At 31.3% G+C, this 57,671-nt stretch carries 48 protein-coding genes and 1 riboswitch (1 of these 49 running past the window's edge); of the genes, 44 read left to right on the top strand and 4 right to left on the bottom strand.

Going from position 1 to position 57,671, the window contains the following annotated elements; translation table 11 throughout:
* The 26 genes from HV819_RS10160 to HV819_RS10035 all read left to right on the top strand — a co-directional run.
* Positions 1 to 546, top strand: the end of a protein-coding gene (locus HV819_RS10160; RefSeq protein ID WP_154540553.1) for a YgeY family selenium metabolism-linked hydrolase. It extends 774 nt beyond the left edge of the window; 546 of the gene's 1,320 nt are visible here — the last part of the coding sequence; its start codon lies beyond the left edge, outside the window; it ends in the stop codon at positions 544 to 546.
* A 91-nt stretch (positions 547 to 637) separates the two neighbouring features.
* On the top strand, positions 638 to 1,570 hold the full coding sequence (arcC, locus tag HV819_RS10155) for a carbamate kinase (RefSeq protein WP_176270137.1): 933 nt from the start codon (positions 638 to 640) through the stop codon (positions 1,568 to 1,570).
* 278 nt (positions 1,571 to 1,848) lie between these two features.
* Positions 1,849 to 4,890, top strand: a complete 3,042-nt coding sequence (gene ygfK, locus HV819_RS10150) for a putative selenate reductase subunit YgfK (RefSeq protein ID WP_176270136.1) — start codon at positions 1,849 to 1,851, stop codon at positions 4,888 to 4,890.
* 12 nt (positions 4,891 to 4,902) lie between these two features.
* A complete protein-coding gene (gene ssnA, locus HV819_RS10145; protein WP_176270135.1) occupies positions 4,903 to 6,225 on the top strand; it encodes a putative aminohydrolase SsnA in 1,323 nt (440 codons plus the stop codon).
* A 107-nt stretch (positions 6,226 to 6,332) separates the two neighbouring features.
* Positions 6,333 to 7,055, top strand: coding sequence for a hypothetical protein (locus HV819_RS10140; protein ID WP_176270134.1), 723 nt, complete (start codon positions 6,333 to 6,335; stop codon positions 7,053 to 7,055).
* A 6-nt stretch (positions 7,056 to 7,061) separates the two neighbouring features.
* Entirely contained in the window at positions 7,062 to 7,568 is a 507-nt protein-coding gene (locus HV819_RS10135; protein ID WP_176270133.1) for a hypothetical protein, read from the top strand.
* A 406-nt stretch (positions 7,569 to 7,974) separates the two neighbouring features.
* Entirely contained in the window at positions 7,975 to 9,348 is a 1,374-nt protein-coding gene (locus HV819_RS10130) for a uracil-xanthine permease family protein (RefSeq protein WP_176270132.1), read from the top strand.
* A gap of 91 nt (positions 9,349 to 9,439) precedes the next feature.
* Positions 9,440 to 10,843 carry a uracil-xanthine permease family protein gene (locus HV819_RS10125; protein ID WP_176270131.1) on the top strand — a complete coding sequence of 468 codons (1,404 nt, stop codon included), beginning with the start codon at positions 9,440 to 9,442 and terminating at the stop codon, positions 10,841 to 10,843.
* A 129-nt stretch (positions 10,844 to 10,972) separates the two neighbouring features.
* Positions 10,973 to 13,312, top strand: coding sequence for a xanthine dehydrogenase subunit XdhA (gene xdhA, locus HV819_RS10120; protein WP_176270130.1), 2,340 nt, complete (start codon positions 10,973 to 10,975; stop codon positions 13,310 to 13,312).
* On the top strand, positions 13,305 to 14,186 hold the full coding sequence (xdhB, locus tag HV819_RS10115; protein WP_154540572.1) for a xanthine dehydrogenase subunit XdhB: 882 nt from the start codon (positions 13,305 to 13,307) through the stop codon (positions 14,184 to 14,186). The genes xdhA and xdhB overlap by 8 nt, the downstream gene beginning before the upstream one ends.
* Positions 14,179 to 14,778, top strand: a complete 600-nt coding sequence (gene xdhC, locus HV819_RS10110; protein WP_154540574.1) for a xanthine dehydrogenase subunit XdhC — start codon at positions 14,179 to 14,181, stop codon at positions 14,776 to 14,778. Before xdhB ends, xdhC begins: the two co-directional genes overlap by 8 nt.
* A 224-nt stretch (positions 14,779 to 15,002) precedes the next feature.
* Complete coding sequence (gene hydA, locus HV819_RS10105) at positions 15,003 to 16,382, top strand: dihydropyrimidinase (RefSeq protein WP_176270129.1); 1,380 nt, start codon at positions 15,003 to 15,005, stop codon at positions 16,380 to 16,382.
* 3 nt (positions 16,383 to 16,385) lie between these two features.
* Positions 16,386 to 19,004 carry a selenium-dependent xanthine dehydrogenase gene (gene xdh / locus HV819_RS10100; RefSeq protein ID WP_176270128.1) on the top strand — a complete coding sequence of 873 codons (2,619 nt, stop codon included), beginning with the start codon at positions 16,386 to 16,388 and terminating at the stop codon, positions 19,002 to 19,004.
* Between the two features lie 43 nt (positions 19,005 to 19,047).
* Complete coding sequence (gene yqeC / locus HV819_RS10095; RefSeq protein ID WP_176270127.1) at positions 19,048 to 19,761, top strand: selenium cofactor biosynthesis protein YqeC; 714 nt, start codon at positions 19,048 to 19,050, stop codon at positions 19,759 to 19,761.
* Positions 19,751 to 20,323, top strand: coding sequence for a nucleotidyltransferase family protein (locus HV819_RS10090; RefSeq protein ID WP_176270126.1), 573 nt, complete (start codon positions 19,751 to 19,753; stop codon positions 20,321 to 20,323). The genes yqeC and HV819_RS10090 overlap by 11 nt, the downstream gene beginning before the upstream one ends.
* Positions 20,310 to 21,131, top strand: coding sequence for a selenium-dependent molybdenum cofactor biosynthesis protein YqeB (gene yqeB / locus HV819_RS10085; protein WP_176270125.1), 822 nt, complete (start codon positions 20,310 to 20,312; stop codon positions 21,129 to 21,131). Before HV819_RS10090 ends, yqeB begins: the two co-directional genes overlap by 14 nt.
* Positions 21,112 to 21,888 (top strand): XdhC family protein, encoded by a 777-nt coding sequence (locus tag HV819_RS10080; RefSeq protein ID WP_176270124.1) that lies wholly within the window; start codon positions 21,112 to 21,114, stop codon positions 21,886 to 21,888. Before yqeB ends, HV819_RS10080 begins: the two co-directional genes overlap by 20 nt.
* Before the next feature lie 8 nt (positions 21,889 to 21,896).
* Positions 21,897 to 22,889 carry a molybdopterin-binding protein gene (locus HV819_RS10075; RefSeq protein ID WP_176270123.1) on the top strand — a complete coding sequence of 331 codons (993 nt, stop codon included), beginning with the start codon at positions 21,897 to 21,899 and terminating at the stop codon, positions 22,887 to 22,889.
* Positions 22,883 to 24,055: a M20 metallopeptidase family protein gene (locus HV819_RS10070; RefSeq protein ID WP_154540590.1), complete on the top strand. Its 1,173-nt coding sequence runs from the start codon at positions 22,883 to 22,885 to the stop codon at positions 24,053 to 24,055. Before HV819_RS10075 ends, HV819_RS10070 begins: the two co-directional genes overlap by 7 nt.
* An 8-nt stretch (positions 24,056 to 24,063) precedes the next feature.
* The gene (locus HV819_RS10065) at positions 24,064 to 24,507 is read left to right on the top strand and encodes a hypothetical protein (RefSeq protein ID WP_176270122.1); all 444 of its coding nucleotides are present in this window, start codon (positions 24,064 to 24,066) and stop codon (positions 24,505 to 24,507) included.
* 634 nt (positions 24,508 to 25,141) lie between these two features.
* On the top strand, positions 25,142 to 25,324 hold the full coding sequence (locus tag HV819_RS11915; protein ID WP_176270147.1) for a transposase: 183 nt from the start codon (positions 25,142 to 25,144) through the stop codon (positions 25,322 to 25,324).
* 367 nt (positions 25,325 to 25,691) lie between these two features.
* Positions 25,692 to 27,653: a BglG family transcription antiterminator gene (locus tag HV819_RS10055; protein ID WP_176270121.1), complete on the top strand. Its 1,962-nt coding sequence runs from the start codon at positions 25,692 to 25,694 to the stop codon at positions 27,651 to 27,653.
* A gap of 16 nt (positions 27,654 to 27,669) precedes the next feature.
* Positions 27,670 to 28,002 carry a PTS lactose/cellobiose transporter subunit IIA gene (locus HV819_RS10050; protein WP_176270120.1) on the top strand — a complete coding sequence of 111 codons (333 nt, stop codon included), beginning with the start codon at positions 27,670 to 27,672 and terminating at the stop codon, positions 28,000 to 28,002.
* Positions 28,002 to 29,333: a PTS sugar transporter subunit IIC gene (locus HV819_RS10045; RefSeq protein ID WP_176270119.1), complete on the top strand. Its 1,332-nt coding sequence runs from the start codon at positions 28,002 to 28,004 to the stop codon at positions 29,331 to 29,333. Before HV819_RS10050 ends, HV819_RS10045 begins: the two co-directional genes overlap by 1 nt.
* Positions 29,330 to 30,424, top strand: coding sequence for a DUF871 domain-containing protein (locus tag HV819_RS10040; RefSeq protein ID WP_176270118.1), 1,095 nt, complete (start codon positions 29,330 to 29,332; stop codon positions 30,422 to 30,424). The genes HV819_RS10045 and HV819_RS10040 overlap by 4 nt, the downstream gene beginning before the upstream one ends.
* Position 30,425: 1 nt before the next feature.
* Positions 30,426 to 30,746 (top strand): PTS sugar transporter subunit IIB, encoded by a 321-nt coding sequence (locus HV819_RS10035; protein WP_154540600.1) that lies wholly within the window; start codon positions 30,426 to 30,428, stop codon positions 30,744 to 30,746.
* Between the two features lie 430 nt (positions 30,747 to 31,176).
* Here HV819_RS10035 and HV819_RS10030 read toward each other — a convergent pair whose 3' ends face one another.
* On the bottom strand, positions 31,177 to 31,320 hold the full coding sequence (locus HV819_RS10030; protein WP_154540602.1) for a hypothetical protein: 144 nt from the start codon (positions 31,318 to 31,320) through the stop codon (positions 31,177 to 31,179).
* A gap of 571 nt (positions 31,321 to 31,891) precedes the next feature.
* On the opposite strand from HV819_RS10030, the gene HV819_RS10025 reads away from it, so the two are divergent.
* Complete coding sequence (locus HV819_RS10025; protein WP_154540604.1) at positions 31,892 to 32,320, top strand: ArsR/SmtB family transcription factor; 429 nt, start codon at positions 31,892 to 31,894, stop codon at positions 32,318 to 32,320.
* Positions 32,321 to 32,394: 74 nt separating this feature from the next.
* Positions 32,395 to 33,636 carry an MFS transporter gene (locus HV819_RS10020; protein ID WP_154540606.1) on the top strand — a complete coding sequence of 414 codons (1,242 nt, stop codon included), beginning with the start codon at positions 32,395 to 32,397 and terminating at the stop codon, positions 33,634 to 33,636.
* A 474-nt stretch (positions 33,637 to 34,110) separates the two neighbouring features.
* Here the strand turns inward: HV819_RS10020 and HV819_RS10015 are convergent, their stop codons facing one another.
* Positions 34,111 to 34,962, bottom strand: coding sequence for a pirin family protein (locus HV819_RS10015; protein ID WP_176270117.1), 852 nt, complete (start codon positions 34,960 to 34,962; stop codon positions 34,111 to 34,113).
* 186 nt (positions 34,963 to 35,148) lie between these two features.
* Here HV819_RS10015 and HV819_RS10010 point away from each other — a divergent pair, with 186 nt between their 5' ends.
* Positions 35,149 to 37,869 (top strand): lamin tail domain-containing protein, encoded by a 2,721-nt coding sequence (locus tag HV819_RS10010; RefSeq protein WP_176270116.1) that lies wholly within the window; start codon positions 35,149 to 35,151, stop codon positions 37,867 to 37,869.
* A 263-nt stretch (positions 37,870 to 38,132) separates the two neighbouring features.
* Here the strand turns inward: HV819_RS10010 and HV819_RS10005 are convergent, their stop codons facing one another.
* A complete protein-coding gene (locus HV819_RS10005) occupies positions 38,133 to 38,909 on the bottom strand; it encodes a DeoR/GlpR family DNA-binding transcription regulator (protein WP_154540612.1) in 777 nt (258 codons plus the stop codon).
* A 214-nt stretch (positions 38,910 to 39,123) separates the two neighbouring features.
* Between HV819_RS10005 and deoC the strand changes: the two genes are divergently transcribed.
* Genes deoC through HV819_RS09985 form a run of 4 tightly spaced genes read left to right on the top strand, consistent with a single transcriptional unit; the run spans position 39,124 to position 43,488 of the window.
* A complete protein-coding gene (gene deoC / locus HV819_RS10000) occupies positions 39,124 to 39,774 on the top strand; it encodes a deoxyribose-phosphate aldolase (RefSeq protein WP_176270115.1) in 651 nt (216 codons plus the stop codon).
* An 11-nt stretch (positions 39,775 to 39,785) separates the two neighbouring features.
* Positions 39,786 to 40,970: a phosphopentomutase gene (locus HV819_RS09995; protein ID WP_216629243.1), complete on the top strand. Its 1,185-nt coding sequence runs from the start codon at positions 39,786 to 39,788 to the stop codon at positions 40,968 to 40,970.
* A gap of 4 nt (positions 40,971 to 40,974) precedes the next feature.
* Positions 40,975 to 42,177, top strand: a complete 1,203-nt coding sequence (locus HV819_RS09990; protein WP_176270114.1) for a NupC/NupG family nucleoside CNT transporter — start codon at positions 40,975 to 40,977, stop codon at positions 42,175 to 42,177.
* Between the two features lie 9 nt (positions 42,178 to 42,186).
* On the top strand, positions 42,187 to 43,488 hold the full coding sequence (locus HV819_RS09985; protein ID WP_154540615.1) for a pyrimidine-nucleoside phosphorylase: 1,302 nt from the start codon (positions 42,187 to 42,189) through the stop codon (positions 43,486 to 43,488).
* 102 nt (positions 43,489 to 43,590) lie between these two features.
* Here HV819_RS09985 and HV819_RS09980 read toward each other — a convergent pair whose 3' ends face one another.
* A complete protein-coding gene (locus HV819_RS09980) occupies positions 43,591 to 44,388 on the bottom strand; it encodes a tryptophan-rich sensory protein (RefSeq protein WP_176270113.1) in 798 nt (265 codons plus the stop codon).
* Positions 44,389 to 44,585: 197 nt separating this feature from the next.
* Positions 44,586 to 44,683: riboswitch (purine riboswitch) on the top strand.
* Positions 44,684 to 44,735: 52 nt separating this feature from the next.
* Here HV819_RS09980 and HV819_RS09975 point away from each other — a divergent pair.
* The 11 genes from HV819_RS09975 (at position 44,736) to HV819_RS09925 (ending at position 57,320) form a co-directional block, all read left to right on the top strand.
* The gene (locus tag HV819_RS09975; protein WP_176270112.1) at positions 44,736 to 46,157 is read left to right on the top strand and encodes an NCS2 family permease; all 1,422 of its coding nucleotides are present in this window, start codon (positions 44,736 to 44,738) and stop codon (positions 46,155 to 46,157) included.
* 8 nt (positions 46,158 to 46,165) lie between these two features.
* Positions 46,166 to 47,437 (top strand): amidohydrolase family protein, encoded by a 1,272-nt coding sequence (locus HV819_RS09970; RefSeq protein WP_154540621.1) that lies wholly within the window; start codon positions 46,166 to 46,168, stop codon positions 47,435 to 47,437.
* A 302-nt stretch (positions 47,438 to 47,739) separates the two neighbouring features.
* On the top strand, positions 47,740 to 49,140 hold the full coding sequence (locus HV819_RS09965) for an APC family permease (RefSeq protein ID WP_176270111.1): 1,401 nt from the start codon (positions 47,740 to 47,742) through the stop codon (positions 49,138 to 49,140).
* A complete protein-coding gene (locus tag HV819_RS09960) occupies positions 49,130 to 50,338 on the top strand; it encodes a MalY/PatB family protein (RefSeq protein WP_176270110.1) in 1,209 nt (402 codons plus the stop codon). Before HV819_RS09965 ends, HV819_RS09960 begins: the two co-directional genes overlap by 11 nt.
* Positions 50,339 to 50,578: 240 nt before the next feature.
* Positions 50,579 to 51,277 (top strand): N-acetylmannosamine-6-phosphate 2-epimerase, encoded by a 699-nt coding sequence (locus HV819_RS09955; protein ID WP_176270109.1) that lies wholly within the window; start codon positions 50,579 to 50,581, stop codon positions 51,275 to 51,277.
* 15 nt (positions 51,278 to 51,292) lie between these two features.
* A complete protein-coding gene (locus HV819_RS09950; RefSeq protein WP_176270108.1) occupies positions 51,293 to 52,213 on the top strand; it encodes a dihydrodipicolinate synthase family protein in 921 nt (306 codons plus the stop codon).
* Positions 52,214 to 52,224: 11 nt separating this feature from the next.
* A complete protein-coding gene (locus tag HV819_RS09945) occupies positions 52,225 to 53,733 on the top strand; it encodes a sodium:solute symporter (RefSeq protein ID WP_176270107.1) in 1,509 nt (502 codons plus the stop codon).
* Between the two features lie 13 nt (positions 53,734 to 53,746).
* Positions 53,747 to 54,196, top strand: coding sequence for a YhcH/YjgK/YiaL family protein (locus HV819_RS09940; RefSeq protein WP_154540633.1), 450 nt, complete (start codon positions 53,747 to 53,749; stop codon positions 54,194 to 54,196).
* A gap of 67 nt (positions 54,197 to 54,263) precedes the next feature.
* The gene (locus HV819_RS09935; RefSeq protein WP_154540635.1) at positions 54,264 to 55,157 is read left to right on the top strand and encodes an ROK family protein; all 894 of its coding nucleotides are present in this window, start codon (positions 54,264 to 54,266) and stop codon (positions 55,155 to 55,157) included.
* Positions 55,150 to 56,010, top strand: a complete 861-nt coding sequence (locus HV819_RS11760; RefSeq protein WP_328700387.1) for a MurR/RpiR family transcriptional regulator — start codon at positions 55,150 to 55,152, stop codon at positions 56,008 to 56,010. The genes HV819_RS09935 and HV819_RS11760 overlap by 8 nt, the downstream gene beginning before the upstream one ends.
* Before the next feature lie 272 nt (positions 56,011 to 56,282).
* Entirely contained in the window at positions 56,283 to 57,320 is a 1,038-nt protein-coding gene (locus tag HV819_RS09925; RefSeq protein WP_176270106.1) for an enoyl-CoA hydratase/isomerase family protein, read from the top strand.
* Positions 57,321 to 57,671 lie beyond the last annotated feature (351 nt).

The following is a 57,671-nucleotide window of genomic DNA, read 5'->3' as shown; positions in this document are numbered from 1 at the left end:
GGAACAGTTACAACAAGCCAAATCTTCTTTACATCACCATCAAGATGTGCAGTTGCAGACTCATGTGCAATTTCACTTGATAGAAGAATGACAGCTGGAGAAACATGGCAATCTTGTATAAAAGAAATAGAAGATCTACCATCAGCTAAAAAATTTGGTGCAAAAGTTACTATGTATGATTATGAAAGAGAATCATGGACAGGAGTAAGCAAAAAACAAGAATGTTATTTCCCAACATGGGTAATTCCAGAAGATCATGAAGTAACACAAGCTTTAGAAAGAGCTTACAAGGGACTTTATGGAGATAAGAGAATTGCTCCAAATGTAGAAAAAGAACAAGCCAAGAGAGCTGACCTTCCATTAACAGATAAATGGACTTTCTCAACAAATGGTGTTGCTATAATGGGTAGACACAATATCCCAACAATTGGATTTGGTCCAGGAGCAGAAGACCAAGCTCATGCACCAAACGAAGTTACATTCAAACAAGATTTAGTAACATGTGCCGCAACATATGCAGTACTTCCATTAGAATATATTAAATAAGAAAAACTAATGTATCAAGGGATAGCTAACAAACTTAAAAGCTAATAGTTTCACAAGCTTCCCTTGATATAATTTTTTTAAGGAGAAGAATATGTCATATAAAATAGTAATTGCCCTAGGAGGTAATGCCCTAGGTTCAAATGTTGAAGAACAAAAAGAGGCAGTAAAAAAGACTTCTGAACATTTAGTAGACCTAGTTATGAATGGAAATAAAATTATAGTAGGTCATGGTAATGGTCCACAAGTTGGAATGATAAACCTTGCTATGGAAGAAGGACATAAAAATACAGATAAGATTCCTCTCATGCCATTTCCAGAATGTGGGGCAATGAGTCAAGGATACATTGGTTATCACCTACAAAATGCTATTCACTATGAATTTAAGGAAAGAGGAAGGGAAGTTCCAGTAGTTACAGTTATAACTCAAGTTATAGTTGATGAAAATGATGAAGCTTTCAAAAATCCAACCAAACCAATCGGCTCTTTTTACACAAAAGAAGAAGCAGAAGAATTAGCTGAAAAAACAGGCTATCAATTTAAAGAAGATTCTGGAAGAGGATATAGAAGAGTTGTAGCAAGTCCTTTCCCAAAAGATATTGTAGAAAAAGATTCCCTAAAATCACTTTATGATGCAAGAAATGTAATAATAGCTTGTGGAGGCGGTGGTATTCCACTTATAAAAGATGGTCTAAAATATAAGGGAGTAGATGCTGTTATAGATAAAGATTTTTCATGTGCCCTACTTGCAGATTTAATGGAGGCAGATGTCCTACTAATACTTACAGCAGTTGAAAAAGTAGCTATAAACTTCGGAAAAGAAGATGAAAAGTGGCTAGATAAGATGACAATTGATGATTGCAATAAATATATTGAACAAGGACAATTTGCACCAGGTTCTATGCTACCAAAGGTTGAGGCAGCTATGCAATTTGTAAAAGGAAAGTCTGGTAGAAAGGCAGTAATTACTTCACTTGAAAAGGCCTTAGATGCAATGAATGGTAAGACTGGTACTTGGATAGAGTAATAATAATTAAAAACTAAACTTTTTCTATAGCTTAAAATCAATAGGTCAATAAAGATTTAGACTATTTTCACTTTTATAAGGAGGAAAGTCGCACCTTTGATGGAAAGATTTTTAGCTATAGATAAAACTAAATATTATATAATTTAAAAACGTGAAAAAGAGAGGGAAGAACTCCTACCCTTATCGGAAAGTTTAACAAAATTATATAATATGAAAACGATACTCATTATTAGTATCCGAACCTGATCAAAAAATAAATTTAATTAAAGGAGTAAAAAATGAGCGAATTTATGAGACCAATTCCCTTTAAAGACCTAATTGAGTGGTCTTTAAAAGAATATAATAATGAGGGTTCTATATTTGGAATTAAAAAAGAAAAATTTTATATAAATAAAAAAGGTACAAAACTTAAGACGGTTTTTGGCAATGAAATATCATCAGCTGTTGGTCCTGCAGCAGGTCCACAGTCTCAACTTGCCCAAAATATCCTAGTTTCCTATCTTACAGGAGCAAGATTTATAGAACTTAAGACAGTTCAAAAACTTGATGGAGAAGATATACAAAAAGCAGTAGCAAAACCTTGTATAAACTCAGAAGATGAGTGCTATAACTGTGAATGGTCAACAGAGCTTACTGTAAAAGAAGCTTTTAATGAATATATTAAGGCATACTTTGCAATTATTGCTATAGCAAAAGAGCTTGATATTTCTGATAAAAAAGACTTTGCCTACAATATGTCGGTAGGTTATGATCTAGAAGGTATAAAATCTGAGAAAGTTGATACATATATCGAAAGCCTTAAAAATGCAGAAAATACTGATATATTCAAAGAATGCAAGTCATACCTTCTAGATAATATTTCAAAATTTGAAAAGTTTAACGAAAAAGACCTCGAAAGCATTGATCCTATTGTATGTGATTCTATTACCCTATCAACCTTACATGGTTGTCCTGCAGAAGAAATTGAAAAAATAGCATCTTACTTAATAGAAGAAAAGCATATGTCAACCTTTATAAAATGTAATCCAACAATGTTAGGTTATGACTATGCTAGAAAAACCTTGGACGATATGGGATTTGATTATATATCTTTTACAGATTACCACTTTAAAAATGACCTTCAATATGAAGATGCAGTTGTAATGATTGAAAGATTATTGAAACTTGCAAAAGAAAAAGATCTAGCCTTTGGTGTAAAGCTCACAAATACCTTCCCAGTTGATACAAAGAGAGGAGAACTTCCATCAGAAGAGATGTATATGTCAGGAAGATCTCTCCTACCATTAACTCTTTCTATGGCAGCTATGCTTTCAGAAAAGTTTGATGGAAAACTTCCAATGTCATACTCAGGTGGAGCTGATGCTAGAAATATAAAAGATATATTCGAAGCTTTAGGTCAACCTATAACAGTTGCTACAACAATTCTTAAGCCAGGTGGATATTTAAGGTTTAACCAACTTGCAGAAGAAACTGAAGACCTTTTACAAGATGAATTAAGAGATGTAGATGTAGAAAAAATTGTAAAACTTAGAGATGATACTATAGCTTCTTGGGAAAATAACAAATTATATAGGGAAAAAGTTCATTCAAGAAAAACTGACTCAGTTCTTCCTCTTACTGACTGCTACAAGGCACCTTGTAAGGATGGAGGTTGTCCTATAGAACAACAAATACCAGAATATCTAAAACTTGTTGCAGAAGGAGATTTTGATAAGGCTATAGAAGTTATAGCAAATGATAATACAGCACCAACAATTCTTGGTAAGCTTTGTGCTCACTACTGCCAAGAACACTGTACAAGAGTTGACTATGAAAAGAGCCTTCAAATAAGGAATATGAAACTTATTGCAGCAGAAAATGCTCAAGAAGCTTATCTTGAAAAAATAGAAAAATCAGAAATAAAATCTGATAAGAAAGTTTTGGTAATTGGAGCAGGTCCTGGTGGAATTGCAGTGGCATCATATTTAAGACGTAATGGAATCAAGGTAGATGTACGTGAAAAACTTTCTAAAGCTTATGGGATAGTAAGCCATATTATTCCAGAGTTTAGAATTTCAGATAAAGATATAGAAAAAGACTACCAAATAGCAGTAAAGCAAGGTGTAAATTTTATCTTTGATTCGGAAGTTACAGAATCATATGAAGAGCTAAAGAAAGACTATGACTATATAATTGCTGCCACAGGAGCTTGGGGAAAAGGAAGATCTCCAGTAAAAGAAGGTAGTGAGAATATCCTTGATGCTCTAGACTTCTTATGGGATGTAAGAATGAAAGGTAGTGCAAATGTAGGTAAAAAGGTTGCAGTAGTTGGTGCAGGAGATGTTGCAATGGATTGTACAAGAACTGCAGCAAGACTTGATGGAGTTGAAGAAGTAGCTCTAGTTTATAGAAGGACAGAAGCTTATATGCCAGCAACTCAAGAAGAGGTAAATGACGTAAAAGAAGAAGGTCATAAGATATATGAACTTGTAGCACCATATGCTTATGATGGAAAAGTTCTAAAGTGTGACAAGATGCAACTAGGTGAATTTGATAATTCAGGAAGAAGGTCAATACACACAACAGGTGAAAAACTTGAGCTAGAATTCGATACAGTAATAGGTGCTACAGGAGCAAGAGTAGATACTACAGCCTTTAAGGAAAATAAAATAAATCTTGATGACTGGGGTAATGTAAAAACTACAGATACTTATGAGACAAACATAGACAATGTCTATGTCATAGGAGACTGTAGAGCTGGAGCTAGCACTATAGTTAAGGCTATGGGAGAAGCAAAAGCAGTTTGCCTTGATATATTAGATAAAGAAAATCTTCCAAATGACTTTGTAAGATATGAAGAAAAAGAAGATAAGGAAAACATCTTTTCTAAGAGAGGAAAACTTACACCAGCCTTAGATGATAAAAGTGAAGGTCTTAGATGTTTAAAATGTGATCAAATCTGTGAAATATGTACTGAAGTTTGTCCAAATAGAGCAAATGTAGCTATCAATGTTGAGGGATTTGATAATCTTAACCAAATTATCCATCTTGATGGCATGTGTAATGAATGCGGAAACTGTGCTTTCTATTGTCCTCATTCAGGTCGTCCATATAAGGATAAACTAACAGTATTTTGGACTCGTGAAGACTTTGAAGATTCAACTAACACAGGTTTCTTAAAGCTAGGAGAAAATGACTACCTAGTAAGGCTTGAAAATGGAAAAGTAATAGAAAGTAAAGATCTAGAAAAAGATTTATCAAAAAAAGTTCTTAAACTAGTTAGAACTATAGAAAAAGATTACAACTACTATATAAAGCCAACTGAAGCGATAAATGCATAATAAGGAGATATTATGATAATTAAAAATTGCCTTATAATAACAAATGATGAAAACAATTCATTTTATGAAAATGGAGCAGTTTATATAAAAGATAAGCTAATAGAAGATATTGGAAACTCAAGTGATATCGTAAATAAATACGATGACGAAGAAGTAATAGACTTTGAAGGTAAACTTCTTATGCCAGGAATGATATGTGCTCACTCACATATATATTCTGCTTATGCTAGGGGTATGGGAGTTTCAAAGCCAACAGATAACTTCTTTAACGTATTAGAAAACCAATGGTGGGCTCTTGATAGGCAACTTACAACAGAAGATGTAAAGCTCAATGCTCTTACAACATATATGGAATCAATAGCGAATGGTGTAACAACAGTAATAGACCATCACTCAGGTCCGAATTCTGTTGAAAACTCACTCTTTACCCTAGGAGATGCTGCAAAAGAAGTTGGTATTAGAACCAATCTTTGTTATGAGCTATCAGATAGGGACGGAAAAGAGATAAGAGATAAAGAAATAAAAGAAAATATTGATTGGATTAAACATTGCCAAAAAGAAGATGATGATATGCTAAGGGGTCTTTTTGGACTTCATGCATCATTTACCCTATCAGATGAAAGTTTAGAAAATGCAGTTAAGGCCATGGATGGGGTCTATGACGGCTATCATGTTCATATAGCTGAAGGCATAGAAGATCAATGGGATTGCCAAAGAAAATATGGTAAAAGAATAGTTGAGAGACTTGAAGACTTTGGAATAATTACAGAAAATACCTTAGCTATTCACTGTGTTCATATAAATGGACGTGAGATGGATATTCTAAAAGAACACAATACTCCAGTAATCTTTAATCCAGAAAGCAATATGAACAACGCTGTTGGAGTACCACCAGTAAATCGCTTTATAGAAAAAGGACTAAAAGTTGGTCTTGGAACAGATGCTTATACAAATGATATGTTTGAATCAATGAAGGTTGCAAATATTATCCAAGCTCACAATACGCAAGATCCAACAAAAGGATTTGCTGAAACCTTGGATATGCAATTTAAGAACAACCCTGAAATAGTTTCACATTTCCTAAATCACGAAGTAGGAAGAATTAAAAAGGGAGCATATGCAGATCTTATAAGCTTTAAATATGATCCATACACCCCGCTTAATGAAAACAACTGGGGAGGACATAGCCTATTTGGTCTAACAGGAAGACTTGTAAATGATACCATTATAAATGGTGAATTTGTAATGAGAGATAAGATAATAACAAAAGTAGACCAAGCAAAAATCCATGCTGATTCAAGACAAAGAGCAGAAAAAATTTGGTCTAAATTATAAAAACAAACTTATCTAGCTTTTTTAAGCTAGGTAAGTTTATAATAAATATTATATATAAATCTTGGACACCTTTAATATTATTGTGAGGAATATATTAAGGAGAGAAAGTGAATGGTCAAGTATCTCAAATAATGAAGATGACAGCTGTTACGAAAAGAATATTGAAATATCATGAAATGGTAGAGTATACACCAGAATATTACGTAAATAGTATTAGTTTTGAAGTAAAGTGGATATTTGGAAAAACTAAGAAGCTTAAGTCTTTTAAGGATTGGGTGCGTCATATTCAAAAATTTAACTATAAAGATGTAAAGGTATATATAAATCCAGATGTTCAAGATCCAGGTTTACTAGGGTTTTCAAATACGAATGATATCAAAATTATATTGCATTTATTGAATGGCAAAATCATTGAATATAGACCTACATGGTATTTCAATGAAAACATAAGAAAATGGGATATAAGCTATGTTGAAGAGAAAATAGATAATCCCAAGATTTACGAAGATGGCACTACTTTTGATATATACAAATTTGACAGTCTATTAGATGAGATATCTAAATTTGCATCAGACATAGGAGCTGAAAATTTTGCTAAAATTTTCAGCAATGCTAAAAATACTTTGAATAGAAATGATTTTCCTAGACAATATATGCATATTTTATTGGCTGCCTCAGAGTCTGATGTATTTGGTGCGATGGGTTCTTGGAATGATGAGCCTTATGGAATGGCTGCAGAGAAAGGCTTGCTAAAAGAGTATGAACGATTATCTAAAGCGTTAGTTAGGGAGAACAGATTAGCGGCTATGTATTGTATCAATAATTGGTAGGTGTATATGAAAACTTTAGTATGTATAGTTATTGGCATTCTGTGTGCTTTTTTTGGATCATTATTTTTGACCAAGGTATTTGCTAAAAGAAAAATTGGTGGTACTTTGACAAGATTATTTGAAGCTAGATTCATGTGGGCATGTAGTATTATACTCGCTATAATTACTTTCTATTTAATAGAATCTGGATATCTTCCAAATCTGAAAAGTGGTTTATTTTTGATAGCCTTCTTTATTATAAGTTTTGTAGTATTTACACTCGTTGCCTTTTATTACAATCGCTATGAACTTTTAATTAAAAAAGATAAGATAACCTTAAATACACCTTTTGTAAAATCAAATATTATCACCCATGAAAATTTGATAAGTCACTTTTATACAAGCTACAAAGGAAGAAAATTTCATGTATTTGTAATAAACAATGATGGCAAAGCTAAACATGTGTCTATCTATAATCACAAGAATTCCCTTGACGAGTTTTTCTTTGGTAAAGAAGTTCAACGAATAAAATGATAGTATCCGTTAAATACTATACTTATTGACACAAAAATAATTTATTTTTTAACAAAATAGTTAAAAATATTTAAGAATTTGTAAGACTTGTGCTTACAAGAACTAGACTTTTAAAGATATCAATATATGTTGGAAATGATATTGAAAATATATTGGTAATGAAGATAAGAAAGCATTATAATTTGTATATGATTAATTTCAAAAAAAATCAAACTTTTTAGAGCTGATTTGGATATTAAAGTATATAATATGAAGTGGAGGTTTTAAGTTTCTAGTAAATAAGACAATTGTAAATGGAAAAATCATATATAAGGAAAAAACACTTTATAGTGATAAAAATTTACTAATAAAAAAGCTAGAAAAAAAGTATATCAGTTACTAAAAACTACAAAATAAGGAGAAAAATATGACAGACGTTAACGAAAAAGCGGGAGTATCAAAGTCACTTTTTGACATTGATGGAAATCCAGCTATCAAAAGAGCGTTTCCAATAGCACTTCAACATCTTTTAGCTATGATAGTAGGAAATACTCTGCCAGCTATTGTTTTAACAGGTCAGCTTGCAAATACGCCTCATGCCATAAGTGCAACTGATGCGGTTTATCTAATTCAAGCAGGAATGTTTATTGCAGCAATAGCAACATTTTTACAACTATATCCAGTAATTAAAGTTGGAGCAAAGCTTCCAGTAATAATGGGAGTATCATTTGCCTACATACCTGTACTTACATCAATTGGAATAAAATATGGAATTGGAGCAGTGTATGGAGCCCAACTTGTAGGTGGTGTAGTTGCCTTTATAGTTGGTATGAATATTAAAAGAATCTATAAATATTTTCCACCAATGGTTTCAGGAACAGTAGTACTTACAATAGGACTATCCCTTTACTCAGTTGCCCTAAATTATATGGCAGGAGGAAATGGAAATCCTAATCAAGGAGACTTGGTTTATTGGGGAGTTGCTTTTTTGACACTTGCAGTAACTTTAATTTGTAATATGTTTGGAAAGGGTTTAATAAAGCTTGCAGCAATACTTATAGGTATAGCAGTAGGATATATTGCTTCTGTATTTTTTGGCATAGTTAATTTTCAAAATGTAGGTCAAGCTGCATGGTTTACCCTACCTAGGTTGATGCCATTTAAACTAGAATTTCCAGTAGATGCTGTTATTACAATGTCAGTAATGTTTGTGGTAAACTCAATTCAAGCAGTAGGTGATTTATCTTCAACCACAGCTGGAGGACTTGGAAGAGTTCCAACAGGTGATGAGCTTGAAGGTGGAATAAAAGCTAATGGTGTTGCATCAGTTATAGGCTCATTTATAGGTGGACTCCCTACAGCAACTTATAGCCAAAACGTTGGTATAGTTTCATTAACAAAGGTAGTAGCAAGGAAGGTATTTGCTATTACAGCAGCATTAATTCTTGTATCAGGCTTTATGCCAAAATTTGGGGCTGTTATGCTATCTGTTCCTCAAGCGGTTATAGGTGGAGCTACAATAACAGTATTTGCTCAAATTACAATGAGTGGTATGAAACTTATAATGAGTGATGAAATGAGTTCAAGAAACCTTACAATAGTAGGACTTGGTATAGCTTTAGGTATGGGAATAGTTCAATTAGGAGATCAAGCCTTAGCACAATTTCCTGAATGGTTTAAAATGGTATTTACATCAAGTCCGGTAGTTTTAGCTACTCTTGTAGTATTTGTTTTAAACATAGTTTTACCTAAAAAAACATTGGCAGAAGAAGAAGCTGAAAGAAATGCAATGGATGATTAGTGCATAATTAGTTATAAAGTTAATATCTTATGGTATTAACTTTATTTTTTAAATAAGATTGTTTTTTATATAAAAATACAAAGGAAATAAAATGACAGAAAAAAGTAAATTTAAGGGATTATTCAATTTTGATGGAAAAGTAACTTTTAAAGAGGCACTGCCTCTTGCATTTCAACACGTTGTAGCTATGATTGCAGGTTGTATTACACCTCCAATCATGCTTGCAGCAGCTACAGGATTATCGCCTGAGAATACAATTATACTTATACAAATTGCTCTTATAGGTTCAGCTCTCACATCACTACTTATGATTTATCCGATAAAAATTATTGGATCAAGACTTCCTATGATTTTCGGTGTAAGCTTTGCCTATGTTCCAACGATGATTGCCCTTGCTGGACAATTTGGAGCAAGAGGACCAATGGAAGTTGTTGCAATTGTTTTAGGAGCTCAACTTATAGGGGGGATATTTTCTATATTATTTGGATTAGGGCTTAAGTATATTTTGCCACTTTTTCCACCTCTTGTTTCAGGAACAGTTGTCCTAGTAATAGGGCTATCCTTATATCCTGTAGCTATGAATTATATGGGAGGAGCAGGATCAGTAGATATGGCTGGTTGGGGAGCTTGGCAAAACTGGCTTGTAGGAGGGATAACTTTAATTTTATCATTAGGGTTTACCCATTTTGGCAAGGGAATGTTTAAACTTGCAAATGTACTTTTTGCAATGATTATAGGCTATATTATATCAATGTTTTTTGGGATGGTAGACTTTAGCCCAGTAAGAGATGCTGGATGGATATCAGTAGTTGAACCACTACATTTTGGTATTTCTTTTGAACCATCAGCTATAGTTTCTATAAGTATAATTTTTATAGTTACAGCAATTGAAGGAATTGGGGATATGACCTCAACAACAGTAGGTGGTATGGATAGGGTCCCAACACAAAAAGAATTAAGGGGAGGAATTATAGGCTATGGTGTAGCCAATGTAATAGGTGCATTTTTAGGATGCTTACCAACAGCTACATTTTCACAAAATGCAGGAATAGTTTCAATAAATAAGGTAGTAAATAAGAAAGTATTTACCATAGCATCTTTTATAATTCTTATTTCGGGTCTTGTGCCAAAACTATCATCTATACTTACAACTATTCCATATCCAGTTTTAGGAGGAGCTACCCTTTCTGTATTTGCAGCAATTACTATGAATGGAATAAGAATGATAACAAGCCAACCTTTAACAGGAAGAAATACATCCATAGTTGGTGTATCTGTTGCTTTGGGCGTAGGCTTTACATCAGTTGTAGCAAGTGCCCAAAATTCTGGAGTTAATTTTATGCCTGAAGCCTTAACTATAGCAATAGGCTCATCACCAGTAGTACTTGCAACCATATCTTCTGTTTTGATGAATTTAATTATTCCTGAAAAAGAAGAAGATAGACCAAAAGATGATTCCATCTTTGAAAAAGACTTAATAGAGATAGAAAAATAAGAAACAAAAAGACTCGTTTTTACTACAAAAGCCTTGTAAATATTAGGCGTTTTGTGGTAATATATTATATACAATATACAGGAATGTTGCAATACATAGAAAGACTTTTTAATCATTTAGGAGGTTAAAATGTACGTAGGTAAAAGCGTTAATAGAGTAGATGCTTATGATAAGGTAACTGGCAGAGCAAAGTATACAGAAGACTTTATCAGAAACGGCGCCTATACAGCAAAAATCTTACATTCGACTATAGCTCATGGAAAGGTTATCTCAATTGACACAAGCAAGGCTGAAAAGCTTGAGGGAATAATTAAAATAATCACATGTTTTGATGTGCCAAAACATTCTTTCCCAACAGCAGGTCATCCTTGGTCAGTAGATGAAAACCATCAAGATATAGCAGATAGAAGACTATTAAATGAGCATGTAAGATATTATGGAGATGATATAGCAGTTGTTATAGCTGAAAATGAAGTGCAAGCCTTACAAGCTTTAAAACTAATTGAAGTTGAATATGAAGAATATGAAGCGGTTTTTGACCCTATAGAGTCTATGAATTCAAATTCTACACCAATTCATGAAGAGACTCCTAACAATATTATAGGACATACAAAAAATCGTTTTGGGAATTATGAAGAGGCTATAAAAGAAAAGGGACTTATAAAGATTGATACTTGGTATGAAACACCAATTGTCCAACACTCTCATATAGAAAATCACATAGCTTATGCTTATGAGGAACAAGGAAAGATTGTTGTAGTAGCTTCAACTCAAATTCCTCATATAGTAAGGCGTGTTTGTGGACAAGCTCTAGGTATTTCTTGGGGGAAAATAAGAATAGTTAAACCATATATTGGAGGTGGGTTCGGTAATAAACAAGATGCTTTATATGAGCCATTAGTAGCTTATCTTACAACACAAGTTGGTGGGCATCCTGTAAAACTTGACTCAACAAGAGAAGAAACTTTTGTATCATCAAGAACACGACACTCCGAAAAAATCCATATTATATCTTATGTTAGATCAGATGGAACTTTTGTAGCTAGAAAGCTAGAATTATATGCAAATAATGGTGGGTATGCATCCCATGGCCATTCTATAGCAGCAAAAGGGACAAACTGCTTCCACCAACTATATCCATGTGATAATATCGAAGCAGATGGCTATACAGTATATACAAATCTTCCTACAGCAGGAGCTATGAGAGGTTATGGTATACCTCAAACCATGTTTGCTTTTGAATCTCATCTAGATGATGTAGCCTTAAAACTTGGCTTAGATCCAATAGAACTTAGAATACAAAATATTATGCCTAAGGGCTTTAAGGATGGATTTTCAAGAAATGAAAACTACTATGATTCATTTAGGGAAGCTATTGCAGTTGGAAGACGTGCAATAGACTATGACAAGAAAAGAGAAGAGTATAAAAACCAAAGTGGAAATATAAGAAGAGGAGTAGGATTGGGATGCTTCTGGTATAATACAGGAGTTTATCCAATATCAGTTGAAACATCTTCATGTAGGATGGTACTAAATCAAGATGGATCAGTTCAAGTTCAACTTGGTGAAACAGAAATTGGTCAAGGTGGAGACACAGCCTTCTCACAAATGGCAGCAGACTCTATAGGAGTTCCTTTAGATGATATACATATAGTATCAACTCAAGATACTGATGTAACACCATTTGGATTAGGTGCTTATGCATCAAGGCAAACCTATATGGCAAGTTTTTCAATAACAAATACTGCAAAGATATTTAAGGAAAAAATAATAGACAGGGCAAGGAAAGAATTAGAATTTGCTCCAAAAAACCTTGACTTAGTAGATGGCATGATAATTAGAAAAACAGATAACAGACAGTTAATGAGCTTAGGAGAACTTGCTACAATAGCTCTTTATGATAATAAGGATAGTGATCATATATCAGCTGAATCAACCTATACTATTAGAAATAACGCCTTCTCTTTTGGTGCATCATTTGCAGAGGTAGAAGTAGATATTGCTCTAGGTAAGGTTAAAATCTTAAGGCTTGTAAATGTTCATGATTGCGGAAAACTTATAAATCCAAGGCTTGCTGAAGCCCAAGCTCATGGTGGTATGAGCATGGCAGTAGGATTTGCCTTATCAGAAGAGTTAAAATACAATGATAAGGGAAAAATCTTAAATAATAACCTACTTGATTACAAACTTTCAACAACAATGGATCATCCGAATTTTGAAGTTTACTTTATTGAGAATCCCGAACCAACTTCACCATATAATACTAAGTCACTAGGAGAACCACCAACATGTTCTCCAGCTCCAGCTATTAGAAATGCAATCTTAAATGCAACAGGAGTGAGAGTAAACCAATGTCCTATGACACCACATGTCTTATTCCCATTATTTAAAGAGGCTGGACTTATAGAAAATGACTATGAAAAAGAGATGAAATATGAAAATAAGGCTTGGAGTGTAGAAAATGTATGATATAAAAAATATTTATGAAGCATATACAGTAGATGAGGCCATAAAACTAAAACAAGAACACCCAGATGCAAGCTTCATAGCTGGTGGATCTGATGTTTTAGTTAAGATAAGAGAAGGAAAAATGGCGGGACTTGAGCTTATTTCTCTCCAACTTATAGATGAACTTAAGGGAGTAAGTATGGAAGATGACGGAACTTTAAGAATAGGTGCTCTTACAAGTTTTAGCCATATAACAGCTGATCCTTTAGTAAAGAAATATTGTAAGACCCTAGGAGAGGCAGTAGATACAGCAGGTGGACCACAACTTAGAAATATAGCTACAATTGGCGGAAATATTTGTAATGGTGCCCCATCAGCAGACTCTGCACCTACAGTATTTGCTTATGATTGCATAATTGAGTTAAAGGGAGTTGATGGTATAAGAGAGCTTCCAGTTAGAGATTTTTATGTAGGTTTTTCTACAGTTGACCTAAAAGATACTGAAGTAATGACTGCAGTAAAAATAAAAAAAGAGTCCTATGAAGGATATTTTGGACACTACTTTAAATATGCAATGAGAAATGCTATGGATATAGCAACTTCATCTTGTTCATGCAATGTGAAATTTGAAGATGGCTTTGTAAAAGATGTTAGAGTAGCTTACGGAGTTGCAAGTTCAACCCCAGTAAGAGCTCCAAAAGCAGAAGAGAGTCTAAAAGGTCTAAAACTTACAGATAACAATATAAATGTATTTGCCAAAAAGTGCCTTGATGAACTTTCACCAAGAGATTCATGGAGAGCAACAAAGGCTTTAAGAAAGCAAGTTTTATATGAAATAACAGTAAGATGTCTAAAAGAGATAAGAAAAGAACATGAGGAGGCAGTCTATGCATAGTAAAGAATTTGGACCTTTTGCCCCAAGAAAAGAAGATATACTTCACTATGAACCTCAATACAAGATAGTAAGCTGTTGGATAAATGGGATAAAAGTTACAAAAATGACTGATGTTAGAGCATCTCTTACAGACTTTCTAAGAAATGATTTTGGCCTAACTTCGGTTAAAAAGGGATGTGAAGTTGGAGAATGTGGAGCTTGTGCAGTATTAATAGATGGAGAAAGTTTTAACTCATGTATCTACCTTGCTATATGGGCTGAGGGAAAAGATATATGGACAACAGAAGGACTAACTGCAAGTGATGGTTCACTTTCAATAATCCAACAAGCCTTTGTAGATGAAGCTGCAGTCCAATGTGGATTTTGTACACCTGGTTTTATAGTTTCCGCAACAGAAATTATAGCTAGGGGAAAATATTACACAATAGATGAGCTTAGAAAAGAACTTGCAAATCATATGTGTAGATGTACAGGTTATGAAAATATACTTATAGCAGTTCAAAAGGCCAATAATATAGAAAATGGATTTGAACTTGAAGAAGAACATGTAGTAAATAGGATTAGCCAAGAAAATAAAAAAGACTATATGTAAATTTAAGAGGCTATTGCAAAATAAATTAATCCTTAAAATATTATTTTAAGATTTATCAAATGTCTAATTCTAAATGATAAGTTAAGATTTATTACCAGTTAGATATATCTTTGGAAGTCGTTAAACTGACTTTAATTATATAGGAGAAGTTTTAAATGATAAAAAAGAGAAAACCCTTATTTTGTAATAGTCACTTATAAACAAATAAATAAGATGGTGGTATTATGAAAACGCTTATAAAAAATGGCAAAGTAGTTTTAAAGGATAAGGTAGACTTTCTTGATATCTTATTAGAAGGAAGAAAAATATCAAAAATAGGAAAAAACATAGAAGAGAAAGTAGATAAAATAATAGATGCAAAAGATAAATTAGTTATACCAGGTGGTGTTGATGTGCATACCCATATGTCACTTGACTTAGGTAAATTTATAGCTTGTGATGATTTTGCTAGTGGAACTTATGCAGCAAGCTTTGGAGCTACTACCACCATTTGTGACCATATTGGAGATTTAGGAAAAGGTGCAAGTCTTCATAGTCTAATAGATCATTATCATGATATAGCAGATGGAAAAGCTTATATAGACTACTCCTTTCATGGAGCTATGTATGAAGAAAATGAAAGTCTTTTATCTGAAATTGAAGACTTAAAAAATGAGGGTATCCCTTCCATTAAAATTTATACAACATATGGGGGAAAACTTAACGATGACCAAATACTCAGGGTTCTAAAGACTGCAAAAAAAACAGGCTCTATTGTTTGTGTCCACTGCGAAAATGATGGACTTATATATGAGCTAAGAAATGAGGCCATAAGAGATAATAAGCTTTCCCCAAAATACCATGCCCTAACCAGACCAAACCAAAGTGAAGCTGAGGCTATAAATAGGTTAATCTATCTTTCAGAAACTGCAGGATATCCTAAATTATATATTGTTCATACCTCAACAAAAGAGGGGCTTGATGAGATAAAAAGAGCAAGAGAAAGAGGGGCGAAAAACCTCTATTGTGAAACATGTACCCAATATTTAACTTATGATGAGTCAAAATATATGGACAACCCCAGTGATGAGGCTGTTAAATATATTTGTGCTCCTCCTTTAAGAAAAAAAGATGACATAGAAGCTTTGTGGGATGGGATAAGAAATGGAGATGTTGATGTTGTTGCAACAGACCATTGTCCATTTATATATGAAAGTGAAAAAAAGCCATATGCCGATAATTTTATCAAGGCTCCAGGAGGAATACCAGGAGTTGAAGAAAGAATAGAAGTTGTATTAACACTTGGTCTTCAAAGAAAGATAAGTCTTGTTAGACTTATGGAAGTCTTGTCCTTAAATCCTTCAAAAATATTTGGATTTTATCCAAATAAGGGAAGTATAGAAGAAGGAACAGATGCTGATTTAGCTATCTTAACTATGAATGGATATACTATAAAACAGGAAAATAGACATTCAAGATGTGATTATACAAGCTATGAAGGATTCGATACTGATTTTAAAGTAGATACAGTAATCTCAAAGGGAAAAATAATATTGGATGAGAAGGGTTACTATGCAAAAGCTGGAATGGGAGAATTTATAAAAAGAATTTTAAGTAAGGAATAAATTATGACAGAAATGATACGAATAGGTGATAAAAATGATAGTAAAGCCCTTTTTGTTAGGGTAAATGGTAAGGTCTATGAAACATATGAGGATAAGACTCTTCTTAGATTTTTAAGAGATGACTTAAAACTAACATCGGTAAAGGATGGATGTAGTCAAGGAGCTTGTGGTACATGTACAGTTTTAGTAGGAGATGCATCCAAAAAAGCCTGTGTAGTTAGACTTTCAAAATTAAATGACCAAGAGGTAATAACAAGTGAAGGTCTCAAGGATGAAGAAAAAGAAGCTTTCACTTATGCCTTTACTAAGGCGGGAGCTGTCCAATGTGGATTTTGCATACCTGGTATGGTGATGAGCGGAGTAAGTGTTATAAGATCCAACCCTAATCCTACAGAAGATGATATAAGAAAAGGAATAAGAGGAAATATCTGTAGGTGTACAGGATATAAGAAAATTGTAGAAGGAATAATGCTTGCAAGTGCCATACTTAGGGGAGATGAAAAAATAAATTATGAGGAATCAGAAGCCTTAGTAGGGGCAAGGGCAGATAGGATTGATGCTCACGATAAGATACTAGGAACTGGTATTTATGCTGATGATATAGAATTAGATAATATGCTTTATGGCTCATGTGTAAGAACAAAATATCCTAGGGCTAAGCTATTAAAACTTGATCCAAGTAAGGCTTTAGAGCTTGATGGAGTAGTTGGAGTCTTAACTGCAAAAGATGTACCAGTAAATCTTATAGGACATATCCAAAGAGACTGGCCAGTTTTTATAGATGTGGGAGAGGAAACAAAATCTCTTGCGGATGCTTTCTGTTTTGTAGTGGCAGAAGATGAAAAAACTTTAGAAAAGGCAAAAAAACTTGTAGAAGTGGAGCTGGAGGAGTTAAAACCTGTAAGTACTATTGAAGAAGCTATGGCAGAAGATGCTCCAAAAATTCATCCTGATGGAAATCTTTGTCAAAAAAGACATGTAAGCCGTGGAGATGCTAAGAAAGCCTTAGAAAACTCTAAGTACATAGCAAGCTTTACTTACAAAACTCCTTTAGGAGAGCATGCTTACCTAGAACCAGAATGTTGTGTAGCAGAACCTTATAAAGATGGGGTAAGAGTATATTCATCAGATCAATCAGTATACGATACAAGAAGAGAGTTATCTATAATGTTTAATTGGGAAGATACTCCAGAAAGGATTGTTGTAGTCAATCCTTTTGTAGGAGGAGCATTTGGTGGAAAAGAAGACATGAGTGTCCAACCACCAGCAGCCCTTGCAGCCTACCTATATCAAAGACCAGTTAAACATAAATTTACCAGAGATGAGTCTTTAAGATGGCATCCAAAACGTCACCCTATGGAGGGAAGATTTACCATTGGCTGTGATGAGAATGGAATTTTCCAAGGTATGGAATGTGAAATCTACTTTGATACTGGAGCTTATGCTTCCCTTTGTGGACCAGTTTTAGAAAGAGCCTGTACTCATTCGGTAGGACCTTACAACTACCAAAACACAGATATAAAGGGATTTGGTTATTATACAAACAATCCACCATCAGGAGCTTTCAGAGGATTTGGAGTTTGCCAATCAAATTTTGCAATGGAAAGTAATATTAATATATTAGCTGAAAAAGTAGGGATATCACCTTGGGAGATAAGATACAGAAATGCTATAAAACCAGGAGAAGTCCTACCTAATGGACAAATTGCAGACAGATCTACAGCTCTTGTAGAATGTCTTGAAGCAGTAAAAGACATATATGAAGAAAATAAAGACCATGCAGGTATAGCAGTAGCTATGAAAAATGCAGGGGTTGGTGTTGGATTAAAGGATATAGGAAGGGTTAAAATAGTAGTAGATGGTGATATGGTAAAAGTCTATTCTGGAGCAACTTGCATAGGACAAGGAGTAGGAACTATAATCCTTCAAATGATTGGAAAAGCAACATCTCTTCCATATCATAAGATAAAAATTATGCCTCCAAATACCCTAACAAGTCCTGACTCTGGAACTACATCAGGATCAAGACACACCTTGATAACAGGTGAAGCTGCCAAAAAATGTGCAGAAAAACTTGCAAAAGACTTAGAAAATCATAGTCTAGAAGAGTTAGATAAAAAAGAATATTTCTATGAATATGATGATCCAACAGATCCATTAGGATCAGATAAGCCAAATCCAAAATCCCACTTAGCCTATGGTTTTGCAGCTCATGTAGTAGTCCTTGATGATAATGGAAAAGTTACTGATGTATATGCAGCCCATGATTCAGGAAAAGTAGTCAACCCAACCACCATTGAAGGTCAAATAGAAGGTGGGGTAGTGATGAGCTTAGGCTATGCCCTAACAGAAGATCTTAAATTAAAAGATTCTGTTATAAAGGCAAAATATGGTAACATGGGACTTTGGAGGTCTACAGATACTCCTAGAATTCACCCTATTTTGATAGAAAAAGAAGAATTACTAGATCTTGCCTATGGGGCAAAGGGAATTGGAGAAATAGCGACTATTCCTACAGCTCCAGCAGTTCAAGGAGCCTACTATGCTCTTGATGGGGACTTAAGACTTGAACTACCACTTAGGGATACCTTCTATAAAAAGACAAAAAAAATTGAAAAATAGGAGATTATAGCTGTAGCGACAAAAAATTGCTACAGCTTTTTTTATGAAAAAAGATATATTAGACATATTAGATATAAAAAAAAATGACATAATATCCATTACAGGATCAGCAGGAAAAACAAGTCTTATGTTCTACCTTGCAAAAAGACTTAGAGATAAGGGGAAAGTCTTAGTAACTACATCAACTAAGATAAAAGTACCTGAAAATGATGAATATGATTTTTTGTATACATCAAAAAAGGATTATAAAAGGCCAATAAATAATAAACTTGTAGTAATAGGTAAGCTTATAAAAGATAAAAATAAACTTAAGTCTATAGATAAGGATATTCTCTTAGAAAAAATCAAAGATTTTGACTTTACTCTAATAGAAGCAGATGGGTCTAGAAATCTTCCCTTAAAATATTGGAAGGATTATGAACCAGTAATCTATAAAGAAACTTCCAAGGCTATAGGGATTTTTCCAATAAAGGTTCTTGGAAAAAAGCCTAACAATGACTTTATTTATAACTATGAAGACTATATTAGAAATATAGGTAAGGACATAATTAGCAAAGAAATAATCTTAAAACTAATTAAATCAAAGCCTGGAATATTTAAAGGCTTTGAGGGTAAAAAAATAATATATATAAACCAAGTAGAAAGTAATGAAGAAAAAGAAAAAGCTTATGACTTAGCCAAATACCTTAAGGATAATTTGGATGAAGTTATGGTCTTTTATGGTTCTATCTTAAAGGAGGAATATTATGAAAATTAGTGCAATAATTATGGCATCTGGTCTTTCAAAAAGAATGGGTGAAAACAAACTTTTACTAGATTTTAATGGTAAAAAGCTCTACCAATGGACTTTTGATATGATAGAAAAAGTTGGATTTTATGATGTAATCTTAGTTTCATCATATGAAGAAATCTTAAATGATGCTAAAAAAAGAGGATTCAAGGCAATATTTAATGACAAAAATGAAGTAGGCAAGTCAGCATCTATAAAATATGGGGTTCTAAATTGTGATAAGGACTCAGCTATGATGTTTTTTGTCGCAGATCAACCTTTACTCACACTTGAAACTGTAAATAAACTCATAGAAGCTTACAAGAAAAATGAGTATGTAACCTATCCAAGGACTGAAAAAAGAAGAGGAGCACCTGTTATATTTTCAAACGAATTTAGGGAAGGACTTTTAGCCTTAGAATTTGATCAAGGCGGAATGCTTCTTGTTAAAGATAATGACAAAAATGAAGTGTATATAGATGACATAAAAGAACTATGGGATGTAGATACCTATAGAAACCTAGAGGAGTTAGAAGATGTTAGAAAATGATATAGTAGTTTTTAGAGGGGGTGGAGATGTAGCCACAGGTTCTATCCAGAAGCTTTATAGAACTGGTTTTAAAGTTTTAGTTCTTGAAATGGAGAAACCTCTTTGTATAAGAAGATATGTATCTTGCGCCCAAGCAATATTCGATGGTGAAATTCAAATAGAAGACTTTATAGCTAAAAAGGTAACTAATATTGATGAAATAAAAGAGTGCTGGAAGGATGGAAAAGTTCCAGTATATATTGACCCAAAGGCTGAAATTATAAAAAAATTAAAACCTATGGCTTTAGTTGATGGAACTCTAGCTAAGAAAAATATTGGGACAAATAAGCAAATGGCAGACATAACTATAGCCTTAGGTCCTGGATATGAGGCAGGGATAGATGTAGATGTAGTTATAGAAACGAATAGGGGGCATGATTTGGGAAGGCTAATCTTCGAAGGAAATGCTCAAAAAAACACAGGTATTCCAGGTAATATAAATGGATACACAACTGAAAGAATCCTAAGATCTCCTGATGATGGAGAAATTGAAGTAATAAAAGATATAGGATCAATTGTGAAAAAAGGAGAAGTTTTAGCCTGTGTAAATGATAAAGAAGTTAGATCAGAACTTGATGGTATGGTAAGGGGTATGATTGGAAATAAATCAAAGGTTACAAAAGACCTTAAAATAGGAGATGTAGATCCAAGAGTAAATAAAAGAAACACAAAAACCATATCTGATAAGGCAAGACTTATAGGTGGAGGAACTCTTGAAGCAATCCTCATATGTAAAAGGAGAATAGAAGATGGATTTAGAAATTCTTAGAGAAGTTGTTAAGGAATTAGAAAATGGAAGAAATGTAGCTCTTGCTATACTTACAGAAACAAAGGGGTCAGCCCCAGGCAAGGATAACTCTACTATGGCTGTTTTTGAAAATGGGAAAACTTTTGGAACTATAGGAGGTGGTCCTATTGAATATGACTTGACAAAAAAGGCCTTAAAAGCTCTTAAAGAAGACAAAGAAAAATCTTTTGACTACACTCTCAATGAGAAGCAAGAGGTAAAAATGCTTTGTGGTGGTCAAAACAAAGGTTATATAAAAATATTTAGGGCAAATCCCAGGCTTTTAATATTTGGAGCAGGTCATGTCGGCCAAAAACTTGCAAGAATTGCAACAAAAACAGGTTTTAATGTAGTAGTTATAGATCAAAGGAAAGACTTTAAAAACAAAAAAGATTTAGAAGATATAGACCAATTTGTCCTTAAAAAGCCAAAAGAGTTTTCTGAAAATTTTGATTTTAATAAAAATACCTATATATTAATAGCAACTCCTGACTATGATGAAGAAGTTTTAGAAAATGTTATAGACAAAGACTACAAGTTTTTGGGAATGATAGGATCAAAAAGAAAGGTTAAGAGAGTTTTTGATAATCTAAGAGAAAAGGGTGTGGATAAAAAACTACTAGATAAAGTCCATGCTCCTGTAGGTTATCCTATTGATGATGGCAGTGTGGAAGAGATAGCCATATCAATAATTTCACAAATAATATCCATAAAAAACAATAAAGAAATCAATAAGTAGGAGAGAATATGCTAAGGAAAGTTAAGGTTGAAGAAGCAATAGGAAAGCCTCTATTTCATGATTTGACAGGAATAATGGCAGATGGTTTCAAAGGAGTTGTTTTTAAAAGAGGTCACATAGTAGAAGAAAGCGACATAGAAAAGCTTAAGAATATAGGCAAGGAAAATCTCTTTGTAGGGGAGCTTGATTATGGCTTTGTTCACGAAGAAGATGCAATAAAAGAAGTTGCAGATGATTTAATTGGGGAAAATATATGCTACAAAGATCCATCTGAGGGAAAAATCACATTTAAGGCAAATAGCGATGGAATATTTGTTACAAATAGAAAGGGATTATTTGAATTAAACAATGAAGGTGATTACACTTTTGCTACCATTCCTTCCTATACTAAGGTTTTTAGTGGAGATAATCTAGTTGGAGGAAGAATAGTTCCGCTTTTTACTAAGAGAGAAGAAGTAGAAAACATAAAGAGAATAGGACAAAGGTATAGACCTATATTCGAAGTAAAGAAATTTCATAAGCTTAGGGTAGGAATTGTAATTACAGGAAATGAAATTTATACAGCTAGGATAGATGACTTATTTGAACCGGTTATAAGAGAAAAACTATCTTTTTATGACCATGAAATTTTAGGAATTGAGAAATGCCCTGATGATATGAATTATATAAAAAATGTTGCAAAAGGCTACCTTGAAAGAAAAGCTGATCTTATAGTATTTTCTGGTGGAATGAGTGTAGACCCAGATGATATTACACCAACAATAATAAAAGATATGTCAGATAAGTTGATAATACAAGGTATACCAGTTCAACCAGGTAATATGCTTACAGTAGGAATTAAAGATAAGACTTATCTAGTAGGAGTTCCTGGTGCATCCATGCATTCTAAATTTACAAGCTTTGATATATTTCTCCCTAGATTTTTTGCAAAACTTGATCTTAAAAAAGAAGACTTCACAGAACTAGGTGAGGGTGGTCTTTTGGCAGGTAGAAAATGTTAAGAATATCAAATCAAGATTTAAAAATTATAACAGACATAAGGCATGATATACACAAGCATCCAGAAAAATCAGGAGAAGAATTCAGAACGACAGAGATTATTAGGAATTATATTTCCCAATTTAAAGATATAGAAATAATAGAATTTCCTATAAAAACAGGTCTTGTAGCAAGACTAAAGACTGGAAAAAATGGAAAGGTCATAGCAATTAGATCTGACATAGATGCTCTTTTACAAAAGGAAGAAACAGAAGTAGACTATAAGTCCCTAGATGATAAACTTATGCATGCTTGTGGACATGATTATCATACCGCTGTTAACCTTGGTCTTGTAAAATTATTATCATCTAATAAGAAGCTATTAAAGGGCGATGTGGTTTTTATTTTCCAAAGATCAGAAGAGATTACTAAAGGTGCTAAGGAACTTATAGACTTAGGTCTTTTTGAAAAAGTAAAAATTGACTATATATTTGGTTTTCACAATTGGCCTTTAATAGATTATGGAAAGGTGATTGTAAAAAAGGGAGCCTTGATGTCTACAAAGACAAATTTTAAGATAAAAATAATAGGTCACGGTCAACATGGTTCCATGCCAGAACTTAATATTGACCCTATAGTTTGTGCATCAAATATAGTAATGAGCCTTCAAACAATTATTTCAAGAAATACAAATCCTTTTGATAATACAGTTCTTTCTGTAAATTCCATAAATGGAGGAAGTGAGGATAATCTTGTGGTAGATAGGGTAGATTTAAGTGCAACTATTAGAAGTCTTTCGGAAAAAAGCCTAGAAAATTCTATAAAAAGAATGGAAGAGATAGTTGAATATACTGCAAAATCCTACCGATGCAAATATAAAATAGAATATGAGGATCTTATTCCCTTAGTATATAATCCTGAAAAAATGTATGAATTTGTCTTAAAATCCGTCCTAAAAACTTTAGACAAGTCCAATATAATAAGAGATGGTCAAACTATGGCAAGTGAAGATTTTGCTTTTTATATGAAAAAAGTACCAGGATTTTTCTACTGGTTTGGAAGTGGAGAAGAAGGTCATAACAAAGAAGCCCTCCACAGTAGAAAATTTTACTGCTCAGATAAGGCTATAAAAACTGCTGTAGAAGTAATAGCAAATACAGTAATAGATGGACAAGATTACTTTAATTAAGGAGATTTATGTTAAAAAGTAAAGAATATTATAAACTTATACTATCTGAGCTTAAAAAAGACAACATCATAGAAAACTTTGAAAAAGTCAATGGTAAGATTACAAAAATAATGGAAATCGATGTGACAGATTCTCCAGAAAATATAGACCAAAAAACAGACCTTGATAAGGGAATATACGCCTTTTTGGCGAGTTTTGACTATTTGGATATAGAAGTAGGAATAGTAGTTGATATAAACAAGCTAAAGCCCCTATCACCATTTTGGATAGTAAAACAAGAGAACTCAAAGGGCAAAATTGACAAAAAAGCCATGAAATTTTTCCTAGAAACACTTATAGAAAACCTAGAAGAAGGAAAAACAAACTTCCCACTTTTTGTATTTTACAATAACAAAAACAAATTTTCAGTATCTCCAAATGTAATAGATCCTCTTGATATAATGAAAAAATAAGAAGGTTAGTAGCTTATCTCCTTCTTATTTTTTATCAAAAAAATATCTTATTTTCTTTATTAAAATTGAAATTATATATCCTCCTATAAGGATAAAAAAGTTAAAAGAAAAACTCTTAAAATCACCAAATTTATTTACATCAATCCCATATAAACTAAGATTATTTACACGATGAGTATACTTAGTACTGAAATTAATATGGATATTAAAAACTTTGACCTGTATATATTAGTCAAAGTAATAATCAAATCATAATATAAAATATCAGGTGTAAACATCCAAATTAAAAAGCAGAAAAAATGACAAAAACCTATAAAAATTTGTTAGCAAGGCATATAATAGGAGGTCATTATGAAATGTTTTACCATAAAATTAATAGAAACACCAAGCAAAGGTAAAATATTAAAGAATTTTTTAGGTGTGAACTTGAAAAATCAGATAGTCAACTACTAAAGCATGAATTAATAGTATTTTTAGATTATAAAAAATATAATCCTATAGGATACAATTTCCAGAAATTTTATAAATTGGTATTACAATAGCAAAATAAATACATCATATGAGTACTAAATATAGAAATATCACCTGATAGAATCAGAGAGTTTATTAAGGTCCACTACTATAATACAAAAGAATAAATGATGATTTAGAAACAACCATCGTAAAAATTTACAAAAATAGTATAACAACTAGAGAAATAGCTTCTTTAATATCCAGAATGTATGGTCATTATTATTCAGCAAGCACAAAATCAAATATATCTAAACTAGTTGACAAAGATATAAAAACATTTCATCAAATAATGAAGACTCATTAGATTGCATAATCTGCATGATATGTTTAGAATACAATGAAAAATTTGATAATAGAATAAATAAAGGATTTGGAAAAATTCAAGATAAAAATAGAAGAAATATTTAATAAATTAGAAAAATAAAAAAATGAAAAAGTTTTCTATCTTAAAAGGGAGAAGTAGTAGATGTTAGCAAAATATTATAGGGGAGTTTGCAAAATGATTTGACACTACCTTTATGCTAAAATATATGCATAAATCTAATAAGTTTTTAATAAATATAAATATTATTTGCACAAATAGTTTAATTTCACTATTTCCGTTATGGCAACGGAAAATAATTAAAGGAGTTTATATACTTTTTTATGTATAATAGTAATGAGGAAAAGCTATGTTATCTGATAGAGAAATAAAAATAATTAAGTTTTTATATAGTAATAGACACCGATTTTGTACAAGCCAAGAAATTGGTGAAAATGTAGGAGTTTCAGAAAAAACTATAAGGACATCAATTAATAATATAATTGAAAAACCTAATCATAATTCATTTAAAATTATATCAAAAAAAGGAAGTGGCTTTAAAATCAGTATAATTAACAACGATGATTATATTGATTTTATCTATAATTACAAAAATGCTATTTCTAATATTAATCAAATATATGATAAAGAAGGTAGAGAGAAGTTTATTCTTGAAAATTTACTCTTAAAGAATAATAATTTAGATTTTTATAAAGTCTTAGACATTCTATATATTAGCGAATCAACGCTAAATAGAGATATATATAATATAAGAGACAAGTTAAAAGATTACAGTCTTTATATAGATAAAAATCAAGATTCTATTATATCTGTTGTTGGCAAGGAGGTTAATAAAAGACATTTTATACTAGATTATTTCTTTTCAGACTTATATTCTAATAATTTTATAAAAGATTTAAATGAACTAGAATTGTTTAATAGATCTTCTATATCTCAGATACTAATTATTCTTCTAGATGAGATTCGAGAATTTAGAATTTCAGTTAATGATTACACAATTCAAAATCTCGTTATCCATCTTGCTTTACTAATAGAAAGAGTTGAAGTTAATTGTATTATTAAAGATTATGAAAATCCTGATGTTAGTTTAATAAAAAAAGATAACCCTAAAATTTACCGATTTGCATCAAACATCATAAATAGAATATCAAAAAGTTTTGACATATCTTTGCCTGAAAATGAACAAGAATATATTTATTTACAATTAATATCAAAAACTAAGTCGCAATATAATTCTGTATTGATTAATAATAAAAAAATAATACAACTGCTTAGTTACCTATCAAAAAAATTAGGCATAAATTTATTAGATGATAAAGTATTTATTAATAATTTTATGGAGCATTTATCTAGTCTTGAAAATAGGATTTATTCAGGATTATTTGTGACAAATCCATTAACAAAAAAGATTACTAACCAATATAAATATTATTATAATTTAGTGGTTGAAAGTTTCAGAAAGTTTTCTATATTTGAAAACGATTCATTAACTGAAGATGAATGGTCTTATATAGTTATATATATTCTTTCAGCTATAGAAAGAAAAAAATCTAACATTAAACGTAATGTTCTAGTCGTTTGTGCTTCGGGCTTATCTACTGGTCTTATGCTAAAAAGTAGAATAGAAAACGAATATGGAAATAACATAAATATAAAAGAAGTTATAGGTTATTATGAAATAGGATCTCAAAATCTAAATAATATAGATTTTATTATTTCAACAGTTGATTTAGATTATTTAGTTATTCCTATTCCATATGTTAAAGTTAGCATATTTTTAGATGAAAATGATTGTAAAATTATAGATGAAAAATTAAAACTTAGTGAAGATATTCAGAAATCTACAAAAAGTAACACTTATTCAAATAAACTGATTGATAAATATTTTTTATTTGATAGATTTTGTATAAGTAATGAATCTAAGAAAAAAGAACAAATACTTGATTTTATATATCATAGTTTAACAAATAATAAAAAAGATATAGAAAAATATAGATCTGAAACAATTATTAGAGAAAGCTTTGGAAGTGTTGTTTTTAATAATTTTGTAGCTCTTCCACATCCTGTAAATCCGATAGAAAAAGAAACCAAAATTTTCATATATATTTCAAAAAAGGATATATTTTGGGATGAGAATAATACAAAAGTAAGAATAATAATATATATTTCTCCATCTTCAAAGCCTGCTCCAAGTTATGAGTATTTATTAGGATTGTTTACTAAAATAATTAAAGATGAAGATATTATTACATCACTAATAAATGTTAAAAGCTTTGATGATTTCAAAAATGTTATGATTAATTTGATATAAATGAAAGGAGGTACAAATGAATAATTTAGAAGAAATTTGCATGCAATTAATAACTTTTGCTGGTTCTGCTAAGTCTTCTTATGTTGAAGCTATGACTCAAGCAAGATACGGTGAACTCGATAGGGCAAGAGATCTAATATCAAAAGGAAAAGACGCTTATTCTAAATGTCATGAAATTCATCAACAAATGTTTACTGAAAATTTTAATTTAGATGAATCGATGAAAACTATATTATTGGCTCATGCTGAAGATCAAATGATGGCAAGCGAAACCATATGTATTTTAGCCGAAGAAATTATAAAATCATATGAAAGGATTATTAATTTAGAAAATAAAGGAGAAAGCTAATGAAAAAACAAAGTTTTATGGATAAAATCGAAGAAAAAATGATGCCCATAGCGGCAAAGATAAGTGCTAATGCACATTTACAATCAATAAGAGATGGTTTTGCTCTAGCAATGCCACTTTTAATTATAGGGTCAATATTCATGTTAATATCTAATTTCCCTATACAATCATGGATTGATTTACTTAATAGTGCAGAAATTAATGGTAATACTATTTCATCATATTTTTCTGCTGCTACTAGTGCTTCATTTACAATAATGTCAATATTTGTAGTTATAGGAATTGGCCATGCTTATGCGACAAGACTTGGCGTAAATCCTCTATTTGGTGGGGTTGTATCGCTAGTTGGCTGGTTTATTTTAATGCCATTCAAATTTGATTTCACTCCTGAAGGAAGCGAAGATGTTTTCACTGTTAGTGGATTATCATTAGATTGGCTAGGCTCAAAAGGTGTATTTATCGGTATAATTTCAGCTTTCTTAGCTGTAAGAATATATAAAATCATAGTTGATAAAGGTTTAGTTATCAAAATGCCTGCAGGTGTACCTCCTACAGTAGGTCAATCATTTGCGTCTTTATTCCCTACAGCATTTGTAATGACTACTTTTGTATTAATCAGATTTATATTCTCATTAACACAATGGGAGAATGCATTTACATTTGTATATAGTGTCCTACAACTTCCACTACAGCATATAGGTGGATCACTTCCAGCTATGATTTTAGTATATCTGTTTGCTCATGCTTTATGGTTTTTAGGAATCCACGGAACAAATATTACAGACTCTATGTTTCTTCCAGTTTTATATGCTCTATCAGCAGAAAACTTAGCAAAAGTAACAGCAGGACAAATGCCTGAAAATATAATTAACGTACAATTCCAAAACCTATTTGCTACATTTGGCGGTGCAGGTTCCACATTATCTCTGTTAATAGTAGCTGTATTAATTTCTAAATCAAAGAGATTAAAACAATTATCAAGACTTTCAATACTTCCAGCAGTATTTGGAATTAATGAACCAGTAATTTACGGACTTCCAATAGTACTTAACCCACTATTATTCATTCCTTTCTTGCTAGTTCCTACTGTTAATATCATTATTACTTATATAACAATGAGTATTGGTTTAGTACCTATTACTAACGGAATAATCATGCCTTGGACAACACCTCCAATTATATCTGGATTCTTATCAAGTAACTGGCAAGGAGCAGTTTTGCAAATATTATTAATTGCAATTGGATGCTTAATTTACTATCCATTTATAGCAGCAGTTGATAAAAACAACCTAATTCAAGAAGAAAGTCTAGAAAGCGAAGAAGTAAAATGAGAAATTTAGGAATATCAATATATCCCGAACATTCTACAAAAGAAAATGATTTAGCATATATGAAGATGGCAGCAAAATACGGTTTTACAAGAATATTTACTTGCTTACTGTCAGTTGAAGAAAGTAAAGAAGAAACTATATCTAATTTTTCAAATTTTATAAGTCAAGCTCATAATCTTGGTTACACTGTATCTGTAGACACAAATGGGCATGTATTTGAGTTTTTAGGAGCAAAAGCAGATAATCTTTCTGTATTTTCACAAATGGGTGTAGACATTATTAGATTAGACTGGCCTCTTTCAGACTCGGAAAATATACTAATGACAAATAACCCATATGGTATCGCTGTTGAATTTAATGCATCTTCTGATATATCTTTAGATTTGCTTATAAAAAAGGGGGCTAATAGAAATGCCATGTCTACATGTCATAACTTCTATCCTCAAGAATATACAGGCTTATCTAAGAAAAGGTTTGATTATTTTACAGATAAATATTATCAAATGGGTTTGCCAGTACATTCTTTCATCTCTAGCAATAATGAGAATACTTTTGGTCCTTGGCCAGTTTTCAAGGGGTTATGCACACTAGAAGAGCATAGGTACAAAGCAATTGACTACCAATTAAGACATTTAATAGCTGATAGAAGAATAAATGATATTATTATTGGAAATGCATTTGCTTCAGAAGATGAACTTAAAGTATTAAGTCAAATAGATTTATCTATACCTAGCTTAAAAATCAATTTAAATAATGATATAATGGATATTGAAGAAAATATACTATTTGATTTTGTTCATGCTGATAGAATCGATTCATCTGAATATTTTATTAGAAGTAGCTCTACAAGAATTTTCGCAAAGGATAGTGACATACCCGCAAAGAATGTAGATAAAGAATTCTTTGAAAGGGGTGATGTGCTTATTGTTAATAACAATTTAGCTCATTATAAAGGAGAAATCCAAATTGTTAAAAAACAAATTAAAAATACAGGAGAAAGAAATTTATTAGGTTATTTAGATGAGAATGAACAATTAATATTAAATATGCTATGTGAACAAAATCCATTTAGAATTATTAAAGGAGAATAATATGAGTGAACAATTAAATATAGTTCTATGTTGTTCAGCAGGAATGAGTACAAGCTTAGTTGTAGAAAAAATGCAACAATCAGCTTATGAAAAAGGAATCGATGTTAATATAAAAGCTGTTCCAGTCTCAAGTGTAGAAGAAATTCATGAAGATGAAAGTATAGATGTTTTACTATTAGGACCACAAGTTAGATTTAAACTTAATGAGCTTAAACAAACTTATGAAAATAAAAAAACAGTGGTAAGTGTAATTGACATGATGGATTACGGAATGGTAAACGGAGCTAAAATATTAGATGACGCTTTAAAATTATTAGACTAATATGAAAATAGCCATTTAATCGGATGATTAAATGGCTATTTTCAATTAATTATACATAGACTATAATCTCAAAACAATGGCTAATACTAAACACTACTCACACAACCAATCCCTACGAGTAATATTTTTAACAATTTTTTAGTTAATTTATTTATTGTTGCATATAGTCTATCGACAACATTAGATAATGAATTAAAAAGCTCATTCTTAAATCCTATAGACCTTATTTGCTTCCAAATTTATTCTATGAGATTCATTTATGGGTTGTAAGGTGGAATATGGATTATTTCTATATTTTCTGGGATTTTTAATTTCCTTGATTTGTGCCATGTTGCTCTATCACATACTATTAGTATTTTATCTTATTTATACTCTTTGGATAACTTTTCTAAGAATACGTTCATACAAAAGGTAGTACTAAAAAGGAAATTTATTCTGTTTTTGGATCTGCTGCTCCATAGGTATATCTATATTCTCTAATAAGATGCCATGGTACAGATGGTCTTATTTTGTCATTACACCAACAGTATTTAGGCTCATTTATACGACCAAATTCTGCTTCATCTTGAAACATTATTATTGCTTTTCTATTTACGTTAATGTTTCCTATCTCTTATGCCTTAGATTTAATTTTTTGAGGATTCTGTTGCCTCTTCATTTGCCTTTTTGGGATGTATTTTTCTAAAGCCATGTTTTTTAGGGCATAATATATCTTACTTCCTACAATAAATGACCAACAGTTCTATATATGCTTTTTCAATTTCCTTAGATGTTATTATTTGCACTCTTTGTGCTATTTTTCAAATTGTTTTAAAAATTCTTTCTCTCTTCAAAACTCATATTCCTCTATTTACAGTTCTCTTCTTATTCATAAGTCCTGAAATCAAAGAAATCTTATATTTTTTATCCAATTTGGTATGGATTTAGTTGAAACATCTAATTTTTCTATTTCTTTTTTATTATTAGTGTTTTCATATTTTATTTTACAATATTTTGAATATCTAGTCATTAGGATAAGATAAGGTTAATTATATATTGTAAAATGGAATCAAAACAAAACAATTAATTTAACGTTAAAAAAAGATTGACCGAATAAAAAATTTATGCTATAGTATAATTAAATAAAACAGAAAGGGGTCAGTGGTTTGAAAGAAGTTCATATACTAAACTCATTAGAAGAAATAAATATAGTAAGTGATCCAACAAGGCTTAAAATAATAATGACATTAGGAACTACGCCAAAAACAGCCCAAGATTTATCAGATGTTTTAGGAGTTAGTAGGTCTAAAATTCACTACCACCTTAAGATACTTGAACAAAATGGGATAATAGAAGTTGTTGATACAGAATTAATAAATGGCATAACACAAAAATATTTCTTGCCAGTAGCCAAAGCTTTTATACCAAATAGCGAAATATTTAATAAAAACTTAGAAGAAAAACTCTTTACTTTCAAAATTCCTAGTAAGAATTATGATTCATTTGAAAAAGAACTAAATGGATTAATAAAAAAATATAGCGAATCTGACGATGATAATGAAAGCTATCAAGTACAAATATATAAATTATCTTAAAACCAGTAAGTTAATCCTTGCTGGTAAAAAAATATACAACAGTCAAATAAAACAAAACGTTAAATAAAAGGAGTATGTTTAAAATGATTAAAAATAAAGATTTCTATGTTCTACTCTTAGGACGATTAATAACAAATTTTGGTGATAGTCTATATGCTATAGCCTCTACTCTCTTGGTTTATCAGATGAGTGGGTCTACTGTCTATTCTGGTATAACCCTATTTCTAACTTCGTCAACAGCTATTGTTCAATTACTTCTAAGTCCAATCTTAGATAAGATTAATATGAAGAAGTTTTTGATTCTTTCCCAACTTATACAAGCTATCTTAATATTAATTATTCCAGCCTTGTATTATTTGGAAAGACTTACTTTCTATCATATTATGATAATAATGCCAATAATTTCTTTGATTAACCAACTTGTTTATCCTGGTCAGATATCATTATTGCCAAAAATCTTATCAAAAGATGAGCTAGTGACAGGTAATTCTTTAATGACTATGGCATACCAAGGTTCAAATGCGATTTTTGATACACTTGCAGGATTTGTAATATCAGCCTTTGGATTTATGATGGTTTTTTATGTTGATAGTGTTACTTTTTTATTAACTGGGATTTTATTTTGTTTCTTGTCCAAAAAACTTAGTCAATATAATAAAAGTGAAAAAACTAGCAAAGAAAATGTAATTAAAAATCATTTTGATAGCCTTAAAGAGGGGCTTAGCTTATTTAAGGATTCTAGAATCTTTGCTTTAGTTTTTGGAGTTGTATTTATCAACTTTTCAGCAACATCGATAAGTGCAGTCTTGCCTGCATTTGCAAAGGATGAAATATTTTATAGTCTAATGCTTGCGACAATGGGTGCTGGAGTTTTGATTGGATCCTTATTTGCAGGTTTTCCTAAACTAAAAGATATATCTTTAGGCAAACTTTATATTTATGGAATAATAATTGTAGCTGCATCTTGGATGGGAGTATCCTTCTATCATTTTAATATAAAAATTGCAGTAGGATTATATGGTCTAGGATGGTTTGTTGTAGGAATTGTAAATGTATATGCTCAAACAATGGTACAGATTATAGTACCAGCAGAAAGAATTGGTTCTGCAATGGCAGCTATGGTTGGTATTTCTACCTTTATGGCACCACTAGGAGCATTATTGGGTGGATATTTAGGGGAATATCTATCAAGTTCAAAAGCCATTTTTATAGCAAGTGTAATCATACTTTTGGTAGCAATTTATTGGACAATAAATAAAAACATAAGGAAATTACCAGCTATTAATAACTTTAATGAGGCGTTTAATTATGATTAATGATAAAGTTGTAATTTCATTTACGAATGTAGACAAAAGTCATGCTAAGTTTTTATATAATTTATATAATGAAGCAATTGTAATAGTAATGCTGTAAATAAGGAAAGCAAAATTGAGATTGATTCAATTCTAAAAACGATAGAATATTTTAGTAGTACTGAAAATTATTTACTTATCATTTCAATAAATGATGTAAATATTGGGATTGGAATAATATATTATGTTGATTATGAAAAAAATATCTGCTAATTAGGAATATTATTATATCCCCATTAAATCAAGGATTAGGATCTATTAGATTAGAGAAATTGATAAAAATGGTAAAACATTTATTAGATATTTTGTTAATAAAAGAGATATAGATAGAAATAATAAGATATATACCCCTTGCTGGATAAAGCATTAAAGGGGTATATATCGTATCAGGATTTAGGTCGATATACAAAATTATTTATAGACCGTTCCTTTTTATATTTACTTATTCATATCAATATCATCTTTTATAAAAGTACCATTTCTTACTTCTTCGTAAGCCTTATCTAACTCTTCTTGAGTATTCATTACAATTGGGCCTGGTGTCCATGCTATAGGCTCATCTATTCTTTTTGAAATAAAGGCTAGGACTGCAATTTCTTTATCTGTCTTATTTTCTATAAGAATTTTCTCACCCTTTCTTTCAACTAATCCTGCATGGAATTTCTCTACTGTCTTATCTCCAACTGTAAAATTTCCAATTAGGGCAAAAAGTGTTATAGAATCATCATCTTCAAGGTCAAGTTCAAAGGGAGAATTTGGATTAATGTGGATATCGTAGTAGTTTACAGGCTGATGTTTTGAAATAAATCCTTGATGGTCTTTATAATTTCCTGCAAGAAGTCTAAGGTAACCATTATCAAATTTTATCTCTTCTATTTTATCTTTTGAAATAGCAAAATACTCAGGAACTGTGAATTTATCATCACTTTTTAAGTTAAGCCATAATTGAACACCATAAAGTTTTTCTACAGGAGGCATCATTTCTTCGTGAAATATTCCACTTCCTGCCGTCATCCATTGAACCTCACCATCATTTACAGCATCTTCATTTCCCAAAGAGTCTTTGTGGACCATAGTACCCTTATATACATAGGAAATTGTCTCAATCCCTCTATGTGGATGCAATGGGAAACCTGCTTCATATTGTTTTGGATCAGTTGAATCAAAGGCATCTAAAAGTAAAAGTGGGTCTGTATCAAGCATTGTTTCTCTACTTAGGACGTGATAAAGGTGGACACCTGCTCCATCAATGCCCTTTTCAGGTTTTACTATATCTATTATCTTTCTCATAAAATTCCTTTCTTTTTTTAAAACTATTCAATCTAACTTATTTAACTTATTCCCTAAATTTAAATTAATAAACAAATTTAGTTTTTAAATAATATATTTATCATTTCTTTTACATTCATTTAATAAGGCTCTTAAAGTACTTAGGTATGATTACATCAAATGTAAAAAAAATAAGAGGAGATATAAATGAAAAAAACATTATTATTGGCACTATCAGCAAGTTTTATCTTAAGCCTACCTTCAAATGCTAAGGCAGATGAAGCTGTAAATCTAGATGAAGATATAAAAATAGAAGAAAGTATTGAAGAGGTAAGTTTAACAGAAGCTAAAGAGATTTCGACTTATGCTGGACAAACTGATACAAAGACTGAAGTTTCAACAGATATAAATGTTCATGAGTCAGAAAATTCCGAAGTAAATGAAGAATCTGACGTTGTTATAAATGAGGTAGACACAGAGCAAGATTATGTTGAACTTTATAACAATGCAGATGAGAGAAAAGATATTTCTGGTTGGTATATAAAAGATGATAAAGAAGATAGGGAAATTGAAAGAATAAAGGAAGGAACCTTTATAGAAAGTAAAAATTTCCACACCCTTGAAAATGGCAAGGACTTTTCTTTTGGTCTTGGTAAAAACGACCAAGTTGTTTTATACGACAAGGATGGAAATATAAGAGATAAGTTCTCATGGGATTCACATCCATTTGGCTCTTACGGAAGATATCCTGATGGAGTGGGAGAATTTGTAGATGGAGAAGTTTCTAAAAATGCTCCAAATAATAAAGAAGACGATACAGAAATAAAAGAAGCTGATTCATCAATAAAGATTAATGAAATTGAATCAAGTGACCCAAATGATGGCCCTGACTATGTTGAAATTTACAATGATTCTGATGAAGATAAGGACATTTCAGGATACTTTATCCTAGATGATAATCTAACAAGAGAGCATGAAGTACTTCCTGATGGGTCTGTTATAAAAGCTAAGGGATTTTTTGTTTTTGAAAATGGTATACATTTCTCCTTTGGACTTGGAAAAAATGACCAAGTTAACCTATTTAACAAAGACAAAGAACTTATAGATTCTTTTGCTTGGGATGGACATGCTGAAGGTGTTCTTGCAAGAGGTGAAGATGGCAAGGGAGACTTTGTTGATAGTGAAGCTTCTAAGGGATATTCTAATAATATTGATGAAGAAAAGATGAAAGATGAAAAACCTGTTGTAATTAATGAGGTTGAATCATCAGCAGAAGGTGGCGGAAAAGATTATGCAGAAATCTATAATATTTCTGATAATCCAGTAGACATTTCAGGATGGTACATTCTAGACAATGACCCAGACCACGAAAAAAGCCCACTAAAAGAAGGAACAATAATTGAACCTTTAGGATTTTTCGTATTTGAAGAAGGGGTAGACTTTGACTTTGGCCTTGGTTCAAATGATGAAGTAAACCTATATGATAAAGATGGAAATCTAGTTGATAAGTTCGCATGGACAAGTCATGCACCAGGAACTTATGGAAGACTTAAAGACGGATTTGGACAATTTACAGATACAAATCCAAGTAAGGGAAGAAAAAACACAGCTTTTACTCCAAAAACTATAGATATTGAAACAGCAAACTTTCCTGGAAATGGTGATATTAAAATCCTTGACAATGAGACTGTATTTGACCTAACAGACTTATCAGGAATTGATCAAGATGGCGAGTGGATTTATGGAGTAAATAATAAAGAAAGGCGCTTCTTAATCTTTAAACTTGAAAATGGAGAAATAAAACTTGCTCCAGGCTTTACCAACAAGGGTAAGAGTGTAGCTTTCATAAAAGATAAGGACAATCCAGAAGCTGAAGGTCCAGATTCTGAAGGAATAACAGTAGATAAGGATGGATTTATCTATCTTGCAGTTGAAAGAGACAATGGAGATAAGAACGTAAATAAAAATATGATTTTACAAGTTCAAAATCCATTTGATAAAAAAGATAAGTTTGTTGCAGATAAGGAATGGGATATTACAAATATCCTACCAGATGTTGAGGCGAACCTTGGAATTGAAACAATTGAGTGGGTTGGATTTGACCACATCAACAAGAGACTATTTGACCAATCTTTAAATAAAACATTTGATAAAAATGACTATAAAAACGCCTACCAAGATGGAGTATTTTTCGTAGGACTTGAGGCAAATGGAAATATCTATGCCCTAATTCTTCAAGATGATGGAAGCGCTAAAGTTATAAATGAGCTTTCAACTAACCTTGGTGGAGTTATGGGACTTGACTATGATAGAGAAAATGACATACTTTGGGCTCTAGCAGATGACGGATTTGACAACATCCACACAGCTATCCAATTTGATGGAACAGATAAGCCAAAAGTTATAAATGTATCTGCTCCAAGTGAGATGAATAAAAGACTTAACAACGAAGGTTTTGTAATTCTTCCATCAAGTGAAAAAGACACAAGAGATGTTCTATACTTTATGGATGGAACAAACAAAGAAGCTATAAGACTAGCTTCTTTAAACAAGGCTTATATGAGTGACTTAGGACTTGAAAAAATAGATATAGCAGACGAAAAAGAAGAAAATCCAATATATGAAAACTCTAGTGAAGAGCCAAAAGATGATAAGAATAAAACAGAAGAATCTAAAGATGAAAAAAGTAAAATAGACCCTGATTCAGATTCTAAAAAAGACGATAAAAAAGAATCAGATTCAAAAAACAAAAAAGAAGAAAAAGAATCTCCAACAGCTTCAAGAAAACAAAGTGCTAAAAAGATTAAAAAATCTTCTTCAACAAGTGATAACAAAGCACCAAAAACAGGAGTTACTTCTTTATCAAGTATCATTCTTACAGGACTTGGCTCAATATTAGGACTTGGACTATTAAAAAAGAGAAAATAATAAAAATCTTCCTTATTTGGGTAAAAAATAATGATAAAGTATTCGAACAAGTTTTAAAAGACTATGGTCTTGAAGACTTAAACAAAGAAGACTTAGAAATTTTTTATAATAATTCCATTGATTCAAAAGGTGGAATCCAAGGTATAGTTTTACAAAACTATATAATGATTAGACAACTTGATAGACTAAGTAAAAATATAGAAAAACTTTTAGAAAAATAAAGATATGGCTCTTTTAAGATAATCTCTTAAAAGAGCCAATTTTTATACCAAAATTAACTTGATATCCATCTCCTTTAGGTAATCTTGCCATTCATCGCTTAGATTTTTATCACTTATTATAGTATCAATTTCAGATAAGTCTGCAAAGTGGGTTGATTTTACTGCTCCAAACTTTGATGAATCAGCTAAAAGTATTACTTCTAGAGAGTTTCTTATTATTATTTTTTTGCTGTTTAATTCATAGGAATTCTCACAAGTAATTCCTAAATCTTTGTGAACTCCTGCTGCTGATAGGAATAACTTAGATGCCCTAATATTTTTCATCATTTCTATACTTTGGTTTGATTCCATCATACCTGAATCCCTATGTAAGTTTCCACCTCCTATAATCAAGTCGATATTTTTCTTAAATAAGAGATTGATAAGGTTATTTGATGAGAAAACTAGGGCAGTACATTTTATATCATCCATGGCTTGGCTTAGCTTTTCTGTTGTTGTACCCGTATCTATGATTATTATATCATCTTCTTTTATCATAGAAGCAGCTTTTTGTCCGATAAGAAATTTTTCCCTGTCCTTAATTAATAAATGGGAGTCAAGGCTGTACTTGTCTTCATTTATAGGATTATCAATTTTTGAATTGTAAACAATGGCTCCATGGAAAGTTTCTACTATATTTTGCTCTTCTAATATTCTAATATCACGTCTTATAGTCATATCAGAGACATCAAGCTTTGTAGCAAGTTCCTTTACTGAGGCTCCATTATTTTCTTTAATTATCGAAATTATCTTATTTCTTCTATCTTCTTTTTTACTCATAATTAAACCCTTTCGCTTACATTTATTGTATCATAATTTATATAAATATGTTGGAAATCTTCGAAACAAGCAAAAAATATAAGGTAAAATAACAACATTTTATAAAAATACAACAAAATAATGTTGACAAATTACCAAATCATGTTAAAATATAAGTAGATAAAAAACTACACGTGTATTTTGAAAAATATTTGCAAGATTTAAAGGAGTAAATATGGATAATAAAGAAATATTAAAGCACATTGATCATACCTTACTTAAAGCATATTCAACATGGGATTCTATCAAGTTGCTTTGTGATGAAGCAGTAGAATATGAAACAGCATCAGTATGTGTTCCTCAAACATATATAAAAAGAATCAAGGAAAACTACCCTAGCCTAAATATCTGCACAGTTATAGGATTTCCTCTAGGATATAATTCGACAAAATCTAAAATTGTTGAAACTAGAGAGGCAATTATTGATGGTGCCAATGAGATTGATATGGTAGTTAATATCTCAGATGTTAAAAATGGAAACTATAAGAAAGTAGAAGATGAAATTAGGGAGATTAAAAAGGCCTGCGGTGATAAGGTTCTCAAGGTTATTATAGAAACATGTTATCTTAGTAAGAATGAAAAAATTGCCATGTGTGAGGCTGTAACAAATGCTGGTGCTGATTATATTAAGACAAGTACTGGTTTTGGGACAGATGGAGCAAGAATGGAAGATATTCTTCTATTTAAAGAACATATTGGAGAAAATGTGAAAATAAAAGCAGCAGGTGGAGTAAAAACTAAAGATGACCTTATAGCTTTCATAGAAGCAGGGTGTGAAAGAATAGGAACATCTTCAGCTGTAAAAATGTTAACAAATAAACATTAATTAGGAAGTAGATGGAAAATATGGTAGATAAAAGGATATTTTTAATAGTATTGGATTCATTTGGAATAGGTGAGATGCCTGATAGTAAAAATTATGGGGATGAGGGTTCAAATACCCTCAAAGCTATCTGTCAAAGTCCAAAATTCAAGACGCCAAATCTTAAAAAATTAGGTCTTTTTAATATAGATGGGATTGATTTTATAGAAAAGATGGAAAATCCTATAGGATCTTTTGCTAAAATGAAAGAGGCTTCAAATGGAAAAGATACAACTATAGGTCACTGGGAGATGGCAGGAATTATATCAGAAGCTCCATTTCCAACTTTTCCAAATGGTTTCCCAAAAGATTTCTTATATGAATTTTCAAAAAGAACTGGAAGAAAGATTCTTTGTAATAAACCTTACTCTGGTACAAAGGTTATAGAAGATTATGGTAAAGAACATCTAGAAACAGGAGCACTTATAGTTTATACATCGGCTGACTCAGTATTTCAAATAGCAGCTCATGAAGATGTAGTTCCTTTAGAAAAGCTATATGAATATTGCAAGATTGCAAGAGAAATGCTTATTGGAGATATGGCAGTAGGAAGAGTTATAGCAAGACCTTTTGTAGGAGAGCTTGGCTCATTTGAAAGAACTAGAAACAGACACGACTTTTCTCTAAAGCCACAAGGCACTACAATTATGGATGAACTTTTGAAAAATGGCTATGATTCAATCGGTGTAGGAAAGATTTATGATATTTTTGCAGGAGAATCCATAAAAGAACACTATCCTATGAAAGATAATAACGAAGGAATGGATATAACAATAAAGCTTATGGATAAGAAATTTAAAGGCTTATGCTTTGTTAATTTAGTTGATTTTGATATGATTTATGGTCATAGAAATGATGTTGACGGCTATGCCAATGCCATGACAGAGTTTGACCAAAAGCTTGGAGTTATGCTTAAAAAGTTAAGGGATAATGATATAGTAATAATTACAGCAGATCATGGATGTGATCCTTCAACTCCATCTACAGATCACTCTAGAGAATATGTTCCAATGCTTGCCTATGGGAAAAGCATAAGAAAAGGAATGAATTTAGGCATAAGAAAAACATTTGCAGATATATCACAGACAATAGCAGATATATTTGAAATAAAGGCAAATACGGAAGGAAAAAGCTTTTATAAGGAAATAAAAGATAGGTGATATTATGAAATTAATATTAAATATAATAGGAATCCTAGTAGTTTTAGGAATAATGTGGCTTATATCTATTAATAGAAAGGCAGTAAACTTTAAAACTATAGGACTTGCAATAGTAGTTCAATTTTTTCTGGCAGGACTTTTGATAAAACTTCCTGCAGGAAGAGCGGCAATAGCGGCTGTATCAAAGGCAGTCGAAAGGGTTCTTTCATATGGTTCTGAGGGTATAGGTTTTGTGTTTGGCTCGTTGGGAAATCCAACAGCTCCAACTGGTATGATTTTTGCTTTTCAAACCCTAACAAACATTATTTTTATATCAGCCCTAGTTGCAGTTTTATACTACACAGGAGTTTTAGGCTTTGTAGTTTCAAAGATAGGTTGGCTTATAGGAAAAATATTTAAAACAAGTGAAGTGGAATCATTTGTAGCGGTAGCGAATATGTTTTTAGGTCAAACAGATTCACCAATTTTGGTTGCTAAATACCTAAAGATGATGACGGATTCAGAAGTTATGCTTGTTCTAGTATCAGGAATGGGTTCTATGTCAGTATCAATTATAGCGGGATACACTGCTCTTGGGATTCCAATGGAGTCCTTACTTATAGCATCAACTCTTGTTCCAGTAGGCTCAATTATAATATCCAAAATTATATGTCCACAAACCGAAGAAGTTAAAGAATTAGGCGAGATTAAGATGGATAATAAGGGTAATAATGAGAATGTATTAGATGCCCTTTCAGCAGGAGCTATGGACGGTATGAATATGGCGATGGCTATAGGTGCATCACTTATAGCAATCATATCTATAGTTGCCCTTTTAAATGGTATACTTGGAATATTTGGCATATCATTTGAATTGGTTTTATCATATCTTTTTGCACCAATAGGATATTTAATGGGACTAGAAGGGAGTGAAATATTCAAAGCAGGAGAACTTTTAGGCTCTAAACTTATACTTAATGAATTTGTAGCTTTTGGTAAACTTGCTCCAGAGCTTGCATCAATGAGTCCTAGAACAGGACTTATGCTTGCAATATCTCTTGCAGGATTTGCTAATGTATCATCAATAGGAATTTGTATATCAGGTATATCGGTACTTTGTCCGGAAAAAAGACCAACCCTTGCCAAACTTGCAGTTAAGGCGATGATTGGAGGATTTTGTGTAAGCTTACTATCAGCAATGATAGTTGGAATATGGATGCTATTTTAGGAGGATAATATGAGAATAGTAGATATAATTGAAAAAAAGAAAAATAAAGAAGAATTAACAGATGCTGAAATCCAATATTGGATAGATGGAGTTACAGATGATAGTATTCCTGATTACCAAACATCAGCCCTTCTTATGGCCATAGTCTTAAATGGAATGACTAGCCATGAAACTGCTAAACTTGCAGAAGCTATGATGAAATCTGGAGATGTAATGGATTTATCAGATATCGAAGGAGTAAAATCTGACAAACACTCAACAGGTGGGGTGGGAGATAAAACATCAATAGCTCTTGGAGCTATAGTTTCAGCCTGTGGCTTAAAACTTGCTAAAATGAGTGGTAGGGGATTAGGACATACTGGTGGAACACTCGATAAACTTGAATCAATCGAAGGATTTAATGTATTTCTAACAGAAAAAGAGTTCAAAAAACAAGTTAGAGATATAGGTCTTGCGATAATTGGTCAAACAGGAGAGTTAGTTCCAGCTGACAAAAAACTTTATGCTCTAAGAGATGTTACAGCAACAGTTGATTCTATACCACTAATAGCATCATCGATAATGAGTAAAAAACTAGCATCTGGATCAGATACAATTCTACTTGATGTAAAATATGGTGAAGGTGCTTTCATGCACACCATTGAAGATGCCAAAAAACTAGCAAGTGCAATGATATCCATAGGAAAAAAACTAGGTCGTGACACAAGGGCTATGATTACAGATATGAACCAACCTTTAGGAAATACTATAGGAAATGCCCTAGAGGTAAGAGAAGCTGTAGAAACAGTAAAAGGTGAAGGACCAAAAGACTTTACAGAACTTGTAATGGTAGCAGGAGAAATTATGTTAATCCAAGCTGGAAAAGCAAATAATAAAGTAGACGCAAGAAAACTTCTAGAAGAAGCTATATCTTCAGGAAGGGCTTTTGACCAACTTAAGAAAATGGTAGAATATCAAGGTGGAAATGTTGCACAAATTGAAGATACAAGTCTACTTCCACAAGCAAAATATAAAACTGAAATGAAATCAAAAGAGGCAGGATATCTTGACCATATTCACTCCATGAACCTTGGAATCCTATCAATGAAGCTAGGTGGAGGACGTGAGAGAAAAGAAGATAAAATAAATTATGCAGTAGGACTTGAAATGAAGGTCAAAAAAGGTGATAAGGTAGAAAAAGGTGATCTACTTTGCACAGTATATCATGATAAAGAACTTACAGATGAATGGATTGAAAGCTTCTATGATACATTCACCTATACAGACAAAAAAGTTGAACCAATTCCAATAGTTGAAGAAATATTAGAATAATAAGAAATTTATGGTTACTATAACTGAACCTCCTAATTCATAATCTGGATAGGAAGTTCAGTTTAATTTTATAGTTGGATATGTATAAAAATCTTAAAAAACTTAGAAGAATTTAACAAATTGTTTGTTTCTTTTTAACATATATACACATATTACAGATAGGATTAATAGTATTATTGATAGAAAAAGTACCACAAGACTTGGATTTGAAAAGCTTGAACCTGGTTTATGCTTTATAACAAGTCCAAAAAGTGCCCATATCAGTGGTATTACAAGTCCTATATTTGGATTTTCTTTATAGACGTAAAATATAAGTGTCCAAGAGATTATCAGTAATACTAATGTTATAAAAAGTCCAAATATTCCAAATGGATTGTTTCCTTCTTTTACTAAAATGGTGATGACATTGGTAAATGTTGAAAATAAAAGCCAACCTGCATGAAGTCCTGAAGGAATGGTGACAAAGATTTTGTATTTTTCACTAAATTTTTTATTTCTATCAATTGCTTTAACCAAGTGAACAAGGGTAACAGTATAAGCCATTATGGCTATAAGTGCTGGCATAATCAAATCATTATTCCAAGTTATAGTCCACAAAACATTACAAATAGAAGATCCTATAAAAATAGGTATGAGTTTATCATAATAAAATTCATCATCTGACATTGATAACTTTTTACCCAATGGCATGATTAAGAATAAGATCATACCAATATATATTACAACCCATATTGAAAAAACAAATGATGGTGGTGAAAGGAGGTTTGTATACATATTTGAGGTTTCTATTTGACTGTATTTAAACAAAATCCCCATATATGCCATATAATTTAGCATTATAATTAAGAGAAAACTAATCCAAGCTATAATATAGGTTCTATTTTTAAATTTTTTCTTCATTTTATTCTCCTTATTTTTCATAAATCAAAAATATAAACTTTATAATTATTGTAATATGTTTACCCAAAATCTTACCTATTGTAATAAAATATTCTTATATATTCGATGATATATCACATGAAATATTTGATATAAAATTATTGACTAGGAAGAAGCAAAATGTTATAATAATAAAAACGTTATCATAAAAGCCGGCTTTGATATGTTTTTACTAAAGTAATATAATCTCATAATCTGGATGAGAGTCTCTACAACTTACCGTAAATAAGTGGCTATTCTTTAGTTGATGTAAATCAATTTATATCTTAACTACTTAAGTTAGAAAAATATTATGAAGGAGGATCCGTATGGACTCAAAAACAAATGGTTTTCTAAGTAGGTTTTTTCATCTTGATGAAAATAATACTAATGTAAAGACAGAAGTTATCGCTGGTATCACAACATTTATTACTATTGCATATGTTTTGATCATTAACCCACAGGTTCTATCAAGCCCTTTTGAGATTATGGGAGATGGCCAAATGGCTGAAAAAATTTCAAATGGTGTTTTTATAGGAACATGTTTAGGTGCCTTTATTGGTACAATTCTTGTAGCTTTTTATGCTAAACTACCTTTTGCACAAGCCCCAGGTATGGGACTGTCAGCATTTTTCGCCTATACTACTATGCTTGGCATGGGATATAGTTACCCTCAAGCCTTAGTCATAGTATTTATATCAGGTATTTTATTTATAGTAATTACTGCCCTAGGTATAAGAGAGGCAATAATAAGGGCTATACCTGATTCAATTAAACTTGCAATGACGCCTGGTATAGGATTATTTATAACTATAATTGGTCTTAAAAATGCAGGTCTTGTCGTAAAAAATGATGCAACTCTTGTTTCTCTAATTGACTTTGCCAATTGGAGAGGAGCAGATGGTAATATTGAGATGATTCTAGGAGCAGTTCTTGCCCTTATAGGACTTTGCATTATAGCAATCCTTACATATAAAAATGTAAAAGGAGCAATCCTTATATCAATAATATCATCAACTATAATTGGTATTCCAATGGGACTTACAAAGATTTCAAACCTTAGCTTAAATATAGGTCCAAAGCTTAGTGACTTTTTTGAAGTGTCATTTTTCAACCTTGATTTTGCAGGTCTTTTCCAAGGTCCAAATTTATGGTCTTCCATATTTACTGTAACCATGCTTGTTTTAAGCTTTTCTTTAGTAAATATGTTTGATTCACTTGGAACTCTACTTGCAGCAGCTAAACAATCTGGTTTAGTAGATAAAAATGGTGAAGTTATAAATCTTAAACAAGCTCTTATGAGTGATGCAATATCAACAGCAGCAGGAGCTTTGGTTGGAACAAGTACAGTTACAACAGTAGTAGAATCATCAGCAGGTATTGCTGCAGGTGGTAGAACAGGACTTACTTCCTTAACTACAGCCTTACTCTTCTTACTATCAATAATCTTTGTCCCAATAATATCAATTATTCCAGCTCAAGCTACAGCTCCAGCCTTGATATTTGTTGGAGTACTTATGCTTGCTGGAATAAAAGAAGTTGACTTTGCTGATGTTACAAATGCTTTACCAGCATTTTGTACAATAGTGTTTATGCCATTTACCTACTCTATAGCAAATGGTATAGCCATAGGTTTAATAATCTATTGCATAGTTAAGGCTTTTACAGGACAAGCTAAAGAAATAAAACCACTTACCTTAATAATAGCACTAACCTTCGCTTTTAGGTATGCCTTTATAACACTCGGTTAGGAGAAAATATGAACAAATTTATCCTAAAAGGAAATATAATCTATAGCAAAAATGAAAATGAAATAAATTTTTACGAAGCTTCTTACCTAGTTGTAAAAGATGGTAAAAGCCAAGGAGTATATAATAGGATTCCTGAAGAATTTATAAATTATGAAATAATTGATTTCGAAGATAAGATAATAATGCCAGGTCTAGTTGATCTCCATATCCATGCCCCTCAATACAATTTTAGGGGTATGGGACTTGATTTAGAATTATTAGATTGGTTAAACACCTATACCTTTAAAGCTGAGGCAAAATTTAAAGACCTATCTTATGCTAAAAGATCCTATAAGAGATTTGTAGACTATATAAGAAGAGGACCTAATACAAGATTTGCAATTTTTGCAACTCTTCATCTTGATCCAACTATTATCCTAATGGATATGATGGAAGAGTCAGGTCTTGTTTCCTTTATAGGAAAGGTCAATATGGATAGAAATGGTGGAGCTGAATTGGAAGAAAAAGATGCTGATGAGTCAATAAAAACGACTATATCTTGGCTTGATAAAATAAAAGGAAAATATAAAAACACCTACCCTATTATTACTCCAAGATTTATCCCATCTTGTAGTGATGAGCTTTTGAATAAATTAAGAAAAGTTAAAAATGAATATAAACTTCCAATCCAATCTCACCTATCAGAAAACTTGGGTGAGATAGACTGGGTAAAAGACCTAGTACCTAAATCAGACTTCTATGGTGAAGCTTACGAACTTTTTGATCTTTTTGGCAAGGAAAATAAAACAATAATGGCCCATTGTGTTTATTCAAATGACAAAGAACAAAAACTAATGAAAGACAATGGTGTCTTTATAGCCCACTGCCCTGATTCAAATACCAACCTAACATCAGGTATAGCTCCAGCAGGGAAATATCTAAGAAACGGTCAAAAAATAGGACTTGGTTCAGATATAGCAGGAGGAGTTCATTCATCAATATTTAAGGCTATGGCAGATGCCATAAAAGTTTCAAAATTAAGATATAGACTAGTTGATGAAAGTATAAAACCCCTAAGTATAGAAGAAGCCTTCTATATGGCAACATTAGGAGGGGGAGAATTCTTTGGAAAAGTAGGTTCTTTTGAAAAAGACTACGAATTTGATGCTATAGTAATAGATGATTCCTATTTATTAGAAGAAGATGAACTCACACTCAGACAAAGACTTGAAAGGATAATATATATTTCTGAAGATAGAGATGTAGTTTCTAAGTTTGTAAGAGGGGAAAGATTATTTTAAAGAAAAATTTATTTTGTTTTGATATAACAAATAGATAATATTAAAAGTTCTTATAAGGACTGTTGCAAAATTATGAATTTCTAATGTTCTATCATTACAAGTTACTCATAGACAATTTGAAATAGCTAACGCTTAAGTAGGTCAAATTGTTGTGGGGAACTTGTAATGATTTTGGAACGACTAATTCATTCTGCAATAGTCCTTTTTTATGTAAAAAATTAATTTGACAAAAACGATATCATAAATTATACTTTAAATAGTTAAGATGTTTAACTATTTAAACACTATATTAAGGAGGTCTTATGAGTGAACATGTAAAAAAGCTTAACTTATGGAATATTGTAGGACTAGGACTAGGAGGGGCAATTGGTACAGGTATATTTGTTCTATTAGGATTCGGTATCCAATATTCGGGCAGGTCAATTTTACCAGTAGTTATGATAGGCTGTTTCTTTATGTTATTAGCATATTGGTTCCATTTAGTTATGCCTTCTATTTTTATTTTAGAAGGTGGTGACTACAGTATGAAAACGATGTTATTTAATCCGACTTTTTCTGGTGTTGCTGCATTTATTACAGTGATTAATGGGTTTGCAATGTCAAGCTATGCAATAGCTATAACTGATTATTTAAGTGTTTTATGGCCAGATGTCAAAAATTACTATAAGTTAGTTTCATTTGTGATAATAACAGTGTTTTTTCTATCAACGGTAGGTGGGTCAAGGTTTATTACTCTCCTTGAAAATGCTGTTACAATTGTACTAATAGCATCTTTAATTATGTTTATTATTTTTGGTGTTCCACAAGTTCATTTCACTAAATATTTTGATCCAAATTATGATGGTGGATTTTTTAGAGGGGGATTTAGCGGATTTATAAGTGCAATTGCAGTAATGGGATGGGCTTGCCAGGGTACAACTATGGCACCAGTATCTATGGCGGCTGTAACTAAAAATCCTAAAAGAACTATTACTGAGGGTATTATTATAATAACTGTAATTTTATCTTTAGTTTATGGATTGATGGCATATGTTGCAGGTGGAGTATTGCCATATGCTAAAATAGCAGGACAAAATTTAAGTGTAACTGCAGAAGCAATATTACCCAAAGGATTGTTTTTATTTTTTGTAGTAGGTGGTGGAATTGGTGCTATAGCATCATCTTTATTGGGTGGACTTGCGATGGTAAGATATCCACTAATACATATAGCTGAGGATGGATGGTTACCAGAGATGTTTAAAATGAAATCTAAAAATGGATATCCAATTCTGGTATACTCAGTATTCTATTTGGTTTCAGTAATACCTATATTAACTGGTATGACTCTAGATGCTGCTGTATCATTGGTAATGATTCCTACAATGATAATGAATATTTATATGAATTTAGGTTGTTTGACTATACCTAAGAAATATCCTAAGCAATGGGCTAATAGAAGTATAAAAATAAATCACACCTTTTATAATATATGCTGTGTTTTAGGTGCTATATGTGCTGGTATTGTAGCCTTTAATTTATTTAAAGATTTAAATCTTAGAGATACTATAATAGCTGTTATTATGCTAGCGCTTATGTTCTTCTTGTCTTGGTTAAGATTAAAACAAGGTGCAGTAAGTAAAGAAAAATTAGAAGAAAATAAAAGAGAGGTAGTTAAAAAAGCCTTAGAAGCTGAAAATACATTAGGAGGAAATTATGAAATTTAAATTTGATGAAATGCTTGAAAGACATGGAAAAGACGCTATGGCTGTTGATGGACTTGGAACAATACCTAATATGAGTCCTGATCTTCCAAAAGAAGGATTTGATGCAATTCCTATGTGGGTTGCTGATATGAATTTTGCTACAGCTCCTTCTATTCAAGATGCAATTATTGAAAGAGTAAAGCATCCCGCTTTTGGGTATTTTGCTCCATCTAAGCAATATTATAACTCTATCATAAATTGGCATAAGGATAGAAAAGGTATTGAGAATATTAAAAAAGAGCATATAGGATATGAAAATGGAGTTTTAGGTGGTGTTATTTCTGCTCTAAATGTATTTTGTTCAAAAGGAGATAAGGTTCTAGTTCATTCCCCAACTTATATTGGTTTTACTATGTCCTTAGTAAACAATGGTTACAATATTGTTCATTCCGAGCTCATTAAAGATGAAAATGGAAGATGGGTTATGAATTATGAAGATATGGAAAAAAAGATTGTAGAAGAAAAAATAGTTGCAACTATTATGTGTAATCCTCACAATCCAACAGGTAGGGTATGGACTAAAGAAGAACTCAAAAAAGCAGTAGCTATATTTGAAAAACACAATGTAAAGATAGTATCAGATGAAATTTGGTCGGATATCCTTGTTAATGGAGCAAAACAAACCCCAACTCAAGAAGTTTCAGATTATGCTCATGAAAATACAGTTGCCCTTTATGCTCCAAGCAAGACTTTTAACCTTGCAGGCCTTGTTGGCTCATACCATATAATCTACAATGAATATATAAGAAATAGGGTGGATAAAGAATCTTCACTTTCACACTACAATGATATGAATGTCTTATCTATGCATGCTTTGATAGGAGCCTATAGTAAGACTGGTCAAGAGTGGGTTGATGAATTATGTGAAACTATATCAAAAAATGTAAACTATGCTTATGAATTCATTAAGGAAAACTTTAGAGGAGTCAACTTATCAAAACCAGAGGGAACCTACATGCTTTTTCTAGATTTCAGAGATTATTGCAAAGAACACAATGTTAATGTAGGAGAAATTCTTAAAAAAGGTTGGGATGTCGGTGTAGCATGGCAGGACGGCAGACCATTTAATGGAAAATATGCTATAAGAATGAATCTTGCTTTGCCTTATTATAAGGTAGTTGAAGCTTTTAGTAGACTTAAAGAATATGTAATTAAATAAGTAAAGTATAGAAAAACTCAAAGTTTTAAATTCTCTAAAAAACTTTGAGTTTTTTTATTGTTTCTAGGTAATTAAAAAATATTAAATTTTGGACTTAATTTCAGAAAAAACAAGAAAAAATAAGGGAAAACAGGAAAATGATATCATTTTGTTCGAATTAATAAAATTAATTTCTAAATTAAGCTAAATCTTGAAATAAAATTCAAAGAAGTATATACTTTAATCAGTAAGGAGGCTAACATGACCTATGGAGAAAAAATAGATTCTATTAGAAATAATTTAATAGTATCATGTCAAGCACTTCCAGGTGAACCCCTACATTCATCTTTTATAATGGGAAGAATGGCTAGGGCTGCAAAAGTTGGAGGAGCTAGTGGAATTAGGGCAAACACTTGTGCAGATATAAAAGAAATACAAAAAGAAGTAGATTTGCCTATAATTGGAATTATTAAAAAAGACTATGCTGATTCTAAAATATACATAACACCTACTATGGATGAAGTTGATAGTTTGGTTGAAAGTGGTGTTGAAATTATAGCTATGGATTCAACAGAGAATTTAAGACCAGGTGGAATTGGTATAGAAGAGTTTTTCACAGAAGTTAAGAAAAAATATCCAAATCAACTGTTTATGGCGGATTGCTCTACAGTTGATGAAGCTATAAGGGCAGACAAGCTTGGTTTTGACTTTATAGGAACAACTTTAGTTGGATATACAGACCAATCAAAAGGTGACAAAATAGAAAATAATGATTTTGAAATAATTAGGAAAATTATAGCAAATGTAAAACATGAAGTTATAGCTGAGGGCAATATTAATACTCCTATGAAGGCTAGAAGAGTAATTGAACTTGGATGCTTTAGTGTAGTAGTAGGATCTATTATTACAAGACCACAAGTAATAACAAAAGCGTTTGTAGATGAAATTAATAAAAAATAATATAAGGGGGATATGATGAGAAATTTAGATAAGTATAAGGGTGTTATACCAGCATTTTATGCATGTTATGATGATGAGGGTGAAATTAGTCCAGAAAGAGTAAGAGAATTAACTAAATATTTTATAGATAAGAAAGTTAAGGGTGTGTATGTAAATGGATCTTCAGGAGAATGTATATACCAAAGTGTAGAAGATAAGAAAACGGTTCTTGAAAATGTAATGAAAGAGGCTAAGGATAAACTTACAGTTATAGCTCATGTTGCTTGTAATAATACAAAAGATTCAATGGAACTTGCAGCACATGCAGAAAGCTTAGGAGTAGATGCTATAGCAGCTATACCACCAATTTATTTTAGACTACCAGAATATTCAATAGCAGAATATTGGAATGATATTTCATCTGCCGCAAAGAACACAGATTTTGTAATCTATAATATACCGCAACTTGCTGGTGTGGCCTTAACAGATGCACTTTTTACTGAAATGAGAAAAAATCCTAATGTTATTGGTGTAAAGAATTCATCTATGCCAGTTCAAGATATTCAAATGTTTAAACAAAAAGCAGGAGATGATTATGTAATTTTCAATGGTCCAGATGAACAGTTTATATCAGGTAGAATTATAGGAGCAGAGGGAGCTATCGGGGGTACATATGGAGCTATGCCTGAACTATTCTTAAAAATGGATGAATGTTTAAAGAATAAAGATTTAGATAAGGCAAGGGATATCCAATATGATGTAGATGAAATAATCTACAAAATGTGTTCAGCTCATGGAAATATGTATGCAGTAATTAAAGAGATACTTAGGATTAATGAAAATCTAGATATAGGAAGTGTAAGAAAACCTCTATCTGGACTTATTGAAGATGATATGTCTATAGCAAAAGAAGCTGCTGAGATGATAAATAAAGCAAGAGACAAATATATTGATTAAAGGATGATAATATGCAAGGATTTACTAAAATTGATCTAATTATATTAATAGTATATTTAGCGGTGGTATTATTTGCTGGCCTTCATTTCTCAAAAAAAGAGATGAAGGGCAAAGAATACTTTAAAGGTGATGGTACAATTCCATGGTGGGTAACATCAGTATCTATATTTGCAACACTTTTAAGTCCTATTTCCTTCTTATCACTTCCAGGTAACTCATATGCTGGAACATGGATAATGTGGTTTGCTCAACTAGGTATGTTGATAGCAATTCCATTTACTATTAGATTTTTCTTGCCTATTTATAGCAAGCTTGATATAGATACAGCTTATCAATATCTTGAACTAAGATTTGATAGCAAAGGTTTGAGAATACTTGGTGCACTAATGTTTATAATCTATCAAGTAGGACGTATGTCAATTATAATGTATCTACCATGTATGGTGCTTTCAAAACTTATAGGCATTAATGTTAATATACTTATTATTATAATGGGAATTATAGCTATAATCTATTCTTATACTGGTGGACTTAAATCAGTATTATGGACAGATTTTATACAAGGTTCAGTATTACTACTTGGTGTAACTTTTGGTTTAATCTATCTATTATGTAATATTGATGGAGGATTTTCAGCTATAGCAGATGAGCTTATAAATAATCATAAGTTCTTAGCAGTAGATCAACCAATATTTGATGCGAATATATTCAGAGATAGTATATTCTTATTAATTTTCGGTGCAGGTTTAAATACAGTAGGTTCATATGTTTCAAGTCAAGATATAGTACAAAGGTTTACTACAACAACAGACACAAAACAATTAAATAAGATGATGATAGCTAATGGTTGTCTATCCATATTTATTGCAACTGTTTTCTACCTTATAGGTACAGGTTTATATGTTTTCTATCAAACACAAGGAAATCCACTACCACCTGCAGCACAACAAGACCAAATCTATGCATCATGGATTGCATTTGAACTTCCAGTAGGATTTACAGGAGTTTTACTTGCAGCTATCTATGCAGCAGCCCAATCAACACTTTCAACAGGACTTAACTCAGTTGCTTCAAGTTGGACTTTAGATGTTCAATCCAATATAAGTAAAAAAGACTTAAGTTTTGAAAAACAAACTAAAATTGGACAAAGAGTATCACTAATAGTGGGTATCTTTGCTATAATCGTTTCTATGGTTCTTGCAAATGGTAATATAAAATCAGCTTATGAATGGTTTAATGGTTTTATGGGCCTTGTCCTAGGTATATTGGTTGGAACATTTATATTAGGTGCATTTACAAAAATAGCAAATAAATTTGGGGCAAGCTTGGCCTTTATTGCAGCAAGTTGTGTTATGGTATATATAAAATACTTTGTAGATCCAGCAAAAATTTCCTTCTGGTCTTATTCAATAATTTCAATAGTAGTTTCACTAATAGTTGGAATTATAGGATCAATAGTCTATAACAAAATAAAAGGAGACAAAATTAGTCCACCAAAAGAAACAACCATATATAAATAGATTGGGAGAAAATATGATATTTGGAAATATTAAAAATCTAAAAGAATATTCATTTTTAGAAAATAAAATACTAGAATGCTTTGACTATGCCAAAAACAATGATTTAAAAACTTTTGAAAAAGGAAGTTATCAAATTGATGGTGACAGATTATTTGTAAATATAGTTGAATATGAAACAAAAAATAAGGAAGATAGCTTTTGGGAAGCTCATAAAGACTACCTAGATTTACACCTTATGCTTGATGGGTGTGAGCAAATTGATTTAAACTTTATATCTAATTTAGAACTTGGAGAATATGTTAAAAAAGATGATTATCAAGCTTTAGAAGGAGATAATAATTCCTTCGTAATATTAAACAATGAAGATTTTCTAATCTGTTTTCCAAATGATGGGCACATGACAGCCATAGCTTATAAAAAAGCTCAAAAAATAAAAAAAGCAATTTTTAAAATAAAAATATAATATAATTAAAGAGGCAAGATGTTTTTTTTAACATATGCCTCTTTAATTATAAAAAGTAGGAAGTATCATGAAAAAATATATTAGTATAGATATAGGCGGAACAGCCATAAAATATGGAATAATTGATGAAAATAGCAATATTTTAGAAAAAAATGAGATAGAAACTGAGGCCTATAAAGGTGGAGTAAATATTTTAAAAAAAGTTTTAGTAATTATAAAGACTTACTTAGAAAAAATATGCAAAGAAGAAATAGAAGGAGTTTCGATTTCGACAGCAGGTGTTGTTGATACCAAAAAAGGTGAGATATATCATGCATCAGAACTTATACCAAATTATACTGGTATAAACTTTAAACAAACAATAATGGATAAATTTGCATTAGAGTGCCAAGTAGAAAATGATGTTAATTGTGCAGGGATTGCTGAATATGAATCAGGAGCCTGCATGAAAAGTAAAATAGCCTTAATCTTAACAATAGGGACTGGAATAGGCGGTTGTGCTATAATAAATGGTAAAGTACTGCATGGCGTATCAGGCTCTGCTTGTGAAGTAGGATACATGAAAGTAAAAGATGATACTTTTGAGAATTATGCTTCTGCAAAGGCACTTGTTGAAAAAGTTGCTAAAAGAAAAAATGAAAATCCTAAAGATTGGGATGGGAAGAAAGTATTTGAAGCTGCAAAGAATAATGATGAAATTTGTATAAAAGCAATAGATGAAATGTGTGACATGCTTGCTTTAGGAATTTCGAATATTTGCTATGTTCTAAATCCAGATACGGTTGTACTTGGTGGTGGAATCATGGCTCAAGAAGGCTATCTTAAAGAAAGAATAAACTCTAGTCTATCCAAGCATCTTGGAAAGCAACTATACAAACATCTTAGCTTAAAATTTGCAAAACATAAAAATAGTGCGGGAATGTTAGGAGCTTACTATAATTTCAAGAGGATAAATCAATAGCAAGGAGGATGCTATAGGATACTATATAAAATCAGTAGTTGAAATAATAGAATCAAACTATGATAACTTTACAGATGTTGAAAAAAATATAGCAGATTTTTTCATACATAACAACAAAAAGCAAAAATTTTCATCCAAAGATCTCGCTGATAAACTGTTTGTATCACAAGCGTCTCTATCAAGATTTTCTCAAAAATGTGGTTTTAGAGGATATAGAGAATTCATTTATCAATATTTAGAAGACTTTGTAGAAAAAGAACAAGATGTAACAGGAAATATAAGTCAAGTACTAAACACATACCAGGAACTATTAAACAAAACTTATAGTTTAGTTGATGAAAATCAAATAAAAAGAATAATCAATTATTTAAATACAGTAGAAAAAGTCTTTGTTTGTGGAAAAGGCTCATCAGGACTTGCTGCAAATGAAATGGAACTTAGATTTATGAGAATAGGTGTAAATATTGACTCTATTACAGACTCAGACCAGATGAAAATGAGATCAATCTTTCATAATGAAAACTCTCTAGCTATAGGTCTTAGTATAAGCGGAAATACTGAAGAAGTACTATATTACTTGTTTGAAGCCCACAAGAAAAATGCAAAAACAGTTCTTATAACATCTCAAAATAAAAAAGCATATAAGAATTATTGTGATGAGGTAATACTTGTTCCATCTCTAATTCACCTAAACCATGGTAACGTTATAAGTCCTCAGTTTCCAATATCAGTAATGGTAGATTTGATTTATTCATATTTTGTAAAAGAAGACAAAAACAAAAAAGAAAAATTACATGATGATACATTAAGAGCTTTAAATATAAAGATAGAAAAAGAAGAAAATGACCTATAAATAATACAACTAGCTTATCAATAATATTATTTGGTATTTTACAATGTTAAATTGGTAAAATAAGTATAAAGGAAAGATTGCAAAAGTTTTAATTATTCCTAGAAAATTATAAACTTATAGGAAAATTAGAAAGTTATATCCTAACTTTAGCTACCAACTAAAATCTTAATTATTAAAATTTCATAAATTCTTTAAAATAAATATTGATAAGAATTATCAAAAAAATATTGACTTTTTTTATAAATCAAATATCTTAATAAAAAGGAGAATTTATGATAATAGAAAAAATAAAAAATAAGATAGGCATAATCTACTTAGATAAAGCAGAAAAATTAAATGCATTAGATAAAAAAATGGTGAAAGATATAAAAAACACCATGGAAAAATGGGAGAATAATGATAATATAAAAGCCATATTATTTGACTCAAAAGTAGAAAAAGGATTTTCAGCTGGTGGAGATCTAAAAGAAATCTATGAAGATATTATAGATAAAGAGCTTTATGATAAGGATAGGTTCTTTGTAGAAGAGTTTGACCTTGACAAGTATGTTATAAACTACAAAAAACCAATTATAAGCCATTGGTTTGGAGTAACTATGGGTGGTGGAGTAGGACTTACAATAAACTCAGACTTTATAATAACCGATCAAACAGTAAATTGGGCTATGCCAGAAACAAGATTAGGATTTGTTCCAGATGTAGGAGTAGGAAAACACATTTCAAAACTACCTCAAGCATTAGGACAGTACGTAGGACTTACAGGAGCAAGGCTTTTTCCGGATGACTTAGTTAAATATAATATAGCCCATATATTAATAGATAAAAATTCTTATGAGAGTCTAATAGAAAAACTATTTGAAATTTCAGAAAAATATGAAGCTGAGAAACTTTTAGAAGAATTTAAAAAAGAAGCATCAAAATATGCAAAAGAGCTTAAGGAAACTGAAAATGACAAAAATAAAGAAAAAATAGAAAAATACTTTAAAAAAGAAAGTATTGAAGAGATAATAAAAGAACTTGAGGAAAATCAAGATAATGACTTTGCCAAAAAGACACTTGAAAATATAAAAAAGTGCTCACCATTTATGTTAAAGGTACAATTTGAAAAATATTTTCTAGGAAAAGAAATAAGTCAAGAAGAAACTTATGACCTAGATTTAAAAATAATAAACTATGCTATAAAAAAAGCTTATATCCAAGAAGGAATAAGAATTCAAATAATAGACAAAGAAGATAAACCAAACTGGCCAAGCAAAAGCCTCTTAGATATTGATGATAGTGAGGTAAAAGAGCTTTTGATAATTGAATGAAAATTGGGGGGGATATGCGATTGTATATCCTTTTTAATAGAAATTCGTTAGGATTGGATTTATTACAAATATTTAACAGCCAAGATTTTATTCATTACCCTGAAATTAAAATATTCTTTTAGATGTATTAATAGTTTCATAAATTTCAGAATCACTAAAGATTAATTTATAGTAAAAATATAAAAAGGAAAGGGTCTGTAAATAGTTTTGTGTATCAACCTAAATCCTGATCAATGGGTAAGGGTTGATACAATTTTTTATGTATCAATATCTGTCCATTCCTATAGGATGGAGCTTATTTTAATTTTATACGAACTGAATAAACTGTCAAATTTTCATGAAAATTTCCAG

Source organism: Anaerococcus faecalis, assembly GCF_013371425.1.
GTDB lineage: Bacteria > Bacillota > Clostridia > Tissierellales > Peptoniphilaceae > Anaerococcus > Anaerococcus porci.
Note: the sequence above shows the minus strand (reverse complement) of the source record. Positions and strands in the feature narration are given on the sequence as shown.

Excerpts from the sequence above, each read along its gene's own strand:
- arcC (WP_176270137.1), top strand. The coding sequence starts at position 638 with ATGTCATATAAAATAGTAATTGCCCTAGGAGGTAATGCCCTAGGTTCA.
- ygfK (WP_176270136.1), top strand. The coding sequence starts at position 1,849 with ATGAGCGAATTTATGAGACCAATTCCCTTTAAAGACCTAATTGAGTGG.
- ssnA (WP_176270135.1), top strand. The coding sequence starts at position 4,903 with ATGATAATTAAAAATTGCCTTATAATAACAAATGATGAAAACAATTCA.
- HV819_RS10135 (WP_176270133.1), top strand. The coding sequence starts at position 7,062 with ATGAAAACTTTAGTATGTATAGTTATTGGCATTCTGTGTGCTTTTTTT.
- HV819_RS10130 (WP_176270132.1), top strand. The coding sequence starts at position 7,975 with ATGACAGACGTTAACGAAAAAGCGGGAGTATCAAAGTCACTTTTTGAC.
- HV819_RS10125 (WP_176270131.1), top strand. The coding sequence starts at position 9,440 with ATGACAGAAAAAAGTAAATTTAAGGGATTATTCAATTTTGATGGAAAA.
- xdhA (WP_176270130.1), top strand. The coding sequence starts at position 10,973 with ATGTACGTAGGTAAAAGCGTTAATAGAGTAGATGCTTATGATAAGGTA.
- xdhB (WP_154540572.1), top strand. The coding sequence starts at position 13,305 with ATGTATGATATAAAAAATATTTATGAAGCATATACAGTAGATGAGGCC.
- xdhC (WP_154540574.1), top strand. The coding sequence starts at position 14,179 with ATGCATAGTAAAGAATTTGGACCTTTTGCCCCAAGAAAAGAAGATATA.
- hydA (WP_176270129.1), top strand. The coding sequence starts at position 15,003 with ATGAAAACGCTTATAAAAAATGGCAAAGTAGTTTTAAAGGATAAGGTA.
- xdh (WP_176270128.1), top strand. The coding sequence starts at position 16,386 with ATGACAGAAATGATACGAATAGGTGATAAAAATGATAGTAAAGCCCTT.
- yqeC (WP_176270127.1), top strand. The coding sequence starts at position 19,048 with ATGAAAAAAGATATATTAGACATATTAGATATAAAAAAAAATGACATA.
- HV819_RS10090 (WP_176270126.1), top strand. The coding sequence starts at position 19,751 with ATGAAAATTAGTGCAATAATTATGGCATCTGGTCTTTCAAAAAGAATG.
- yqeB (WP_176270125.1), top strand. The coding sequence starts at position 20,310 with ATGTTAGAAAATGATATAGTAGTTTTTAGAGGGGGTGGAGATGTAGCC.
- HV819_RS10080 (WP_176270124.1), top strand. The coding sequence starts at position 21,112 with ATGGATTTAGAAATTCTTAGAGAAGTTGTTAAGGAATTAGAAAATGGA.
- HV819_RS10075 (WP_176270123.1), top strand. The coding sequence starts at position 21,897 with ATGCTAAGGAAAGTTAAGGTTGAAGAAGCAATAGGAAAGCCTCTATTT.
- HV819_RS10070 (WP_154540590.1), top strand. The coding sequence starts at position 22,883 with ATGTTAAGAATATCAAATCAAGATTTAAAAATTATAACAGACATAAGG.
- HV819_RS10065 (WP_176270122.1), top strand. The coding sequence starts at position 24,064 with ATGTTAAAAAGTAAAGAATATTATAAACTTATACTATCTGAGCTTAAA.
- HV819_RS10055 (WP_176270121.1), top strand. The coding sequence starts at position 25,692 with ATGTTATCTGATAGAGAAATAAAAATAATTAAGTTTTTATATAGTAAT.
- HV819_RS10050 (WP_176270120.1), top strand. The coding sequence starts at position 27,670 with ATGAATAATTTAGAAGAAATTTGCATGCAATTAATAACTTTTGCTGGT.
- HV819_RS10045 (WP_176270119.1), top strand. The coding sequence starts at position 28,002 with ATGAAAAAACAAAGTTTTATGGATAAAATCGAAGAAAAAATGATGCCC.
- HV819_RS10040 (WP_176270118.1), top strand. The coding sequence starts at position 29,330 with ATGAGAAATTTAGGAATATCAATATATCCCGAACATTCTACAAAAGAA.
- HV819_RS10035 (WP_154540600.1), top strand. The coding sequence starts at position 30,426 with ATGAGTGAACAATTAAATATAGTTCTATGTTGTTCAGCAGGAATGAGT.
- HV819_RS10030 (WP_154540602.1), bottom strand. The coding sequence starts at position 31,320 with ATGTTTCAAGATGAAGCAGAATTTGGTCGTATAAATGAGCCTAAATAC.
- HV819_RS10020 (WP_154540606.1), top strand. The coding sequence starts at position 32,395 with ATGTTTAAAATGATTAAAAATAAAGATTTCTATGTTCTACTCTTAGGA.
- HV819_RS10015 (WP_176270117.1), bottom strand. The coding sequence starts at position 34,962 with ATGAGAAAGATAATAGATATAGTAAAACCTGAAAAGGGCATTGATGGA.
- HV819_RS10010 (WP_176270116.1), top strand. The coding sequence starts at position 35,149 with ATGAAAAAAACATTATTATTGGCACTATCAGCAAGTTTTATCTTAAGC.
- HV819_RS10005 (WP_154540612.1), bottom strand. The coding sequence starts at position 38,909 with ATGAGTAAAAAAGAAGATAGAAGAAATAAGATAATTTCGATAATTAAA.
- deoC (WP_176270115.1), top strand. The coding sequence starts at position 39,124 with ATGGATAATAAAGAAATATTAAAGCACATTGATCATACCTTACTTAAA.
- HV819_RS09995 (WP_216629243.1), top strand. The coding sequence starts at position 39,786 with ATGGAAAATATGGTAGATAAAAGGATATTTTTAATAGTATTGGATTCA.
- HV819_RS09990 (WP_176270114.1), top strand. The coding sequence starts at position 40,975 with ATGAAATTAATATTAAATATAATAGGAATCCTAGTAGTTTTAGGAATA.
- HV819_RS09985 (WP_154540615.1), top strand. The coding sequence starts at position 42,187 with ATGAGAATAGTAGATATAATTGAAAAAAAGAAAAATAAAGAAGAATTA.
- HV819_RS09980 (WP_176270113.1), bottom strand. The coding sequence starts at position 44,388 with ATGAAGAAAAAATTTAAAAATAGAACCTATATTATAGCTTGGATTAGT.
- HV819_RS09975 (WP_176270112.1), top strand. The coding sequence starts at position 44,736 with ATGGACTCAAAAACAAATGGTTTTCTAAGTAGGTTTTTTCATCTTGAT.
- HV819_RS09970 (WP_154540621.1), top strand. The coding sequence starts at position 46,166 with ATGAACAAATTTATCCTAAAAGGAAATATAATCTATAGCAAAAATGAA.
- HV819_RS09965 (WP_176270111.1), top strand. The coding sequence starts at position 47,740 with ATGAGTGAACATGTAAAAAAGCTTAACTTATGGAATATTGTAGGACTA.
- HV819_RS09960 (WP_176270110.1), top strand. The coding sequence starts at position 49,130 with ATGAAATTTAAATTTGATGAAATGCTTGAAAGACATGGAAAAGACGCT.
- HV819_RS09955 (WP_176270109.1), top strand. The coding sequence starts at position 50,579 with ATGACCTATGGAGAAAAAATAGATTCTATTAGAAATAATTTAATAGTA.
- HV819_RS09950 (WP_176270108.1), top strand. The coding sequence starts at position 51,293 with ATGAGAAATTTAGATAAGTATAAGGGTGTTATACCAGCATTTTATGCA.
- HV819_RS09945 (WP_176270107.1), top strand. The coding sequence starts at position 52,225 with ATGCAAGGATTTACTAAAATTGATCTAATTATATTAATAGTATATTTA.
- HV819_RS09940 (WP_154540633.1), top strand. The coding sequence starts at position 53,747 with ATGATATTTGGAAATATTAAAAATCTAAAAGAATATTCATTTTTAGAA.
- HV819_RS09935 (WP_154540635.1), top strand. The coding sequence starts at position 54,264 with ATGAAAAAATATATTAGTATAGATATAGGCGGAACAGCCATAAAATAT.
- HV819_RS09925 (WP_176270106.1), top strand. The coding sequence starts at position 56,283 with ATGATAATAGAAAAAATAAAAAATAAGATAGGCATAATCTACTTAGAT.